Below are 57,671 nucleotides of genomic sequence, written 5' to 3'. Positions count from 1 at the left end.
ACCAACCCAATCGTACTTTTTATTTGGCTTTCGGGCACGATGAGGAGATTTCGGGACGATACGGGGCACAACAGATAGCCGCTTTACTTGAAAGCCGTAAAGTTCAATTGGAATATGTCATGGACGAAGGCGGTACCATCAAAACAGATGGTGTTTCGGGAATCAATAAATCCATCGCGCTGATTGGGGTAGCCGAAAAAGGATATACAACATTGCAATTGACTTCCATGGGAGAGGGTGGACACTCATCTATGCCGCCCCCACAAACTAGTATCGGAATGTTAGCCGAAGCGATTGACAAGTTGCAAAAGAAACCGTTCCCGGCTCGTTTGGAAGGAGGCGCGAGTTATTTACAAGACTATCTTGCCGATGAAATGCCTTTCGGAACCAAATTGGCCATGGCCAATCGCTGGTTATTGAAATCCGTCATTATCAATATTATGGCTAAAACCAATGCCGGAAATGCTATAATGAGAACAAGTATTGCTCCAACGGTAATTCATGCCGGAGTAAAAGATAATGTGTTGCCGGTGGAGGCCGTAGCCAAAATAAATTTTCGGATTTTACCCGGGGATTCGGTCAGGGGAGTGGAGGAGTATGTTAGAAAAGTAATTGATAACGACCGAATTAAAATAGAGGTTTTGAAACAATTTGATTCAGAGCCGTCTCCTGTTTCTGATACAGCTTCGGTAGGTTTTCGGACACTGCATAGAACCATTAAAAGTTGTTTCCCGGATGCTATCGTAGCACCCTATTTGGTCGTAGGGGCAACTGATGCACGGTATTACAGAAAAGTGTGCACCAATCTTTACCGTTTTATGCCCGTGCGGATGAATGAGGAAGATCTCAAACGCCCTCATGGGACTAATGAGCGAATCAGTATTGAGGATTTTAAGAATGTGGTAAAGTTTTATGTGGAGTTGGTCAAGGGAAGTTAATCAAGTATTCTAACCATGAAAATCAAATTTGCAATTTTCATGGTTAAAATAATCAAGAGATTTTTATTGTTGTTCCTCATTTACTGTCACCTCTACCCGTGGCGGAATTAAGCGATATAAAACGGGGGTTACAATCCGTGATAGCAAAGTAGAACTAATCAAACCGCCAATCAAAACCCAAGCCAAAGGAGAATAAAGCGGATTGCCTTCGATGGCGAGCGGAATCAAACCGCCAATCGCTGTGAGCGAAGTCAATACAATCGGGACAAAACGAATCTCGCCCGCTTCCTGAATGGCTTCAATGAGAGGTCGTCCTTCTTCTCGCAGTTGATTGGTAAAGTCAACAAGTAAGATGGAGTTTTTGACCTCAATTCCAATCAAAGCAATTAAGCCAATGACGGCGACAAAAGAAAGCGGATAGCCCACAATCCAAAGCATGGTAAAAGCTCCAATGATACCTAACGGAATCACGGAAAGTACAATCAATGAACTTTTGAAGGTTCCAAATTCCAAAATTAACACACCGAGGAAACCAAAGGCCGTAATCAAAATGATGGTACCTAAGCCGCCAAATGATTTCTCGCGAGCTTCCAGTTCTCCTGCTGCTTTATAACTGAAATCGTTCGGGAGTTTATATTTTTCAAGTTTGGCCAAAATCTCATTGTACACATTGTCAACTAAATAACCGCTTTTTACAAAAGCCGATATGGTCACAAAACGGTCACGGTCGAAGTGGCGAATTTGGTTGGTAGAAGTTTCAAATTGTATTTCAGCTATCTGTCGTAGAGGAATTGCTGGGCCTGTCAATGTGTTTACGTACAGGTTATTAAGAACCTCAGGTGTGGTGGTTCTCCCTTTCGGTAAAGTTACGTTAATGTTATAATCATCGCCCGTGGCATCTTTAAACGTGCCAATATTGAGCCCCGCAATGGCTAACCGAACGGTACGGTTGATGTCCGCTATTGACAGGCCCAAAAGACCCGCTTTTTCTTTATTGATTTTAACGCGTAAATCAGTTCGACGGGTGGTAAGTGGATTTTTAACATAAATCGTACCCGGTGTGTCTTTTAAGATTTTTTCCACATCGGCAGCTACGATGCGCAGTTTTTCGAGGTCTTCACCCAAAACCCGAATGGCTACTGGAGCTTCCGTGTTGGGCCCCTGTTCAAAATCCACTACTTCTACGTTGGCATTGGGTACGTAACGCAAGCGTTCGCGCAGTTGGTCGATAATTTTAATTTTTTCGGGAGGGTGAATCTCATCCTGAAGTTGCACAAAAACCTCGGCATAATTGCTTGACTCTGAACGCTCAATCACATTGTAATACATACGGGGAACGCCACGGCCAACACTCGTTGAAAAGTATTTGACTTCCGGATGGCGTTTCAACTCATTTTCAATAACGCGTGATACGCGGTTGGTTTCGGTCAGGCTACTTCCTTCCGGAGTTTCAAACGTAATCCGAAACATAGGTTTCTCTGATTTAGGAAACAAAGCAAAACCGATTTGTTTGGGAATAGTCAATGATGCCCCAAAAATCAATCCGGCAAATAAAAGCGTAGGCAAAGGGTGGCGTAAAGCCCAATTGAGCAAACGACTGTAGGAACCTGAAATCACTTTTTTCAATGCCCGTAAGAAGATATTCCCTTCTGGATTGTGATTGCTTTCCAATAAACGGCTACTCAAAAAAGGAACGATGGTAAGCGATACTAACATGGAGGCTACAATGGTCATCACCACCGCTGTAGGAAGGCTTCGAATAAAATCTCCCGATGCTTCGGGTAAAAACATGAGAGGTAAAAACGCTAATACTAAGGTTACTGTACAACCAATCACGGCCAACGTAATTTGTTTGGTTGCCTTGATAGCCGCATCTCTTTTGGAGAAACCATCCCGCATCCATCGCTCAATGTTTTCAACCACCACAATAGAGTCATCCACTAAAATCCCCAAAGCCACGATTAAGCCTACTACACTCAACTGATTGATGCTGTAACCCAGATAGTTGACAGCTGTAAGTCCAATGGCAAGCGACAGCGGAATAGAAATCATTACTACCAAGGCAGCTCTTAATCCGAGCGGTAGCAATGTAAGCGCAACCAACAAGATAGCAATTCCGAAATCTTTGGCAAAACGACTTAAACGCTTGTCCACACTTACCGATTGGTCAAAATATTTTATCATTTTGATGTGCTTCGGCATCGTCTTTTCAAATTCCGTTAGACTGAGATTCAGTTTTGTTCCCGTTTCGGTAATGTTTTTTCCCGTTTTTTGGGCAGCAACTACCAGTACAGCCCGTCGGCCATTGAGGCGAGTAAGATTTGTTTCTTCTTCGTAGTTAAAATCAACCTCAGCTATATCTCGTAAGTAAATGATTTTCTGGCCGTTGGTCGAAACTATGGTGTTACGCATTTGCTCCAGCGACTCATAATCACCACTGGTTTTTACGTTAAATCTTCTTGCACCTTCCTGTACGCTTCCCGCAGGAATATTAAGATTTTCAGCCTGTAATGCGCCCAGTACTCGATTGATGGCAATGCCTTCCTGCGCCATTTTTTCAACGTTGAGCGAAATTCGTACGTTTTCTTTGGGAAAACCGTAGTCTTTGACGCCTCGCAGGTCTTTATTCTTCTCCAGAACCTTCCGCAATTTTTCAGAATAATCAGCCATTTCTTTGTAAGAGGCTACTTCTGAGACCAAGGCAACTTGTACAATATTTACCAATCCAGGGTCAAACTGAAAATAGTGAATATCGAAAATGTCGGTAGGTAAAATACCTCGTATGGAGTTTACTTCGCGGGCGATTTCCTGCTTTTTTTCATCGTTGTCCACTGAATAGTCGTATTCCAGCATAAATACAGCCAAGCCGTCGTCGATGGTTGTACGAATATTTCTAACGTCTTTTAATTCGTTTAGGCGTTTTTCAACGGGGTCAACCACCAATTCTTCCATGTCTTTGGGGTCGGTGCCCGGATAGATAACAGAGATAATAAAAGTGGGAGCCTCAAAGGTTGGATCTTCGGCGCGTGGCATTTTAAAAAGAGAGTTGAGCCCCAAGGCGACCACACCCACAAACATCACCAGCATAAACTGCCAGTTTTTGACGGAAAATTCTGATAAATTCATTTTGAAAGAATGATTAGATTATTTTACCACCACAGAAGAAGTCTCGGTCAAAAAAGCACTTCCTGAAGTAATTACCTCCGATACGTTATTTAACCCATTTGTTACCAATACTTTATCTCCGTCAACGAAGCCAATTTGAATGGGCATTCGTTTTACTTTTTTCCGTGAATCATCCAAGACGTATACAAAAGCATCCTTTCCGTTTCCTTCTACAATCGCCTCAATGGGTACCATGGTATAATTGCGATTTTGTACAGGTTTCAGTTCCACTTTGGCAAATAGACCGGAGGCAAACCGCTTTCCATTAGAACCGATCCGGACTTCAATTTCGTAGAGCTTGTTCATCGGGTCGGCAGCGGGCGCTAACTTAGTAACGCTGCCTGTAAACGTTTCGGTAGGGTAGGCGTCTAAGGTGACCGTAGCTTTATCACCCACTTTGAGCCGCGCCCAGTCTTTATCCGATACCCCGATCCGCACGACCCAGTCGCTCTGGCGATTGGAAGTTAAAAACAAAATCGGGGTGCCTGGTCCAGTCAATTCTCCTTCATTGGCCATTTTTTTGATGACATTTCCATCAATCGGTGAAGTGATTTGGGCGTAGGAACGGTTGAATTGAGCAATTTGTAAATTCTGTTTAGCTACGTCAAAACCGGTCGTTGCATTTTGCATTTGTTCAAGGGTAGCGGCAGTATCTTTGTACATACTTTCCACTCGCTTAAAATCACGTTCGGCCTTTTCAACGCTGTATTTTGACTGACTGACCTGAGCGTCAATTTCAGTCATGTTTAATGAAGCCAATACCTGACCTTTACGTACTTTCTGACCTTCTTTTACGTGAATACTTTGAATAATGCCACCGATTTTAAAAGACAGTTTAGCTTCTTCTGATGAGGCCATCAATCCAGAAGCTACAATGCTTTCAGAGCGATTAACCGATTCTATTTTGGATAATTGGACTGGGATTAACGTTTCTTCGGCGGAAGATGCCGTTTCCTGTTTTTTAGTTTCTTTTTCGCCGCAAGCAGTGACGAGAGCGGCGATGAATAAAAAGAAAATGTATCGTTTCATGTGTTTAAAAATTTAAAACTGACTTTTATTTTACGGCTACGACTTTATCCAAAAGTGATTGTTTTATCATTACATCAAACTGAGCCAATGATTGCTGCAATTGCGCATTGAGCAATTCATTTTGCGCTCGAACATATTCAATCAAGAGTACGTTACCATTGCGGTAACGACTGTCAACAACCTTGAAATATTGCTCGGCTTTAATCACTCCGTCGGCCAAGGATTTTAATGATTCACGAGAAGCTTGCAGTTCATAGAATGCCTGTGTGGTTTGCAATTCGATCTGTTTTTCCACTTCCAATTTTTTGGTGCGCAGCTGCTCAGTTTGAATTTTGGACTGCTGAACTTTTGATTTTCGTTCATACCCTTTAAACAAATCCCATTGCAACCCGATTTGGGCTACCAAATAAGCCTGTCCTGAGAATGTATAACCGAAGCCCTGAAAACCGGTATTTCCACCAATGAAAAGTGAAGGTCTTTTAGCTGCTTTTTCGTTAAGAGTAACAGCCGTTTGTGAAGCTAAAATAGACTGGTCTATTTGCTTGAGTTCTTGACGATTCGAAATGGCGTTTTGTGCTAAGCTTGTTAAATCGCCAACATTAGTTGCGCTTTTAGTAAGGGTAGAATCCACCTGAATAGGAACACTTAAGTCTTTGTTCAACAGGAAATTAAAGTAAGCTTTTGCAATTTCACGGTTCTTTTCAGTAACCGTTATCTGTTGTTCCAATTTACTGACCTCATATTCTGCCCCAAAAACTGCATCTTTGGTAATCACATTATTGGCTACTAATTTTTGATTAAGTCGTACCAACTCACGAAGGGTTTTTTGAGCATTGGCGTAGATTTTCAATCCCTCCAATGTTTGCATGTATTGGTAATAAGCCCCTTCAATGTTGTAGCGCAGTTCGTTTTCTACCACTCGCTTTTTAGCTTCCTGCGCACTTAACAGCGTCTTTTGAATCAGGTAGTTGTACTGAATTTCAGGATTGTAAATCGCGTACTGGACAGTAAATTTAGTGTCGTGAAAATTGTTGGGAGCCAGTAGTTGATTTACGTTATCAATTTGAGGAAAGTTACTTGTTTTTGTAAGCTGATTGAGCGTGCTGTAAACGGGATTAAGTAAATCTCCAACAGGAAACTCCAAACGTCGTCCGCCTGCCGCCAGTGAATAGGTAGGATTAAAGGCGATTTTAGGGTAAAATAAAGCCCTGGCCTGCTGGATTATTTCCATGGACTTCGTAATTTCAAACCCTTCCTGTTTAAGAGCGAGATTGTTTTGTAGACCTTCCTGAACATAAGCATCCAGAATGGCTGATTGTTGTGCCGTTGCCCCAAATCCACTGAGCAGCAATAGCAGTAGGTAATAGTATCTAATCATGTCTTATTTAATAAACAGTGTTCAAAAATTAGTCAAAAAAAGGGGCTGCTAATTGAAGATTGATGAGTGAGTTTTCATAGTTATTAGGCGTTTATGTGTTGATAATCAGAGTAGTAATTGCTATTAATAAGCACAATGGCGAATAATAACGGCTATCCATTTGTCCGAATGTCGTATCCTTTATTCTTTTAAAAAATCCAATGTATCTAAATTCACCAATGGCTCTTAACAGGAAAATAAATACAATCCCAAAAGTGGCATAGGTAACATAGTTTTTAGTTATCCAGACAAGTGGGAATACTTGGGCATTCATTCCAATAATCCAGACAAAGACTAAAAATCCAACAGCTACTACCAACGTTTCAAAGAAACTTGGTTTAAAAAGGGGAGTGCTAGCAGCATTACTTTTAGTTGGAATGGTAAAGTTTCCCCATTTTTTGCCCCTAAAAGCCCAATAAAAGTGTAAGATTGAAATACTTACAAAAATCAAAATCAGTATCATAGCGAGAAATAAAATCATGGCTGATTGGTTTGATTCACAAAGACTCTTTTATCATTTTACTGAAAAGTGTAAACGACTGTTGCATTCGTTGTATTTGCTGATCATCCTGAAACATACTCATTCTGTTTTTAAGATAAATGGTAACTAAACCGTGCATATAAGCCCAAACAGTCATGGCAGAAATCTCAATATCTGTATTTTTTAAATAGCCTATGTTGACACACTCCTGAATGACCCATTTAAGTAATCCAAACGATTTTAAGCCATCCTCCCACAATTCGTCTCGGCAGGCTAATGTTTCCATAGGAGCAGTCATGATAAACATCAAATCGTATAATTCAGGATTCTCCACTGCATACTTGATGTAACGATGCCCCATTTCAATCAATCGTTCAAACGGGTCTTTAACGCTTCTAACGCCACCTAATTCCTCCATGAATTTCAAAAATGCCTCTTCGTGCAAGGCAAAAAACAACTCGTTTTTGTCTTTATAGTATAGATAAATGGTGGCTGGACTATATTCTATGGCATCAGCAATATTGCGGATACTGGTTTTTTCGTACCCTTGTTCTAAAAAAAGTTTGCGGGCAGCAGTCAAAATAAGCCGCCGCATATCTTCTTTCTCTCTCTCTTTCCTCTCTAAAATTCCCATTGTTGTATACAGACGTACTTTAGTCGATTTTTGTGAACGATGCAAATTTACTAAACAGTGTTTAGTAAACAAGAGATGTTTATTTATTTTTTATAAATGGGACAAAATAAATGATAGACGGAGTGTTTATCTACTAAAACAATTTTCCGTTAAGAAGTTTGTAGAAACGCATTTTTTCACGATAATCCTTTGTATATTGCGCAAACCTAAAAACCCCTCGTATCGGTATGGGTAGGAAAGTCTTAATACTAAATCAAGATTACTCCGCGTTGAGCATTTGCTCCGTCCCCAAAGCCTTCTTGCTGGTGTATCTCAACAAGGCTGAATTGGTTGCCGAGTCTTCTGCGTATTATCTACGCACAGTAAGCAGTGTATTCCCAATGCCAACGGTGATTCGACTGCACCGTTACATTAACTTGCCTTACAAAGGCGTAATGATGACACGGCAGAATATTTTTAAGCGAGATAATCACCGCTGTGTTTATTGCGGAACTCACGAAGATCTCACACTTGATCATGTCATGCCAAAGTCCCGCGGAGGGCGAACAAGTTGGGAAAATCTCGCAACTGCCTGTAAACGTTGCAATACGCGTAAAGGAGATTGTACTCCGGAAGAAGCTTCGATGCCTATGCGGCAACGTCCTTTTAAACCCTCGTTTATTTTATTTATGCGTGAATATTCGGGTACTACCGAAGAATCGTGGATGCCTTTTTTGGCAAAAAGAGAAAAGGCGTACTAAAAAAAATTGCTTTTTTTTGTAGAAACTTCTACCTTTGCAATCCGTTTTGCAAGGGGCGGGATTTGTTTCACTAAATTTCAGTCTATTTGCCTGAAGACTGATGTAAGAAAAGGCAATTTCACAACTATATTATGAGTAAAACTCAATTAGCTGATTTTGATTGGGACAGAGTCGATAATCGCGGCTTTGGTAGTGGCTATTCTGCTTCTGAAAAAGCCCAATTGGAACAATTGATCAACGGGACTATCTCACCCGTCGCCGAAAAAGAGGTCGTAAAAGGAGTCGTGGTCGGTATGAATGACCGCGAAGTGATTTTGAATATTGGTTCAAAATCAGACGGTATCGTACCGCGTTCAGAATTTCGTGATTTGACGGATCTGAAAATCGGCGACGAAATTGAAGTATATATTGAAAATCAAGAAGACCCTAACGGTCAATTGATACTTTCTCGTAAGAAAGCGCGCGTAATTACGGCATGGGATAACATCCAAAAATCATTTGATCATGATTTAGTGATTGATGGTTTTGTGAAACGTCGTACGAAAGGCGGTCTTATTGTTGATATCTACAGCATTGAAGCTTTCTTGCCGGGTTCACAAATTGACGTGAAGCCTATTCGCGACTTTGATGTGTTTGTAGGTAAGAAGATGGAAGTAAAAGTAGTGAAAATTAACCATGCTAATAATAACGTGGTTGTTTCTCATAAAATTCTTATTGAAAAAGACCTTGAAGCACAACGCCAACAAATTCTTACTAATTTGGAACGCGGTCAGGTATTGGAAGGTGTTATCAAAAACATGACCAAATTTGGGGTGTTTATTGACTTAGGCGGTGTTGATGGTTTATTGCACATTACTGATATTTCTTGGGGACGTATCAACGATCCTTCGGATTTGTTAAGCCTTGACCAAAAAATCAACGTCGTAGTTTTGGATTTTGACGAAGATAAAAAACGTATTTCACTTGGTATGAAGCAATTGCAGGCTCATCCTTGGGAAGCACTTGCATCAGAAATCGAAATCGGCTCTAAAGTAAAAGGTAAAGTAGTTAACGTAGCAGATTACGGCGCTTTCCTTGAAATTATGCCGGGTGTAGAAGGACTCATTCACGTTTCGGAAATGTCTTGGTCACAACATTTACGCAATCCTCAGGACTTCCTGAAAATTGGTGATGAAGTAGAGGCCGTTGTATTAACATTAGATCGTAACGAACGTAAAATGTCGTTAGGATTGAAACAACTGACTGCTGATCCTTGGACACGTCAGGAAATCATTGATAAATACGCTGTTGGTACTAAACATAAAGGTATTGTTCGTAATCTTACTAACTTTGGTCTTTTCCTTGAATTAGAAGAAGGTATTGACGGTTTGGTTCACGTATCGGATCTTTCATGGACTAAAAAAATCAAACACCCAAGCGATTTTATTAAAGTAGGCGAGGAACTTGAAGTAATGGTTCTTGAATTAGACGCAGATAACCGTCGTCTTTCTTTAAGCCATAAGCACTTGGAAGAAAATCCTTGGGATACTTTTGAAAGCATCTTCGCTGTAGGTTCAGTGCATAAGTGTACTGTTGTTGGTAAAGGCGATAAGGTTGCCACTCTTGAATTACCTTACGGAATTGAAGGAGTTGCTATTTTGAAAAACTTAGCCAAAGAAGATGGTACGGTTGCTGAAGTAGGCGAGTCGCTTGATTTTAAAGTAACTGAATTCTTAAAAGAAGAAAAACGTATTGTTCTTTCTCATGTCAAAACTTGGCAGGAAAAAGAAGAGCCCAAAGTTGAAGAAAAAGCTAAACCTGCTAAAGTAGAAAAACCTAAAGATGCTGAAAAAGCTACTTTGGGTGATTTAGAAGCACTTTCGGCTTTAAAAGAACAATTGGAAGAAGGCGAAAAGAAGAAAAAAGCTGCCGCTACAAAGAAAGTTACAAAAGAGGCAGAAGCAGAGTAACAGAACTAAAATAAACTGTTATATTTGCACGTGGATGTTAGTTTGTAGGTTTGTTAGAATATTTTCAGACAACCAAAACATACTAACATCCAACTAATAAAAAGGTCCTGTGGCCGAGTGGCTAGGCAGAGCTCTGCAAAAGCTCGTACAGCGGTTCGAATCCGCTCGGGACCTCTTATTGCAAATTTATTTTCTAAGAAAAATACCATTCAGCCATGATAAGTTTTAACATGCTGAATGGTATTTTTTGTTTTTAATCCGGCCATTTTCAATCAAATAATGCTATATTCTATGCTTCACAATTACTTCTAAGCTTAATTAGAAAAAATCTAAATAATTAAATTATTGCAAATTAAGGATAGAAATGCTTTGGCACGTATGTAATCGTGCATTACTTTTGTGCGGTCAAGAAGTATCACGTTTTTGTTAATTTATACACAAATGAGGAGTTGTTTATTTTTCAAAGAAATGCGTAACATTAGTCGACTATTTGTCATAGCCCTTTTAGCTATGATAAGCCTAAGTAAGGCAATAGCTCAAGATGGCGATGCAGCAAGCGGCGAAACGCTGTTTAATAATAATTGTAAAGCTTGTCACTCTCCCAAAGATGAGGTAGTCGTTGGTCCCGGATTAAAAGGTATTCAACAGCGCCGTGATTTAGCTTGGATAGTAAAATGGGTGAAAAATCCCAATGGCGTTATTCAGGCAGGAGATGAGTATGCAGTTGCTTTGTACAACAAATTCAATAAAGCACAAATGACTGCTTTCCCCGCATTTGGAGACAAAGAGGTGAAAGACATTTTGGCATATATTGAAAAAGCAAATACTGCAGTCGCTGCTGCACCGGCCGGTGCAACTAATACCGCTCAAGCAGTTTCCGGTGGTTCAGGCCCATCTGATTTGTTTACTTACATTTTAGTTGCCTTATTATTGGTAATGCTGTTAGTATTGGGAGTATTGTTAGCAATCGTTTCGATTTTGTCTAAAGCGGTCAGTGGGGACGTATCTTCCAGTGAAGGCACTTCCATGGGCGACAAACTTAGAAACGGATTGGTTGCTTTCAGTAAAAACTCAGCCGTTCGCAGTGCCACAGTTTGGTTTTTCATTCTTATGGTGACTAAAGCCACCATTGATGGAATGTACGGAATAGGAGTACAGCAGGGATATGCGCCTAAGCAGCCTATTGCTTTTTCTCATAAACTTCATGCAGGTCAATATAAGGTAGATTGTAATTATTGCCATACGGGTGTAAATCGTGGCAAATCAGCTACCATTCCATCGGCGAATATTTGCATGAATTGCCATGGCGTTATCAAAAAAGAATCTCCTGAAATCCAAAAAATTTACACTGCAATTGAGAAAAACCAACCAATTGAATGGGTTCGTATTCACAATTTGCCTGATTTAGCTTATTTTAATCACGCCCAACACGTAAATGTAGGTGGTGTACAGTGTCAACAATGTCATGGTGAAATTCAAACCATGGAAGTAGTAGAACAACGTTCTTCATTAACGATGGGATGGTGTATTGATTGTCACCGTAAGACAGATGTAAATACGAAAGGCAATGCCTATTATGATAAGCTTACTGCACTTCATGCAAAGAAAAGCAAAGAGCCTTTGAAAGTAGCTGACATTGGCGGGTTAGAATGTTCAAAGTGTCACTATTAGAAAATTTAAGAATCCAGAATCTACATTCATAAATATATGGAAAACCAAACGAAGAGGTATTGGAAAGGATTGGAGGAGCTTCGGAATGATGAGACTTTTATAAAAAATGCACATAACGAATTTGGCAGCTTTGAGCCAACGGATTCCGGCAGTAACAAGAGTATCGTAGACGGAACAGGTTCAGACCGTCGGGATTTCTTAAAAGTGTTGGGATTTGGAGTTGCTGCTGTATCGTTAGCTGCTTGTGATGCTCCCGTAAAAAAGTCAGTTCCTTATCTTAACAAACCTATAGATACTTTCCCTTCTATTGCGGATTGGTATGCTTCTACCTACGCTGAAGGCGGCGACTATGCCAGTATTTTGGTAAAAACGCGCGAAGGGCGTCCTATCAAGATTGAAGGTAATAAGCAATCAAGCATTAGCAAAGGAGGAGTAAGTGCAAGGGCGCATGCTTCTTTATTGGCTTTATATGATGCTGAGAAGTTAAAAGGTCCTAAAAAAGGCGAAGTTGATGCTGATTGGGATGTGATTGATAAAGAAATCACTACGCAGTTAGCGTCAATTGCAGGTAAAGGAGGACAGATTCGTATCGTATCTTCAACGATTTTGAGTCCTTCCACAAAAGCCGTAATTTCTGATTTTACTGCTAAATACCCTACTACTAAGCACGTCATGTACGATGCTAACTCAGTAGCCGGTTTGGTAAAAGCAAACGGAGACGCGTTTGGTAAAGCTGTAGTTCCGTCTTATGACTTTAGTAAAGCAAAGGTCGTAGTAGGAGTAAGCTGTGATTTTCTGGGTACTTGGATTTCGCCTGAGGTATTTGCTCAGCAATATGTACAAGGACGTAAACTAAGCAGTGCTAAAGGTGGTAAAAGAGATATGTTGCGTCATTATCAGTTTGAGACAGCATTGTCGCTTACCGGTTCAAATGCCGATTATCGCACTGCTATAAAACCTTCACAGGAAGGATTGATAGCTCTGACACTCTATAATAAAGTAACGGGCAAAGCTGCGGCATCTTTAGGTGCGGATGTTGATAAAATGCTTGAAAAAGCAGCTAAAGATTTGAAAGCTGCGCAAGGGGCAGCGGTAGTAGTGTCAGGTTCTAATGACCCTAACGTTCAAATTGTAGTGAATGCACTTAATGAAGCGTTGGGCTCTTACGGATCTACAATTGATTTAAATACACCGGTTAATTTCCGTCAAGGCAATGACTTGGCAATGAATGAATTGATTGATGGTGTAAAATCTGGTTCTGTCAGCGCAGTTGTATTTTATGGTTGTAACCCTGTTTATGATCACCCACGCGGTGCAGAATTAAAGGACGGACTCTCCAAATCGGCTCTTTCGGTTTCTTTTGCCGATCGTTCAGACGAAACGTCTTCCCTTTGCAAATACATTGCTCCTGCCCCTCATTACTTAGAATCTTGGGGTGATGCCGAGCCTAAAGCTGGTTTTTATAGCTTACAACAACCCGCTATTTCGTTGATATTTAAAACACGTCAAGCGCAGTCAAGCCTTTTAAAATGGGCAGGTTTGAGCAGTGATTTTTATGCATATCTCCGTAATTACTGGAAAACTAATATTATAACAGGGGCTGATTTTGAAGGTGCCTGGACAAAGGCATTACATGATGGTGTCTTAGAAAAAGGTGCAGCAGTTGCCGGTAGCAGCGTGAGTGGTACCGCAGGGGTTGATGGCGCAATTGCTACCATTAATAGTACTTATAAAGCAAATGCAACGGCACTTGAGGTAGTGCTTTATGAAAAAGTAGGAATGGGTACGGGTGCATTAGCCAACAACCCATGGTTACAAGAGTTCCCTGAGCCAATAACCAAAGCTTGTTGGGATAATTATGCAAGCATATCTCAGAAAACCGCTAAAGAACTTGGGCTTGCTCAAGATGATGTGGTAAAAGTAGAAATAAAAGGCAAGTCGGTGGAATTACCTGTAATTGTACAGCCTGGTCAAGCAAATGGCACTGTTGCCATTGCAATTGGGTATGGTCGTGAAAAAGCCGGTAAAGCTGGAAATGGAGTAGGGGTAAATGTTTATCCACTGGCTCAATTCAAAGGCGGATTTGTGAATTTTAGTGCTGGTGACGGGACATTATCTAAAACGGGTGAGACTCGTAAAATAGCCCAAACACAAACGCACGATACTGTAATGGGCAGAAAAGCAGTATTGCAGGAAGCTCGTTTGGCGGAATATCAAAAAGATACGAAAGCAGGACGCTATTTCCCGCATGTGGTTACTTCTGAAGGCTTAAAAAGTCCAGGCGAAATTTCATTGTGGAATGGCTATGAAAAGCCTAACCACTCATGGGGAATGGCTATTGACTTAAATTCGTGCACAGGTTGTGGTGCGTGCGTAATTAGTTGTCAGGTTGAAAATAACGTTTCTGTTGTAGGCCGCCAGGAAGTGATTAACCGTCGCGAAATGCACTGGATTCGTATTGACCGCTACTATAGCAGTGATGCGGTTGAAGACCTAAAAGCATTGGAAATCGCTTCTGAAAATCCCGAAGTAACTTTCCAGCCATTGATGTGCCAACATTGTGGTAATGCTCCTTGCGAAACAGTATGTCCTGTATTAGCTACAACTCACAGCACAGAAGGACTTAACCAAATGGCTTATAACCGTTGTGTGGGTACTCGCTATTGTGCCAATAACTGCCCTTATAAAGTACGTCGTTTCAATTGGTTTAAATATTTTGATAATGATAATTTCGATTATCATTACAATAATGACCTTGGCAAAATGGTCATTAACCCTGATGTAACAGTACGTTCACGCGGAGTTATTGAAAAATGCTCAATGTGCGTGCAGCGTATTCAAGAGGGTAAATTGAATGCTAAAAAAGAACGTCGTCGTCCTGTTGATGGAGAGATTGTAACTGCTTGTGCTCAATCTTGTCCAACGGAAGCGATTGTATTTGGTGATATGAACGACCCTGAAAGCCGTCTTTCTAAATTATTGTCAGAAGAAAAAGAAGGACGTGCATTCCAAATGTTAGAAGAAATCAACGTAAAACCACAAATTTCTTATCTTGTTAAAATCCGTAACAAAGATGTGGACGCAAATCTTGTTAAAATCCGTAACAAAGATGTGGACGCAAAAGCGGCAACTGCCGAGTCTCATGCTGAACATGGAGGTCATTAAGAATTAGGTACAAGTTTGTGCGGTTCTCCGTTTTGATTGACAATTAATTAATAAAAATTAACTAATAACTCTTAAAAATATGCACGTTACTTCACCCGTAAGAACCCCTCTCGTAACCGGCGGCAAAACCTACGCCGACGTGACAGAGGATATCTGTAAGCAGGTGGAAGGCAAGCCAACCAAAGAATGGAAAGCCGCTTTTACGCTTTCATTTGTGGTTTTACTGTATGGTACTTGCTGTGTCTTCTGGACTTGGTGGGAAGGTTTAGGCGTTTGGGGCCTTAACAAAACTGTCGGTTGGGCTTGGGATATCACTAACTTCGTATGGTGGGTTGGTATTGGTCACGCCGGTACTTTGATTTCAGCTATTTTGCTCCTTTTCCGTCAAAAATGGAGAACTTCTATCAACCGTGCTGCAGAGGCGATGACCATTTTCGCTGTTCTTTGCGCTGCGTCCTTTATTGTGATGCACATGGGGCGCCCGTGGTTGGCTTATTGGGCATTGCCCTTGCCAAATACCTTTGGTTCATTGTGGGTAAACTTCAACTCCCCGTTGGTTTGGGACGTGTTTGCCATCTCAACTTATTTCTCCGTTTCCTGTTTGTTTTGGTATGTAGGTTTGGTGCCTGATTTGGCTACTATCCGCGACCGTGCACAGAACAAAGTTTCCAAATACATTTACGGTACCTTGTCTTTAGGGTGGAATGGCTCAGCTAAAACTTGGGCGCGTTATGAGTATATCAGCTTAATTTTGGCTGGTTTGTCAACTCCCCTTGTACTTTCGGTACATACCATTGTATCCATGGACTTTGCTACCTCAGTTATTCCGGGTTGGCATACGACCATTTTTCCGCCATACTTCGTTGCAGGAGCTATTTTCTCAGGATTCGCAATGGTTCAAAATCTGATGCTGGTGACGCGTGTTGTATATAAGTTGGAAGATTATATTACGCATGAACACATTGAAATGATGAATAAAATCATTACACTCACGGGTTCGATTGTAGGGGTAGCTTATTTGACAGAGTTCTTTATGGCTTGGTATTCGGGCGTAGAGTTTGAAAGTTATGCTTTCATCAACCGCGCAACGGGACCTTACTGGTGGGCCTATTGGGCAATGATGACATGCAACGTTATTTCACCGCAGTTGTTTTGGAGCCGTCATATTCGTCGCAGTGTAACCTGGACATTCTTTATCTCTGTTATTGTAAATATCGGGATGTGGTTTGAACGGTTTGTGATTATTGTTACCTCTCTTCACCGTGACTACGTTCCGTCAAGCTGGGCTATGTTTTATCCTACGATGTTTGACATTGGAGATTATATCTTCTCTTTTGGTTTTTTCTTCACCTGTTTCTTCTTATTTTCGAAGTATCTACCGGTAATTAATATGGCTGAAGTAAAAGCTGTAATTAAGTCAACATCAGAGAAACTACCTATAAAAGTATCAGGTGTTTCAAAAGCAGATCGGTTAGCCTCTCCTGCTTACAAAAAGGATGCAGAATAAAAGATTCTGGTTCGCGAGAATCATAAGTTCCAAATTTAATTGACATAAAAATGACGGACACAAATAAAAAGTTTTTAGTAGGTATCTATGATGACGACGACGTAATTCTGGATGCAGTCAGCAAAGTAAAAAATGCAGGGGTAAAAATTTATGAGGTCTATTCTCCTTTTGCCATCCATGGTATGGATACTGCTATCGGCCATCCTCGTACTCGTATCGGTATAGCTGCTTTTTGCTTTGGTGTAACAGGCTTTCTTTGTGCTCTTACCCTTACTACTTGGACTATGGGTATTGATTGGCCAATGGTCATTGGGGGCAAAGATCCTATTTCTTTGCCTAACTACGTACCAGCTATGTTTGAATTAACAGTGCTTTTTACAGCATTCGGTATGACATTTACTTTCTTTCTTTCAAATGGTCTCGGTCCAACCGTTAAACCGCTTTTATTTGACCCACGTTGTACTGACAATAAGTTTGTGATGGCTGTAGATCTTAGCAAAAATAAAATGTCAGAAATCGAGATCACAAGCTTGATAAAAGCTTCGGGGGCAGAGGAAGTGAGTATTAAACAGATTTAATGCTTTAAAAATACGATGAAAAGAATCCATACATTGATAGCCTGTACTTTTACAGCTATGACCGCTTTAACATCATGCCAACGCGGTCATGATGAGACAGGTTGGGAATTTGCACCCAATATGTACAATTCGGTTGGTTACGAGCCTTACTCTCAGATTAATAAGAACCCTATAAATGCAGATGGTAAGAATATGCGTGAACCAGTAACAGGTACCGTATCACGACGTAATTATAAGACTCAGCTTGACAGTTCAGGGGTTGATTTAATGATTTACCATTTGGGAAAAGATGATCTTGCTATTGCAGAAACGGTATTAAAGAATCCAATTCCTAACAATGAAAAATCATTGGCCGAGGGCAAAGCACTATACGGTCGTTATTGTCAACATTGCCACGGCGAAACGGGGGCAGGCGAGGGCGCAGTAGCAGATATGTATAAAGGGGTGCCCAACTACAAAGCTGATGCATATCTCAACATGACTGACGGACATATTTTTCACGTGATTACTCATGGAAAAGGACGTATGTGGCCACATGGTTCACAAGTTACTCCTGAAGAGCGTTGGAAAATAGCTCATTATATTCATAAGTTACAAAAAGGATAAAAAGTATTTAATGTGGGAAACCCCACATTGAAAAATGAACAGGTGGCTCGCCACTGAGATAACAATTAACAATTAACGATAAAGATTTATAATGGGCGCACATCATCACGAAGTTGTTTCTGTCGAAGAACAATTTGAATTTACCGCCGACTCAAAACGTAATCTGCTCATTGGCATGGGTATTGGTGCCGCGCTGGTTTTGGTGGGGGCATATATCCTATCACAAGGCGGTGGTCATGACCACGACGCACATGCAGCAGCAGGACATGCGGCTGAGCATGCTCACGAGCACGGAGCACATGCTTATCATTGGACAAAACGTATTATTGCCAATTTGTGGGTAAATAGTGTGTATTTCGCAGGTATTTCAATTATTGGGATGTTTTTTCTGTCGTACAATAACCTTGCTCAAGCAGGGTGGTCAGCAGTATTCAGACGTATTCCCGAAGCAATGCCTTCGTTTTTACCAATTCCCGCAATTATCATATTGGTACTTGCTGTATTTTTTGGGGATCAACTTTTTCATTGGATGCATGAAGGTATTATGGATCCACAAAGTCCTAATTATGATGCCGTAATCGCGGGTAAACAGGGCTTTTTAAATAAGCCTTTCTTTATAATCCGTTTGGTCCTATATTTTAGTTTATGGTATGGCCTTTGGAGAGTACTTCGCAGCTTGTCAATTCAAGAAGACGAAATTGGCGGTACCGATAATTATGAAAAAGCCATTAAATACGGAACAGCTTTCTTAGTTGTATTCGCTGTAACTTCTTCTACTTCTGCCTGGGACTTTGTAATGTCTATTGATACCCACTGGTTCTCAACTATGTTTGGTTGGTATACATTAGCAAGTTGGCACGTAGCAGGTTTGGCTACAATGACATTAACTATTGTAACTTTAAAAGAAAGAGGATATTTGAAAGCAGTGAATGAAAGCCATTTACACGATTTGGGTAAATTCTGCTTTGCTTTTACTATCTTCTGGACGTACGTGTGGTTTGCTCAGTTTTTGCTGATTTACTACGCTAACTTACCTGAAGAGGCTATTTATTATCGTGAACGTTTCACGGGCTACGGAGGAATTTACAAAGCACCGTTTTTTATTAACATTCTTCTAAACTTTGTGATACCCTTTTTAGTTTTAATGACAAGGGACTCAAAACGTACACCACTTATTCTGAAAATTGCCTGTTGGTCTATCTTAGCGGGACATTACTTTGATTTTTATACGAATATTATGCCGGGGACAGTGGGTGAAAATGGCGGTTTTGGTGCAGTAGAATTCGGGTTTATATTGTTATTTACCTGTGCATTTATTTGGACAATATCAAACCAATTGACTAAAGCCAATTTGATTCCGCGCAATCACCCAATGCTGGAAGAGTCTCTTCACCATGATATTGCGTAATTATAAATGAATTGATTTTGCGGAAAAAGCAAATTTTTTCTGATTCTCAAAATCATTAAATCAACTTAAAATCACAAATTACAATGGTTTATTTAGTTGGATTATTATTGATTGTGCTGTTGGGAATTGCAGTTGCCGTTGCGGCAAAACTGCAGAATGTAATGGGCAATATTAAATCGGCCTCCGATGATGAGGCTCCTGTTCCCAATAATAAGATTAATGGAGCCCTTTGGATATTATTTTTGATTGCAGGTTCAATCGGAATGGTATGGTCTTATTTATCGGCAGAGGCATATTTTTTGCCAGAAGCTTCTTCTCCTCATGGTCGTGAAACCGATAGCCAATTTTGGTTTGATATGGGTTTGTTGACCATTGCTTTTTTTGCGGTAAATTTCTTGTTGTTCTTTTTTGCTTGGAAATACCAATATAAAAAAGGATACAAAGCCACTTTCTATCCCGAAGATCACAAATTAGAATTGATTTGGACTGCCATCCCTGCTGTTATCATGGCGGTGTTGGTATTTTTAGGTTTCCGTTCGTGGACTCATATCATGTCTGATGCTCCCGCTGACGCGCAGGTCGTTGAAATCATGGGTAAACAGTTTGGTTGGGTTGTTCGTTATGGAGGTATTCAAGACAATAAATTGGGTAATTATAATTATAAATTAATTGATGATAATAATAGTAATCCAAGCGGTATTGACTACTCAGACGAAGCTTCATTCGATGACTTTATCAATGTAAGTGAAATGCATGTAGAAGTTGGAAAACCCGTTTCATTAAAAATACGTGCCCGTGATGTATTGCATAGTGTATTTATTCCCCACATGCGGGTAAAAATGGATGCTGTTCCTGGAATGCCAACTAAATTTTGGTTTACCCCAGACAAATCAACTGAGCAAATGCGTGCAGAAACAGGTAATCCTAATTTTGATTATGAAATTGCCTGTACTGAAGTCTGTGGACGTGGCCACTTCGCAATGCGTTTACGTTTAATTGTAGAAGATAAAGCTTCCGTAGATGCTTGGAAACAACAACAAAAGCCAGTTTTGTCACAGATTTTAGAAGCTAATCCAAAATTCATTTCTAAAATCCCTGAGAGATTAAGGGCAAAAGCAATGGACTATGCACCTTACGTAGAAGAGATAGATATTACAACTGCAACAACTGGGTCGGCAACCGCCACAAGTACATCATTTCGTTAATGAAAACAATAACTTTAAACTTTAATAAAAATGTCAGTAGTAGAGGCTAATTTGGAACACGATGTTCACGCTCATGATGAGCATGAGCATCATGAGGAGTTAAACTTCTGGCGTAAGTATATCTTCTCAGAAGATCACAAGGTAATTGCAAAGCAATACATGATTACTGGTATTTTTTGGGCAATTATCGGTGCTGCCATGTCGGTAGTCTTTCGCTTGCAATTAGGATTCCCGGGGGCTAACCTTAGTTGGTTAAAACCATTTTTAGGAAAATGGATTACAGAAACAGGTGCTATAGATCCTAATTTCTACCTTGCATTAGTAACGATGCATGGCACTATTATGGTTTTCTTTGTGTTGACGGCCGGATTGAGCGGTACTTTCAGTAACTTCTTAATTCCCTTACAGGTGGGGGCACGTGATATGGCTTCCGGGTTTCTCAATATGTTGTCTTTTTGGTTCTTTTTTGTTTCGAGTGTATTGATGTTTATATCAATTTTTCTTGAAACAGGACCTGCTGCAGGCGGCTGGGTAATTTATCCTCCATTAAGTGCTCTACCACAAGCGCACATGGGCTCGGAAATGGGTATGACTTTATGGTTGCTTAGTATGGCTATCTTTATCATGTCCTCTTTATTAGGGAGCTTAAACTATGTGACTACAATTATCAACCTGCGTACCCGTGGGATGACTTTTACACGTCTTCCACTGACGATCTGGGCATTTATGATTACGGCTATATTGGGCATTATTTCATTTCCTGTGTTATTATCTGCCGCATTATTATTGATTTTTGACCGTCATTTTGGTACAAGTTTTTACCTTTCAGAAATCTATATTAATGGAGAAGCTTTACCTAACGTAGGTGGTAGCCCTATTCTGTTCCAACATTTATTCTGGTTCTTAGGGCACCCTGAAGTGTATATAGTTCTGTTACCTGCATTAGGGATTACTTCCGAAATTATCGCTACCAATTCCCGTAAACCAATCTTTGGTTACCGTGCTATGATTGCTTCATTAATGGCAATCGCTTTTCTGGCATTCATTGTTTGGGCTCACCACATGTTTGTAACAGGTATGAATCCATTCTTGGGGTCCATCTTTATGTTCTTAACACTGATTATTGCGGTTCCATCTGCGGTAAAAGCATTCAATTATATCACAACACTTTGGAGAGGTAACATTGTATTTACACCTGCAATGTTGTTTTCAATTGGACTTGTTTCACTTTTCGTATCTGGTGGATTGACGGGTATCATTCTGGGTAATGCGGCCTTAGATATTCAATTGCACGATACGTATTTTGTGGTAGCTCACTTCCACATTGTAATGGGCGCTGCTTCAGCATTTGGATTCTTTGCAGGGATTTATCACTGGTTTCCAAAAATGTTTGGACGTATGCTCAATAATACAATGGGGCAAATTCACTTCTGGCTGACATTTGCTGGAGTCTATCTGATATTTATGCCGATGCACTACATTGGTATTGCCGGTTTCCCTCGCCGTTATTATCAGTTTACAGCTTTTGATTTTGCAAAATCTTTCACTGATATGAATATGTTCATCAGTGTGGCAGCTATATTAACTTTCTTTGCTCAATTTATTTTCCTTTGGAATTTCTTCTACAGTATATTTAAAGGAAAGGTAGCTCCTGCTAATCCTTGGAAATCTAATACATTGGAATGGACTACTCCAGTCAATGTTGGACATGGTAACTGGGTAGGTGAAATACCGGCAGTATACCGGTGGCCTTATGATTACAGCAAACCGGGCGCACCCGATGATTTTATTCCTCAAAATGTTCCGCATTCACAAACGTTGGAATCAAACTTCCCACATGAAAATGCATACATAGCACAGGAAAAAGAAATTGAGGCACAAAACTATAATGACCAATTCGCGGCTCATTAATTCTGAAAATAACACCCGACTGTTTCGGCGGCTGGCACTTCTAACGGTTATTGTCGTATATGTATTAATTCTTATCGGCGGAATCGTTAGAAGTACCGGTGCCGGTATGGGATGTCCTGATTGGCCAAAATGCTTTGGAAGTTGGGTCCCACCAACTGAGATATCTCAATTACCTGCAAATTATCAGGAGATTTTTGGCGCAAAGCTTAAAGGTGAAGTTGAGTTTAATGCCTTCAAGACTTGGACAGAATATCTAAATCGCCTATTTGGGGCTTTTACGGGGCTGGTAATTTTCGGAACACTTTTAGCGTCAATTCCTTTCCTTAAGAGAGACCGTCCTGTTTTTTTTATGAGCTTATTGGCCTTTTTGTTAGTAGGTTTTGAAGGATGGTTGGGCTCAAAAGTGGTTTCGACAGAACTGGCACCGATATTGGTAACTTTACACATGCTTTTGGCGATTGTTATCGTATTTATTCTTTTATATGTAATGGCCAGATCCTTTGTCGGTCATGTTTCAGTAGAAGAAATAAATCATAAGAAGTTTATCAATAAGTGGTTGCAATGGACGTTGCTTTTATCGTTGTTGCAGGTTTTGATTGGAACTCAGGTACGTGAGGCAATGGATGTGGCGATTAAAGAATTTGGAGAAGCAGGACGAGCCCAGTGGATTAATAGCTTAGGGCTTAAGTTTTATATTCATCGTTCGTTTTCTATTTTGATTTTAGGAATGCACGTTGGCTTGGTCTATTGGTTAAGAAAAAATATAGCTTCGAGAGGAATAATTTTTCAGCTATCTTCCGCCCTTTTGATTCTGTTACTCATTGAGATTGCAACGGGAATTGTATTAGCTTATCTGAAAGTTCCTGCATTTGCACAACCGATTCACCTGACTTTAGCGACAGTTGCACTTGGACTACAATTTGTAGTATTGTTGCTAATTAATGCAAATCAAGTTTTTAAACAATCATTGGTGACTCAACTCGAAAATAGATAAGTCTGAAATGGCAATAGCATTTAATATACTTTCCGATAAAATCCGAGTTTACTTAGAGCTAATGAAGCTTCGCTTGGCGTGGTTAGTAGCTTTTTCGGGAGCGTTTGGATACAGCCTGGCCATTGAAAAAGTTGAGTGGGAATCACTGGTCATCTTTTTACTGGCAGCTTTTTCCATTACAGGGGCCGCAAATATCATTAACCAAATCGTTGAAAAAGATTTGGATAAGTTGATGAAACGGACGCAGAATCGTCCTTTGCCAAGCGGACGAATAAGCGCACAGGAAGCTACTTGGCTGGCAGTTGTTCTTTTCTCAGGCGCATCATTTGTATTCTTAATTGAATTTAATCTAAGAGCCTGTGCTTTAGCAATACTCTCTACTATTCTATATGGATTTGTTTATACGCCTCTAAAACGTGTAGGTCCGATAGCTGTTTTTGTAGGGGCTATTCCCGGAGCGTTTCCTCCCATGATTGGATGGGTAGCAGCTACGAATCAATTTGGCTTAGAGCCTGGTATATTGTTTGCTATTCAATTTTTTTGGCAATTCCCCCATTTCTGGGCAATTGCATGGGTATTGGATGAAGACTACAAAAAAGCAAACTTTAATTTGTTGCCCTCAAAAGTAGGGAAAGACAGAAGTACAGCAGTACAGATGATGATTTATACATTGTTTCTGCTGCCGGTCGGATGGTTGCCTTATGAGTTAGGAATGACAGGTATAAATTCTGCTTTGGTTGCAATGTTATTTGGCGCTTTGTTTTTAGGTCAAACATTTCATTTAATGAGAAAATGTTCGGATAAAACAGCACTTCAATTAATGTTTGGTTCGTTTATTTACTTGCCAATTGTGCAAATAGCGTATTTACTTGATAAGATTTAGTTTTTTACTGATATTATGGAAAAGGCTGAAAAATTACAGTTAGAAGAAGCGCCTGAAATTCTCTCAATGGATCCCAAAAAATTTATTTTATGGGGTTTTATTGTGACGATTATCATGCTTTTTGCTTCCCAAACCAGTGCCTATTTGGTACGTAGGGCGGAGGGGAATTGGGTGGAATTTGAAATACCTCAAATTTTTTGGTATAGCACTGTTGTGCTGATTATAAGCAGTATATCAATGCACTGGGCTTATTTAGCTGCAAAAAAAGACAATTTCAATACCCTCAAAATCGCAATTTCTATTACTTTTGTCCTTGGGCTTGCATTTTTATGGATGCAGTTTGAAGGTTGGAAAGACCTTGTAGCTCAGAACATTTACTTTGTTGGTAATCCGTCGGGGTCATTTTTTTATGTTTTTACGCTGCTTCACGGAGGGCACTTGATTACGGGATTGATTGTATTGTGCGTTACTTTTATTACAGCAATGAGATTAAAGGTACACGCTAAAAATCTAAGAAGGATTGAGATTTGTACAACCTACTGGCATTTTTTAGACATTTTGTGGATTTATCTGTTCGCGTTTCTTTTGTATTTTCGTTAAAGTAAAATTTTAATTATAACCTGAATTTTTAATAGAATAACGATGGCTGCTACTGTACAACCGAATGTAAAAAATGTATGGCTGGGGGGAGTTGAGCCCATGAAGGCCAGCTACGGAAAGTTGATGATGTGGTTCTTTTTGATTTCTGACACATTCACATTCTCGGCTTTGCTGGTTTCTTATGGCTTAGTTCGCTACAGCTACCCGGCTTATGGGGGTAAGGTTGTGGATTTTGTGTCATCGCCGGCCTATTGGCCTATACCGGAAAAGGTTTTTGATGCATTACCGTTTTTGCACGGTCTGCATGCACCATTGATTTTCGTGGGGATTATGACCTTTATCTTGATTTTTAGCTCCGTAACAATGGTACTGGCTGTAGAAGCAGGCCACCGTATGGATCGTCCGGCAGTAGAAAAATACATGCTATGGACTCTGTTGGGAGGTGCTACATTTTTAGGATGCCAAGCTTGGGAATGGACTCACTTTATTCATGGGACCGATGAAGGGACTGTAATTAAAGAACTTATAGATGGTTCATGGGTGTCAAATACGATTTTTGGAGCAAATCTAACTCAAAATCAATATGGCCCGCCGGCATTTGCCGACTTCTTTTTCTTTATCACGGGTTTTCATGGTACCCACGTTTTTTCAGGAGTGATTTTGAATTATATGATTTTCTACCGCACTTCAACTGGTTTCTATGATCGTCGAGGAAGCTACGAAATGGTTGAAAAGGTAGGTCTATATTGGCACTTTGTTGATTTGGTATGGGTGTTTGTATTTACTTTCTTCTATTTGGTATAACATTCCTAACTACCTAATTTCTAAATTTTAACTAAAAAAAGATATGGCACACGTACATGAACAAGACGCAAACGCCGGTGCAGAGCAACGTAAAGTAATTTGGCGTACCTTTTGGATACTATTAGGAATTACTGCCTTAGAATTTGCCATTGCTTTTACACTCAATGCTGGATTACTTAAAACCTCAATTTTCGTGGGTATGACAATCATAAAAGCTTTCTACATTGTAGGAGAGTTTATGCACTTAAAACACGAAGTAAAATCTTTGATTTGGGTACTTTTGATTCCCTGTATTTTTGTAGTGTGGTTGTTGATTGCCCTGATAAGCGAAGGTGGATCGATTTTTGATTTGAGATAACATTATGCAAAAGTACATAAAAGCCGGAATGCTGACTTTGGTGTTGGTATTACCGGCTTTAGTTATTTTACTGTTACACGGTTTTGCCGAAAACCATTTCCAAATTCCTTATTTGGTACCTCTTACGGATTCTTCGGGAAAAATAGCCATGAATGGGAAGGATACTCTATTTTACCGGGTTCCAAGTACCGATAGAGGTCAAATTAAAATTGTCAGCTTTTTTGCCAAAAGTGACTCTAAGCAACTGATACAGCAATATTCAAGAGTGGAAAAGTTGGCTTCTGATGATGTTTTATTAGTAAATATTGATGGAAATGAGGGAGAAAAAGAGGCCACTCAAAAATACAGGGTGTCTCTATTAAAAAAAGAAAAATCTCTCGAAACCATTCCTTATAACGAGCAGTTTGTTCTATTAGATAAGAAAGGCTATATCAGAGGCTTTTATGATGGAACGAACCCAGAAGAGGTAGATCGTTTGTCTGCTGAAGTGAAGATACTGTTGGATATTTACAAAAAGGAACAGAAATAAAATGGACACACTTACTTTACCAAAAAGCAAAAAGTATAACCAATTAATCAACATTGTTGCAGTGGCAATCCCTGTGGTTGTAGCTATTTTACTTAATCCGCGTATTCCCAAAGTTGAATTAGGAGAGTGGACAAAAGCACTGCCGCATGTAAATGGCTTGTTAAATTCGCTCACAGCAGTATCGTTATTGGCTGGGTTCTACTTCATTAAACAAAAAAATATTGCTGCACATCGCTTGATGATGACGATTTCCTTTACGTTAGGCGCTATTTTTTTAGTGAGTTATGTTTTATATCACCTTTCGAATGAGTCAACTCCGTTTGGAGGTGAAGGGTTAATTCGTCCCATATATTATTTTTTGTTAGTTTCGCATATTACACTTTCAATAGGAGTGGTATGGTTTGTGTTAAGGGCTATCTATTTTGCAGTCAGCAATCAGATAGAACTTCATAAAAAAGTGGTTAAATGGGCGCTTCCTATTTGGCTGTATGTCAGTATCACGGGAGTGATTGTTTATTTGATGATTGCCCCGTATTACAATTAGTCAACGGGTGATTATTGTTCATTAATGAATCAGAATAATGAAAAATCTTAGAATAGTCTTCTTTGCTCTTTTTTTTTTTTTTTTTAGTTGCCAACTGTCATTGGCGCAATGTGCTATGTGCAAAGGTGCCGTTGAAACTAATATGAGCACCGGACGCAATGTTATTGGAAATGGAATTAATGCAGGAATTGCCTACCTCTTTGCGTTTCCTTACTTGATTGTAGGGGTGATTGCTTATCTTTGGTATCGTAACAGTAAAAAAGCATTGGCACAGCGATTGGCTGTTCAAGCACGTGTGCGAGATGCTTTGCGCCAATAAGTAGTTAATATTTACACCAATTTCAGGTTAGCAGATTACAAACTGTTGACTTTGGACTGCCGCACGGGCACGGTCGCCACGGGGCGCCCCGCAACTGTAAACTCACATGTATTCCTCTACAAAACCTCTTTTTGATTATATTGTCCGAAATGTAACTGCCTATTCCCACAAAGAAGCTCGGGCAATGGCCTTTATGTTGTTGGAACATTACCTGAGACTACGTAATGTGGACGTGCTTGTTGATAAGCCTATTCCGTCCAATGCTTCTCAGCCCGATTGGGACATTATCATTGCAAGACTCAACCAAAGTGAGCCTGTACAACACATTATAGGGTCTACCTACTTCTGCAATTTAGAATTTAAAGTATCTCCTTCTGTTTTAATTCCTCGTCCTGAAACCGAAGAATTAGTGCGTTTAGTGGTCAAAGACTGTTATTGGGACGAAGACCCTGTCAAAATTGTGGATATCGGTACTGGAAGTGGATGTATTGCTATAGCGTTGGATCGTTTTATGTCTTTTGCGAAAGTGTGGGGGTGGGATGTATCAGACGATGCTTTGGCCGTTGCGCAGGAAAATGCACACAGACTGCTTTCGGAAGTTAAGTTTGAGAAATATGATATTCTCAAAGAAGATACCTTTGAAGGTCAATTTGATTGTGTAGTAAGCAACCCTCCTTACGTCACATATTCAGAACAAATTAGTATGGAGCCAAATGTACTTCGATTTGAACCTCATTTAGCTCTGTTTGTGGAAGATGCAGATCCACTTTTGTTTTACCGTGCCATTGCTGATTTCTGTCTCAAACACCTTAAAAGTACAGGGGCTTGTTACGTTGAAATCAATGAGCATTTCGGGGCGGCGACCCAAAAACTTTTTGTAGAAAAGGGCTTTAGAAAAGTAGAAGTTATTCAGGATATGTATGGAAAAGACCGTATCGTGAAAGCAAGGCTTTCGGTAGAGGAGGTGTAGAAATTATGCTTCAGCTTTAAAAACTTCCTCAAAAGTCAATTCAAATCCTTCTACTAACTTAGAATGAGCCGTTCCGGATTCTTCGACTGCTGAGAAAACAACATATTTGTCGTTTATGAGTGCATAAACAATGATTGTTTCGTTTAAAGGGTCAATAATCCAATATTCGTTTACCCCAAATTGCTCATAGTCATTTTTCTTTTCCACATAATCTCGTACGACCGAGCCTTTTGATACTACCTCCACGGTTAAATCCAGTGCGCCAAAAATACCTTCTTCGGTCGAAAGGCTTCTTTTCTCCTTCGACAAAAAGAAAACATCAGGTTGGCACACGTTACCCTTGTCTAAAACGACATCAAACGGAGAAACAAATACTTCACCGAGTTGACTGAGATTGATTAAATTGAATAGTTTACGGTAAACAAATCCTGTAATCCGCTGGTGAATTCTTTTTGGAGAAGGCATATCAATTAGGCTAAAATTTCTTAACTCATACCGAGATTCGGCGGGGAGTTTGGCCTTCATGTCGTCGTAAGTCCAACGTTCGGTGCTAATAACTCTCATTTTGGCGTGATTTTTTGACTAAAATACCGTCTTTTTTGTATAATACCAAAAGAGCTAAATTACCTATTCAGGAATTCCATTTTTGTATCTCCCCGAAAGGCTGTATTTTGCCAATGTTTTTTGAGAAAAAAGTATTGTGATGAATTATTGGAAAATTATCTTTTTATTTTTAGTCTTTTCAAAGGCATATAACCAAAATGTACGAAAAGTGAGTGCAACCATGACCATGCGTACTGCACACAAAGGAAAAACTACAAATACCCATGCTGAATTATGTTATGCCACATCAGGCCGCATGATAACGCTGTTTCCCAAGCCTTCTGAATTGTATGTTTTTAATAATTCGAATGGGGAACTAAAAGTCTATGATCCAACCAAAAATACCGTTTTGCAACAACAAAATGCTACTTATAGTACCGAAACAACGCAATTCTTCTTCTTTTTACACAATAGAAAAGCTGATTTGGGACTGTCAAGTATGGGTTTTAGTTTGGGAGAAACTAAGTTTGAAAATGGGGTGATGATTACAATTTGGAAATCCCCAACTCCGTTGGCTAAAAATATCAAACGCGTAGAACTCGTTCATAAAGGGCAGAACCCAATTTTTATGAAGTATGTTGATCCGTCAGAGCGCACTATTAAGAAGGTGTTTTATTATGATTATACTAAACTGGGAAGCGTAGATTTTCCACAGACAATTACACAAATTGACTATTTGACAGCTCGAGATTCGATTGTTACCAAAACAGCCTATGGAGCCTTAAAGGTGAATGAACAAGTTACCTCGAATTTGTTAGAATTTTCAATTCCGGCGAATGCTAAAATCATAAAATGAGGCAAAAAGAAATGAAGAAGGTGCTTTTGTTTTTTATATCCGTCTGTTTTTTCTTGACTTCAGGAAATATATGGTCACAAGTTACGGATTTAGAACTGCTGGCAGAGTCAGGCTCTGCCCCAACGGTTACATTTGGACAAACCAAAAAGTCTAAACCTACCCCTTTTCTGCGTTTCAATCCTGCGTATTGGTTGTTGAATGGTGCTTTAACGGGTTATCAGAAAGTGATTTCACCACAAATTTCTGCAGCTTGTTTATATGAGTTGTCTTGTTCGCGTTTCAGTCGGGCTGCGATTCAGGAATTTGGAATTGTTAAAGGTATTGCTCTCACCGCTGACCGACTTGCTCGCTGTAATCGAGTAGCCGCAACAAGTATTGAACTGTTGCGTATCAATCCACAAACGGGTAGGGTAGTGGATGTACCAACGATGTATCGGGTAAAAACAAAGGAGGTGCAATGAGAAAAGTTATAAGGCTGTTTTTGTCCTATTGCAAGCGTGTTTCTTTCTTTCTACTCTTTTCTAATCCTCTTTTCGCCCAGCAGGCACTTTCTTCAGATTCTCTCTTTATAGAATATTTATTAGAGAAAAAGTACTATAACGACGTTCTTCACTGGACGCAGCATCGCCAAACATTTCCTTATTATCGCGGTTTGGCATTTTATAATCAATTGAAATTGGATTCGGCCCTACATTATTTTGAACAGGTGCCTATCCACCATCCGAACTACATTAAATCAAAATTTTTAGAAGGAATTGGGCACACTTTTCAGAAACGCTACCAAAAGGCAGACCAAGTTCTATCCCAGCTTTCAACTTCTGATTCTTTACTGACAGCACTCCGAAACTTTCAACTGGCAGGAGTCGCTTTGCTTGAGCGTGATACACTCAAATTTGTTTCCTATCGCCAACAGTTCAATGGAAAGTATTTCGCTTTTAGTCAGGAAGAAGAAAAGTTGGGAGAAAATTACCGCTTGATTCAACAGCATAAGCATAAATCCCCGCTATTGGCGGGTTTAATGTCTGCCATTGTGCCCGGAAGTGGAAAAATTTATGCCGGTAAAACGGGACAAGGCTTAATTACTTTTATTCAAAACTTAGCATTGGGATTGCAAACCTACGAAGCGTATCGCCGAGATGGCTGGAAAAGCCCCCGATTTCTATTGTACAGTGGTTTATTTACGTTTTTTTATGTAGGAAATATTTGGGGAAGTACGCTGACAGTACATATACGTAAGCAAGAATTCAAAGATAAAGTCAATGAACAGATTCTGTTTAATATGCAAATTCCTATCCGTACTGTTTTTAATCAGTAATGAAAGTAGGACACAGGCTCGACAAATGGCTGATAGCCTGATGAAAGGGCATGAATACGCTTTAGCTGCGGTCTATTACGAAAAAGCATTGTTTGACCAAAATCAGCAAGTGGATACAGTAATTTCAGAAAATTTCAGGTTATTAACAAATACGTTACTAAATCAAAAAATTCAGTGTCAAAAAGCTTTACGGACTTTCGAGGATGCTTGGCAAACGGCGCAGCGATTTGATTTGAATGAACCCAATGATACCCTTCAATTCAAATTAAGGTATGAGGGGGCACTGTGTGGATATTTGAGCCAACGATACAATGAAGCCTACGGACAAATTCAACAAACCCGTTTTTATACACGCGATACTACTTTGACTGCCTCGTTGGATGTATTGGAAATTTTAACGCTCAACGAACTGGAGCGGTGGACAGAATCAAAAGTGATATTTGCCCGATATGTGAGCCGTAATCGATTAACTATTCAAGTTGATAAGTTATATGATTTCCTGAAAAAAAAGCCTAAGAACCCCGATAAAGCGCAATTGCTGTCTTTTCTGATGCCTGGATTGGGGCAAATCTATGCAGGGTACCCAAAAGAAGGGTTAGTATCGGCGGGGTTACAGGCATTGTCCTTGGGTTTTGGCGTATACCATGTTTTGAACAAATATTATCTTATTAGTTTTTTTTCGGGCGCAGGTTTATTTCAGACATTTTATTTTGGAGGAGCCAGAAGGGCTTCTTTGATGGCGGAGGAAACTAATCGTAAGCGAAAAGCACGGAATAGCCAAAAGATAAGGGCTTTACTGGTCGAAAATGAACAAAAAAAAGAGAGATAACGGAATTATCTCTCTTTTTTTGCCAGAAATGGACTTAATTTGCAAACATAAAGAACTTCTTGTTATCCACGTATTTATCAAAGTTTTTCTCTTCGATGACTTCCAGAAGCAGTACAATCCAGTCAATCAAAGCTACGATTCCAAGACCGCCGCAGGTTAGAATATATCCTACGATAACCCCACCAGCAGTACCAAGATAAGCGCGGTGAATACCTAAGAAACCTACAACCCAAGCCAAGATAAAAGCTACAACTGGTTTTTTATCACCTGCCATAATTTTTGTAACATCTTTGCCTTCTCCCATTAAACTTTCAAATGCCGTAGCTGCCTGTTCCACATTGGCTATATCCAATTGCTCACCCGCGTTGAGGGTTTGTTCAATCGCTTGAGCATCTACAAAATACTCAGCAGTAGTGGCATGGCTTTTACTTACAAGAAGTACAGCAAAGCAAAAAACAAGTGCAAATAGTTTTTTCATAATTTACTTTCGGGTTTTAATTGTGATTACGCCTCAAAAATAACCATTGGGACGTAATCAACAAATGAGAATTGGAGAAATTTTAAAATTTGAAAGCAATCCCTGCCTGTAGGGTACCAAATCCTGAGCCTAACTCAGCAAATACGCCTAAATTAGGTTTGAAATAATACTTGCCCCCTATGTGTGCAAGAAGTAATACTCCGCTTCCATAAGAGCTGCTATAAGCAGTTCCTGCATAACCCCAACTGATATTTCTGTAACCAAGGCCTAAGCCTGCGTATAAGTCAATCTTATCATCATCCAATTTCAATAATTCATTAAAGTGATAAGAACCTCTGGCCCCAAAAGTAAGTACCGACCAATTTGAACCAGAGCCTAAATAGTTGCTTCTGCCTGAGTAACCGCCCAGAACACCAACGCTGATTGCATCGTGGATTCCGAATTCAAATGAACCGCCTAAGCCAATACCACCTGCTCCATAAGTACCTAAACCAACACCAAGATTTAGAAGCTTATCCCCCTTTTGGTAGGATTGAGCTAATGAATTAGTTTGAAAACATACGATTGCGGCTAAGGCCAGCAATGAGGAATAAAAAACTTTTTTCATGGTAAATTGTGATTTTTAGTTGTAAATAACGTTTCAAAGAAAATACAAAAAACCTTTTAAATGATGGACGTTCCTCTAAAATTTATTATACGGTCTTGTTAATAGGGAAAAGTACCATCAAGTAGAGTAAATATAGAAATGAAGAATGGGAAATACAAGGATTTAAAAGATTTTAATCTTATAGGCATCAATCTGAATGTACTGACCAAATTGTCAAACCTTCCTGATTATCTTTGCAGCGAATTTTTTATCTCTTTCATGCCTAAAATTATCATTGCCGTAGATGGCTATTCGAGTTGTGGTAAAAGCACAACTGCCAAAGGAGTGGCGTCTTATCTGGGATACGCCTACATTGACACAGGAGCCATGTATCGGGCTGTCACGTTGTATTTTTATACCCATCATGTATCACTCACCAATCCCAAAGAAATTGTCAAAGCCTTAGAAAATATAAAAATAGACTTTAGGCGTAATCCTGAAACAGGACGCAATGAGACATACCTGAATGGATTGAATGTTGAAGACGAAATCCGAAAATTATACATTGCCAATTGGGTGAGTGAAGTCAGTGCCGTATCAGAGGTGCGCCGAGCTATGGTAGCGCAACAGCAACGCATGGGCAAAGCGCGCGGGGTGGTAATGGACGGGCGTGATATTGGCACCGTCGTATTTCCCGATGCAGAGCTCAAGGTGTTTATGACGGCCGATCCAGAAATCAGGGCACAACGCCGTCAAATTGAATTGTTGGCCAAAGGTGAGATGCTAGACCTTGCTGAGATTCTTCAAAATATTCGGATGAGAGACTACATTGATACTACTCGTGCCGATAGCCCACTCAAGCAAGCCGAAGGTGCAATATGGGTGGACACCTCCTTTATGACCCTTGATGAACAGATAGAATTGGTGACGCATCTGGCCGATGAAAAAATAAGCGAGCTTATTCGGGAAAATAATTTCAAATCATGACGGCCGATTATCTTATCGTAGGGCAAGGTATTGCGGGGTCAGTATTAGCTTGGACATTGCATCTGCGAGGACATCACGTCTTACTATTAGACGACCCAACTCTACCTTCTGCATCAAAAGCATCAGCGGGTGTTTTTAACCCACTTACCGGGAAAAAATTGAATCGTACTTGGAAAGCCGACGAATTGTTTCCTTTTGCGTGTCAGTTTTATGAAGACATGCAAAAAAGCGTTGGGAGTGAACTTTTGCATTTTTGTAACATCTATCGCCCTTTTCGTTCAATCGAAGAGCAAAATTCTTACTTAGCCCAAAGCGCTGACCCAATTTCGGCCAAATACGTTTTGGAGAAGGCAGACAATGAAAAATTCACTTCTTTTATTGAAAATCCGTACGGTGGTCTTCAAATTACGCAGTCCGGTTGGGTAGATTGTTCGGAGATGGTCGAAAAAGTAAAGACCTTCTTTGTGAGTAAAAGTCAATATATTTTTGAAAATTTTGATTATCAACATATTGATTTTCAAAAAGAAGCAGTTTTTTATAAAAATATTGAAATTAAAAAAATACTATTTTGTGAAGGATACGAAGCCTGTCAGAATCCTTTTTTTAATTGGTTGCCTTTCAATCCTGTGAAAGGAGAAAATCTAATCGTACTTGTTGAAGACTATCCATTGACCGAAATCATCAATCAGGGAACTTTTATACTACCGATAGATGGACAGGGTAAATGTCGCTTAGGAGCTACTTATTCGTGGGATAATCTGGATTGGGACATAACTGACGAAGCACGTGATTCTTTAGAAGAGAAAATAAAAGGGTACTTAAAAAAGCCGTATCAAATTTTGGAGCAACAGGCAGGGATACGTCCTTCCACAGATGACCGTCGTCCTTTTGTGGGATTGCATCCGGAGCATCCTGAATTGGGAATATTTAATGGATTAGGAACAAAAGGAGTTACGTTGGCACCTTATTTTTCTGAACAATTTGCAAAATTTTTAGAATCGGGAGAAGATTTAGATGCAGAGGTGAATATTGAGCGAGTTTTTTCGTTATATTTTCGTTCTAAATTAAGTTAATCGTAGTCAGTATAATAGTTAATGGTATTGTAGTTAAACTATTAGCGGCTAACAATTAACGGTTAACAGTTCAGGTTGATTATGAAAAGGGTTTCTATTTCACAATTTCTTTGCATAGGGGCAGCACTTTTGCTTACCCAAATGGTCGAAGCGCAAAATTATCCTTCGCAAGAGCAGTTTGGCAAAAACCGTGTCCAGTACCAACGATTTGAATGGAAAATTCTCAAAACTAATAACTTTGAGATTTATCATTATGGAGCAGGTACGCCATTGGCTACGTTGGCAGCACAGTATGCCGAGTCAGAGTTTGACCGCATTACTGAAGTGTTGGGATACACACCCTATAACAGAATCAAGATTTTTCTTTATAACTCGCCCCAAGAGTTGCTGCAAAGCAATATGGGAATGGCCAATAGCACTGACCTAAGTGAGACGGAGCTGAATTTGGCAAAGTCACGCTTAGAAATTGCCTTTTCGGGGGATCAAGTCAGTTTTCGGAAACAGCTTATTAAGGAAATATCCCGCCTGTTTGTGTACGATATGCTCTACGGCGGCAGTTTGAAGGATGCTTTACAAAGTTCGTTACTGTTGTCGTTGCCGGATTGGTTCATGTCAGGTATTGCAGCTTACATCGCCGAAGGATGGAGCCCAGAATTGGATGACTACATGCGGGATGCGATTGTGCACCGTCAGATGAAAAAACCGTCTTTATTGACGGGCTCTGAGGCTACCCTTGTAGGACAGTCTATTTGGAATTATATCGCCGAACGTTATGGCAAAGACAATATTTCCAATATCTTAAATCTTACGCGTATTATCCGCACGGAGCAGACAAGTGTTGCCAGTACCTTAGGAGTTTCTTTTACGCGTTTTCTGAAAGATTGGCGCGATTTTTATACCAAAATGGCCACTACAACAAGTGCCACCTATAAAGATCCGTTAGGGGATTGGCGTCAGGAGCTGGATTTACCTTTGGGAAATCTTCCCAACTCTGTTCGGCTCAGTCTTGATAATCAGTACGTTGCCGTTACTAATCGTAAGAGCGGTAAATATACAGTGGATATTATCAATACTGAAAGCAAAGTTAGCACTACAATTATTAAAGGTAAGTATTCGCTTGAGAAAAGAACGTATCTGAGCCGCACACCTTTGGTAGCTTGGAGTCGTAACAATGGCCTGGCGATTATTACGGAAGAAAATGGACGTGTTTTTTTGGAAATCTTTGACATTTCTGATAAGGGAAAATCTAAGTTGCGTTTGAGCAGAGAAGTTAGAGGTATCAATCAGGTAACGGATTTTGATATTTCAAACGATGGCTCAACGTTAGCATTAAGTGCAGATAGCCGCGGGCAAAATGACCTGTTTTTATTTAATGTAGGACGCTCATCCCTGCTTCAACTGACAAGCGATTTGTACGATGATCGTTATCCTCATTTTTCGGGAAGTTCTACGACCCGAGTTTTATTTACATCCAATCGTTTGAAAGATTCTTTGACAGTAACCGATAAGGGTTCCTATAAAACAGTTAAAGAGAAAACGGCTTTATTTATTCACGATGGTAATCCGCGAGCACAAACGGTCACTCGGGTTGTAGATTCATTGGGAGTTATTTCTAACCCACGTTCTGCCGATGAAAATACATTCTATTTTCTTTCTGACTATAAGGGTGTAAATAATCTGTTCAAATATGAATTAGATATAAAGAGACTTAGTTCTGTAACAGGCTTTAACCAAAATATTCGAGATTACGATTATCTATTGCCTTCAGGTGCGTTTGCAGGTATTAATTGGTTCAACGATAAAGAAGCTGTGATTTACCAACGACGTCTCACACCCATTGCGACCGAATTGGTGCCTACATCCCGTATTCAAAGTATTTCGGGAGTATCCGTTTATAAAACTGAACAACGTAATAATCCTGCCGCAGATGCCAGTTTGATTGCCCAAATGGCTAATCCACGGAAAATTCAGTTGGATTCTGGAGAGGTTGATACCGATAATTACGAGTTTGATGCGGATGTGCTTAAAACGTTTGAATATCGTCAGCGGAGAGGGACAACTATTTCAAGTGCTGCCAACCTTCCTTCGCGCAATCGAAAAAGGGAAAATATTACAATAAAAGGCCCAATCAGTTATAAGAGTTTGTTCATCAGCAATGATGCTACCTCCGATTGGCGCATTGACCCTATCAGAGGATTTGGTTTTGCGCAATCGTTGACAATGAACGATTTGCTGGAGAATCACATCGTAAAAGCAGGCTTTTTCTTGGGATTGCTGAACTTTCGTACCAACAACCTTTGGGCTGAGTACAATAACTTGGCGCACCGAATTGATTACACGGTAAGGGTAGATCGTCAGAGTTTGTATGTGCAACCGCCGGCAAGTCAGAAGTATCGTTACAACCGAGTAGCATTTACAGCTGCGTATCCGATAAACAATAATACGAGAGTATCACTGACTCCATTTTTTGCCGAATCCCGTTTGTTGGATGTCAGTAATATTTCTGCCGCCGATGTGGCTTCTACTTATTTGGGAGCCAGAGGTGAATTTGTCTATGACAACTCCCGCATAAACGGGATGAATATGATGGAAGGTACTCGTTTTAAAATACGGTACGATTTGTTTGGAGGAATCAATGGAACGAGAGGTTTTAATCGGATTGCCATTGACCTTCGCCATTATCAGAAAATTCACCGAGACCTGATTTTTGCCACCAGGTTGTCTTTTGCCCATTCCGAAGGTAAATCTCCTAAACAAAGTGTAATGGGAGGAATGGAAAACTGGACCGGCAACAATCAGGACGAACGTACGGTAAATCCATTAGCGGTAGGGTTGAGCAGTTCATTGATACCGATTGATAATCGAGATATATTTTTCGTAGAAATGGCCACGAATTTGCGCGGGTTCAACTTCAATAAAGTATCTGGCAGTAGCCATTTATTGTTTAATGCAGAATTGCGGATGCCATTGGTTAAGTACTTTTATCGCGGACCGATTACTTCTAATTTCCTGCGTAATTTCCAATTAGTAGGCTTTACGGATGTAGGTACGGCTTGGACAGGCAAATGGCCTTTTAACCGTCAGAATAGCTTAAATACTGAAATCATTCGTTTAGACTTTTTCAGTGCAACGGTTAATAATTTCCGTAATCCATTTTTGCTTGGGTATGGTTTAGGTGCCCGAACAATGTTGTTTGGATTCTATGTAAAGTTTGACTATGCATGGGGTTTTGATAACGGAGAAGTTAATAAACCCATTCCTTATTTAACCCTTGGATATGACTTTTAAGGAGTGATATTTGATAGAAAAGCCGAGCAGAAATGCTCGGCTTTTTTTATGTTTTTTAAGTATATTTTTACAAAGGATAAACGACATTTTTTGTCTTGAAAATAGGCCTTCAGACCCTGTTTTGCCCCCTTTTAAGGCCAAAATACCTGTTTATTGGCACGGTTTTAGCTAATTAGTACCCGACTGGTTTAAAATTGAAATAGTTTAATATTTTATATAAAAAATACTATATCAATGGGCGTGTATTTCAAAATTAACTATTTGCCTAAATGGTTGATAAACAACGCTTTAATTCTTCACTTTAAAAGTAGGTCATTGCCACGATGACTTTGGCATCATTTTGGATACTTGCTACGTGGGTCAAAGCCCAACTTCACCGGTAAAGCAGAACTAAACATTTTCTGGCGGAAATCCCGCACAGTTAGGTGTTTGAGACAGCTATGGGATAAAGTATATAGCAAACAAACGTAAAGTGGCAGATGAAAGCACGATTTACCACAACACCCGACCTTGAAACAAGCCGGAATTTTGAGCGCAAAAGCAGTACAAAAAACACTTCTTTAGGAGAAACCTTTTGGCTTTTTTTGAAAGGTGCCGCCTCTTGTATTCAATTGATCTTGCCTAATCGAAAGAGAGCGGTAGAGAGAAATCCGGGATATCAAATTCCGTATAAACCAAAACTCTTTCAGAAAGGCCAAAAGGCTTTTTGGGTCAATTCAGTTGGAATTGATCAGCACTATCATCTCCCTGGGGCATCACCGCCCACTGGCAAACTTTACGGCATCCGTGCTGAAGATTTTACCCAAAAATTTACATCCCTTCAATCAATTATTTCACAGACTATGAGTAAGTTATCCATTTCTCCTCAGTATAAGCAGCGTGTTCTGGGGGCGCGTTTCGATGAAAAATCGAGACGGTGGGTATCTACTTCCCCGCCCGACTGGGAGGGGGAAGTAAATAGCTATGAATCAATAGTCTATATTGATTCGTCTTTCCCGAAAAATCGCTTGATAAGACCCTTTAAATCCTTAATGGGGGCTTTTACTTTGGTTCTACTGACTGTATTTACAGCATTAGGCCAAAAAATAGTAGATATTAAACTGTCCAAGAAAATTGACTTTGCTCAACCTACCATTGGACAATCTATCAAATTTACTGTCTATGCAAAAAATGATGGACCGGATGCTGCTACCGGAGTGATAGTTAAAGATCTTTTCCCAACGGACGGAGCTGACCTGACGGCTAATACTCCTCAGGCAGGAACAACTTTCAATCCGGCAACTGGTTTGTGGAATATTCCTACCATCGCTTCTGGTGATTCTGTTAAACTTGAATTGACAGGAACTGTTACAGGAAGAGGCGTTTATTTCAATATTGTAGAAGTAATGTCGATGGATGCGGGTCAGGTAGATTCCGACTCCAACCCGGGCAACGGTACTTTAAGTGAAGATGATTATGCAACGGCCTGTTTTTCAGTGCCGATTTTGTGGTATCCGGGCAATGAGTACGCCGTGTCACTTTCTGTGGTCGGTTATTCTAATGTTGTGTGGACCAAAGTAGGAAGCGGAGCTATTACAGGTGCTGCTTCCGATAGTGCTTCTGTGAACGGCGATACCTTAATTATTAAAGGTACCGGCCGTTTTGCGTTTAGTGCCCAAGTGAATGCTTGTCCTGCAACCGGTTGTTGCGAGATTGTAGTGATTTCAGGGCCGCTTGGAAGTATTGGGGATTTTGTATGGAAAGATGTTTTTAATAACGGTATTCAGGATGCGGGCGAGCCGGGTGTAAATGGTGTCCGTGTTATCTTATGGAGTGCAGTCGGAGGAGTGCCAATTACACCTCTTGACACAATGCTTACTACTACTAATCCGGGAGATTCGACGCAAGGCGGTTATTACCACTTTGATGGATTGTTAGCAGGAAATTATATTGTACAGTTAGACAAAACCACATTGCCACTGGGCTGTATTTTAAGCGACTCTACTAATAAAGGTGGAGACAATGCTAAAGACAGCGATATTGATCCTACTACAGGCTATAGCCAAGTGGTGACATTAGATCCGGAGCAAGGTGGAATTTTGAAAGACAATCCAAGGGTAGATGGAGCTTTGTTTAGTCCGTTGGGAAGTATTGGAGATTATGTATGGAAAGATCTGAATAATAATGGTATTCAGGATGATGGTAATTCAGGAGTCAACAACGTTCAGGTTGTTTTATTCCAGAAAGATCAGGCGGGAGCTTTCGTTCCTGTTGATATCACTCTAACGGCTAACAATCCGGTTGGGGGAGCTTTAGGATGGTACTCATTTGAATCTTTGTCAAAAGGAGAATATCAAGTTAAAATATTGGTAGGCTCTTTACCGGCAGGTTGTGTATTAAGTGACTCTACTAATAAAGGTGGAGATGATACGAAAGACAGCGACTTTAACCCAACAACGGGACTTAGCCAAATCGTAACACTTGATCCTATCAAAGGTGGAATTGACAAAGACAATCCTACGATTGACGGTGCATTGCGTAATTTTTTGGGTAGTATCGGAGATTATGTATGGAAAGATACAGATAACGATGGTATTCAGGATGCAACCGAGTCAGGCGTAAACGGCGTCAAAGTTATTTTGTGGAGTGCAAATGTAAGCGGTCAGCCTTTAGCTAAACTGGATTCAACACTTACGATAACGAATGGCGGTAAACAAGGTTTCTATACGTTCAGCGGATTGCTAAAAGGCGATTACCTTGTACAAATAGTTAAAACCACTTTACCAGCAGGTTGCGTATTGAGTGATTCAACCAACAAAGGCGGTGACGATACCAAAGACAGCGATTTCAATTCAACCACCGGTATTAGTCCGGTCGTTAAAATTGATCCTGCCAAAAGCGGTATTGACAAAGACAATCCTACGATTGACGGTGCATTGTACAGCCCACTTGGCAGCATTGGAGATTTTGTTTGGAAAGATCGTAATGATAACGGCCAGCAGGATTCCGGTGAACCGGGTGTGAAAAATGTACGTGTAATACTATATAAAGATAGCGGTAGCACGTTCTCACCCATTGATACCACATTTACCGGTCTTAATGGTGAATATCTGTTTACCAACTTAACTTCGGGTTCTTACAAAGTATTGTTTGATCCAACAAGTTTGCCTGATACATGTCAATTGAGTTTGAATTCAAATCAAGGTTCAGATTTAACTGATAACGATGCAGATCCAACTACAGGTTTCTCTCAGGTAGTAGTTATTGATCCTACCAAATCAGGAATTAATAAGGACAATCCAACAATAGATGCAGCGGTAACTAATTTCGATTTGGCGTTGAACAAATCGTTGGCAGCCGGCCAATTAGCAGATGTATTGCCAGGCGATTTAGTAACCTTCACTTTGACGGTTAAAAACGAAGGTTCAATGACGGCGACCAACATTGCCTTGACGGATTCATTACCGGCAGGTATGAGTTTGGCCGACACAGATTGGACAGCAGCGGGTCAAATCGCAACGTTGAATAACGTAATTGCCGGTCCATTGGCACCAGGTGCAACCGCTACGGTTGACATCACTGTGAAAGTGGATGCTAATTTTACAGGAACTACTTTGACGAACTTTGCACAGATCAAGGATGCCAAAGATAAAAACGGCAACCCTGTAAAAGACCAAGATTCGACACCGGGTAACGGCTTTACTAAATCAGAAGATGATGACGATGACGAACCGGTACGTGTTACGCCATTGGGCAGCATTGGAGATTTTGTATGGAAAGATCGTAATGATAACGGCCAACAGGATTCTGGTGAACCAGGTGTGAAAGGCGTGAAGGTAATCTTATGGACGGGCACTGCCAGCGGTCCTGTCGCGAAGAAAGATTCGATGTTGACAGGTACAGATGGTAAATACTTGTTTACTAACTTACTGGTAGGTACTTACTACGTACAGTTTGATACGAAGACTCTGCTAGATACATGTAAATTAAGTTTGAAACCTAATACGGGTTCAGATGTAACGGATAGTGATGCCGATCCAATTACGGGTATCACCCCTGCTGTGGTCTTGACACCGCAGAAACGCAGTGACTTGACCATAGGTGCAGGTTTGACCACGTTTCGTTTGGCGTTGAACAAATCATTAGCAGCTGGCCAATCGACAGATGTAGCGCTAGGCGATTTGGTAAACTTCACTTTGACGGTTAAAAACGAAGGTTCAATGACGGCAACCGCTATTGCACTGTTAGATTCATTACCTGCTGGTATGACTTTGGCCGATACGGACTGGACAGTAGCAGGTCGGATTGCGACCTTGAATGTACCGATAGCTGGACCGTTGGCACCGGGTGCAACCGCTACGGTTGACGTCACGGTAAAAGTGGATGCTACTTTTGCAGGAACTACGTTGACGAACTTTGCACAGATCAAGGATGCCAAAGATAAAAACGGCAATACTGTAAAAGACAAAGATTCGATACTGGGTAACGGCTTCACTAAAGGAGAAGACGACGACGACAACGAACTGGTACGTGTTAAAACATGTACGATTCCTCCAACTCCAACCTGTGAAGATGCTAAAAACGAGTGTCCGATTAAATGTGTTGATTTGACTAAATACGTTACAGCACCAAGTCTTCCGGGCAGCAGATTGGAATGGCATACAGGAAATACGCCTCAGTCGCCATTGGTAGCTGACCCAACTAAGGTTTGTACTCCGGGTAACTACTACGTATTTGAAGTAGCAGCTTGCGGCGAATACAGCAATCCTGGTAGAATCGTTGTGACAATCCAACTTTGTCCTGCTGATTTGAGTTTGACGAAGACGGTTAGCAACAAAACGCCACAGCAGAATGACAACGTTACTTATACAATTAAAGTAACTAACGACGGTCCATCTGTAGCCACTAACGTTGAAGTAACCGATACGTTACAGGCAGGTTTACAATATGTATCAGGTGACGCTGCGTTCACGCTTGCTGGAACAGTGTTAACTGGTAAAATTGCTAAAATTGAAGTAGCTCAAACCATTACTTTGACGTTTGTCGCCAAAGTGGTTGGAACAGGAACAATCAAGAACTTTGCTCAAGTAAGCAAGTCAGATCAACCTGATCAAGACTCTTCTCCGGGCAATGGTACAGGGACACCTAAAGAGGATGACGAAGACAACGAAGACATTGCAGTTGTATGTCCAACTCCTCCAACTCCAACGTGTGATGATCTTACAAATGATTGTCCTAAATTGTGCATTGATTTAACTGCGCATGGATTACAGCCTCGTACACCGGGTGGTCGCTTAGAATGGCGTACAGGTCCTAAGCCAACGGATCCGTTGGTAGCAGATCCTACAAATGTATGTGTATCAGGGTACTACTACTTATTTGAAGTAGCATCTTGCGGAACATACAGCAATGCAGGCCGAGTAAAAGTGGAAATCAAGCCTTGCGTAACAGATTTAGCAGTTGTGAAGTCAGTTATCGAACCGTCTCCATACACAGTGGGTCAGACAATTACGTATAGCGTAGTTGCTTCTAACAACGGTCTTATAAATGCACCAAGTGTAACAGTTAATGATGTATTACCTTCTTTGTTGACGTTTGTAAGTGCAAACCCTGCTGCTGAATACAATGTAGGAACAGGTGTTTGGACAATCGGAAACTTGGCAGTAGGTGCAAATCGTACTCTCCAAATCCGTGCAACAATCAACGCGATTGGAACAATCACGAACACAGCGATTGTAAAAGGACTGAACAACGATCCGACGAAAGCGAATAACGATACTTCAACGGTAACAATTAAAGTAGACTGTATCAAACAACCTGAACCTCCTGTTTTGGCTTGTGCAACTACCAATTTTTGTCCTGGTGACAGTACAACTATTTATGCAATCGGTTGTGCAGGTGGTACAATTATGTGGTCTAATGGAGCAATAGGCGCAAGCGTTGTTGTGAAACCGACCGAAACCACTACGTATACAGCTGTTTGTAACAAAAACGGTTGCATAAGCGGTCCGTCAAATCCAACTACGATTTACATAAACACGCCAACGACACCGGTTATTGTAGTTAGCTCTTCTAAAACCATTTGTTTGGGAAGTTCGGCAACATTGACTGCCTCTAATTGTGCAGGTACAATCGTATGGAGTACAGGCGCTACGGGAGCACAGATTGTGGTAACACCGACAGAAACTGCAACTTACACAGCATATTGTAAAATTGGCAAGTGTGAAAGTCCAAAAGCGAGCGTAACAATCAATGTTATCCCTAAAGGAGAAACTCCTGTAGTTATTTGCGGCACCGATAAAGTTTGTCCGGGTGAAAGCGTAACGCTTCAGGTGACAAATTGTGCAGGTATTGTAGAATGGTCAACGGGAGAAACAGGCCCTGCCATTGTGGTTTATCCAACGACAACGACTACGTATTGGGCGGTTTGTAACAATGGTGGCTGCAAAGCAAGATCGAAAGATTACACTATCAAAGTTATCCCTGTAACGCCTCCAACCGTGGTTGCAAGCCCATCGACTACTATTTGTAACGGTGGCAGTGTTACATTGACTGCCTCAGGTTGTGAAGGTATCGTAACTTGGTCAAGCGGTGTAACAGGTGCAAGTATTGTAGTAAGCCCTGCTTCTACGACTACTTACACAGCTACATGTTCACTCGGTAAGTGTGTAAGCGGACTTTCTGCTCCTGTGACAATCACAGTGGGTAATGCTACCGCACCAACAATCTCTGCTGAGCCAACCTTGATTTGTGCAGGTCAAAGCACAACCCTTACTGCGGGTGGTACTTGTGATGGTACAATTCTCTGGTCAAATGGTGCAACAGGTGTAAGTATTACACTAAGCCCTACGGCTACTACTGAATACACTGCGGTTTGTAAGGTAGGAACTTGCGAAAGTCCTAAATCAAATAAAGTGAAGATTACGGTGACTACAGCTGGTGCGGTATCTTCGGTATATGCTTCTAAACCAAGTATTTGCGCAGGTGAAAGTTCAGTATTGACTGCTTCTGGCTGTACAGGTACTTATGTATGGAGTACAGGTGCAACAGGTGTAGCAAGTATCACAGTAACGCCAACAACGACGACAACTTACTCAGTATCATGCCGCGTAAATGGTAAATGCGATAGTGCACCGGGGTATGTAACGGTAACGGTAGACAACATTTCAACGCCTCCAACAATTACTGTAAGTCCATCGTCAACGGTTTGTGCAGGCAGCACAGTTAAATTGACGGCTGCCAGTTGTAAAGGCGGAACCATTAGCTGGAGTACAGGTGCAACAGGTGTAAGCATTGACGTAGTTGTAAATGCAACCACCACCTACACTGCCAAATGTACAATCGGTAAATGTGAAAGCGCTCCGGGTTCTGCAACGGTTACAGTAGTACCAACTCCTGAAAAACCAATTGTAATCTGTAGTACTGATAAAGTTTGTCCTAGTGAAAGCGTAACGCTTCAGGTGAAAAACTGCGCAGGCACAGTCTATTGGTCAACAGGTGAAATAGGTCCTGCTATCGTCATTCATCCAACCGTAACTACTACCTATACTGCAAAATGTAAAGTAGGTGACTGTACAAGCCCAATATCGGCTGACTACACAATCAAAGTATACCCTGTAACACCTCCAACGGTATCAGCTGCTCCGGCAGTAATCCAATTGGGTGAAACATCGGTATTGACTGCAACTGGTTGCGATGGTGAAATCACTTGGTCAAACGGTAAAGCAGGAGCCAGTATTGTGGTAACTCCAACGGTAACTACTTCTTATACAGCAGTATGTAAAGTGGGAGCATGTACCAGCCAAGCTTCTATACCGGTAACTGTGAAAGTGATTGACTGCAAAGCTCCATCTATTTCGGCAGACGCCGCAGTAGTATGTGAGGGTGGTAGCGTAAAACTCACAGCAACAGGTTGCGAAGGCGGTACAATTAACTGGTCAAACGGTGCAACGGGTAACAGCATTACTGTGAACCCACTTGGTATAACTACTTATACCGCAGTATGTAAGAAAGGTGATTGCACAAGCGATGCCTCAAATGCAGTAACTGTTGTAGTAACGAAAGTGTACCCTCCAACCATCCTCTGCTCAACCAAAGCAATTTGCAAAGGTGAAACAGTAAGCATAAAAGCTTCGGGTTGCGAAGGAACGGTACTATGGTCTAATGGCGCAACAGGTGTTGAGATTTCTGTAACGCCCGAAACAACAACTACTTACACTGTTAAGTGTAAAGTAGGCAATTGTGAAAGTGCGCCATCGTCACCGCTTACCATCGTGGTTGGCGTACCTGCCGCTCCAACGGTTCAGGCTTCCAAAACTAACCTTTGCTATGGTGAGTCAGTAACTCTGACAGCGTTGACTGCTTGTTCAGGATACATCCAATGGTCAAACGGTCAGGTAGGAAGCTCAATTACGATTGTTCCTGCTGCCAGCACTATTTACGTTGCTTATTGCTGCAACAATGCTTCTTGCAAAAGTGTAGCTTCAAACACCTTAAATGTGATAGTGGCTCCGAAAGTGAAAACACCTGAAGTGGTTAGCCTAGCTAATGTATGCCCTGTGAAAACGGTAGATCTCGCCACAGCGGTGAAGAACTACACAACAGGTGCAGGTTTAGTACTTGAGTTCCACGAAGGAAATACGCCAGGCTCGCCAACGGTAGCTAATCCGTTAGCAGTAGGAGTGAGTGGTACTTACTACGCATTCTTCCGCTCAACTGTCGGTTGCTACAGTGAAGGTGTTGCTATCCACGTCCTGATTTCGCCTTGCGAAACAACGCCTTGTGAAACCAACCCTGCTACGGCAGATGCCGGTGGAGACGCCGCTATCTGTGCTGCTATCGAGTACAAACTCAATGGTAAAATCGGTGGAGTTGCCACAAGTGCAATTTGGTCAACAAACGGAACAGGTAAGTTCAGCAATCCGCTTGCGCTCGATGCTACTTACTATCCATCGTTGGAAGATTTGATTAAGGGTGAGGTTATGCTCACCCTAACCACCAACGATCCTGATGGTAGCGGCAAATGCGTAGCTGGGAAAGACGATTTGAAACTGATCTTTGAAGGTATCAAGTTCAGACCTCAAATCATCGTAAACGGTACGCTCAAAGCAGATACATTGCCTCAAACAATCACGATCTGTCAAGGTGACACTGTGAAACTGAAAGCCAGCGAACAGGATTATCAAGTGAAATGGTTTAAAGACGGTAAAGTGTTGTTCCCTGCTTCTGATGGTATCAGACAATGGAACGTAACCGAGCCGGGTACGTATGCTTATGCACTTGTCGATGTTAAACGTTGTTGCTCAGTTCCATCCGCTTATATTACAGTAGTTGTAAAAGCGCTGCCAACACCAATCGTGAAAAACCTTCGTAATACTTGCCCAAGTACCACGGTAGATTTGACCACAGCTCTTGAAGGTAACGGAACTTATACAACTCAGTTCAGATCAGCAGCGCAATTGGCATGTACCTGCCTTGTAGGCACACCGGAAGCAGTAGGAGGCGGCACATACTACGTCGTTTATAAGAAAGACGGTTGTTATAGTGCACCGGCCGCAATTGAAGTGAAAATCTTCGATTGTGCTACCGATACACTCCGCTCTGATTTGAGCATCAACAAGACTGCTAACAAAGCAGTGGCGCTGGTAGGTGAAAATGTTACTTACAAGATCGTAGTGAAAAACAACGGTCAGCACAAGGCAACCAACGTAGATGTTCGCGATATCATGCCGTCAGAATTGGAAGTGGTTTCTACTTCCGGAATGACCAACACGGGTGGCGTATTGACCACACGGATTGCGTCTCTGACCGCAGGAAGCAGCGATACATTAACGGTAGTTGCCAAAGCGAAAAAACCGGGTAACCAAGTAACCAACAAAGTTGCCATCACTTACGCTGACCAAGTAGATCCTAACGGTTCTAACAACCAGTCTTCGGTAAGTATAGTAGTAAGCGATGGTACTGTCTCACCTGCAATCGGAGTAGCCTTGGCGGTTGATAATATCGTTAAGAAAGGCGACGGCGCTGATGTCAGCTACGATGTTACTTATAAAATCACGGTGAAAAACGTTGGTAACATTCCATTAACCGGTGTTCAGGTAGTAGACAGCATTACGGGTCACATAGGATTACCGGCTACCTTTACAGTAGTAGGTGCTCCAACTGTAAATGCCGGAAGTACATTGGTACCGAATGGCAGTTACAACGGAACTTCTGATAAGAACATCTTAGGTTCAGGAAGTTCATTGGCGGTAGGTGCTGAAAATGTGGTTTTGGTCACTATCAACATCAAGCCAAACGGAAATACCGGACTATTCTTAGGAAGCGTAGTTGCTTCGGGTAACGGAAGCGGTACACCGGTGAAAGATGCTTCTAATAAAGGTACTGTCGTGAATGCTCCTGTTGATAACTCGACTCCTGTACGTTTCGATTTGCCAAGCGCTTTGATTGGTTTATCTAAATCAGCAGGCAGACCGATTGTCGTCGGAGATGGTAAATTCAAGATTCCTTACACCATCAGTATAACTAACCTTGGTACAAGTGACCTCAAAAAAATCCAGGTGAAGGATGACTTGGGACTCACATTTGGATCGAAGGCGGCAATTGTTGGTAAACCACTTGTTACTGCAGACGGCGGGTTGACAGTAGATTCGACCTATACAGGTCAAGGGCTGCTCACCAATTTATTGGTTGACTCTTTGAGTACATTACCAAAAGGTGCCACTCGCAGTATCAACTTAGCGGTAATTGTTTCGCTTTACAATCCTGATTCCGTAACGAAGTTCTACAATATCGCTATCGGTACAGGTTTAACGCAAGGTGGTGTAGCAACGGCCGATACGTCAACGACAGGTGATAATGTTGACCCTGACAATGACTTGGATCCACGCAACAACAGCGAATCTACGCCGGTATCACTCAACTCGACTCCAGGCAAAGGTTTACTTGGATTGGCGATGTCTATCAAAGATACCTTACGTAAAGGGGATGGAAGTTTGAACATCACTTACCGTGTTATCTTGAAAAACTACGGTGCAGGTGTGTTGACCAACGTTCAGGTATCTGACTCATTGACTAAAGTATACAGTTCTCTGACCGGCGCAAGCTATCAGTTAGTAGGTACACCGACTGCCAATGACTCAAGCAGCTTACGTATCAATCCTGGCTTCGACGGAGACCGCGATGTAAATCTCTTGCTCGCGCAACAAAGTCGTTTGGCAGGTGGACGTACAGATTCATTGTTCTTTACTATCAACGTAACGAACGACGGACGCCTGACGCCTTATCTCAACCGCGCACTTGGCTCAGCCTTAGCCGGTCAGAATTCTGTGACAGATCTTTCAACCAACGGCTTGGTACCTGATCTGAACGGAGACAATGACCCAACAGGCTTGACTGAAGCAGAATTTACACCAATTGTGATTACTTCTGACGGTGGTTTGTTTATCCCTGAAGGTTTCTCACCAAATGCTGACGGAATCAACGATAAATTTGTGATTCGTCATCCATCTGGCACGAAGATTGTTCTTGAAATATACAACCGCTGGATGAATTTGGTCTATCGTAACAACGATTATCAGAACGATTGGGAGGGAGGAGCTAACGTAGGTGTAGCTAATAACAACCAAGGGGTGCCTGCCGGAACATATTTCTACAATGTGATTCTGCAAGACCAAAACGGCGGTGAGATTAAGAAATCAAGTCGATTTATGACCATTAACCGCTAATGACGATGACCAATCTCATCAAACAAAAGTGCACGATATTACTGCTGCTGATCACGTTGATCGGCAGCAGTAAAACCTGGGCCCAGCAGGACAAATTGTTCTCGCAGTACATGTTTAACATGATGGCCCTCAATCCCGCCTACGCCGGCAGTCGCGATGTCCTAAGTGCAACCGCTCTCTACCGCAACCAATGGGGTGGAATGGCAGGCGCACCGCAGACGGCAACTTTCAGCATTGATATGACCGTCAATCGTGAACGAGTAGGCCTTGGCCTTCAATTATTCAATGACCAAATCGGTCTTGAAAACTGGACAGGTGCTATGCTTTCTTACGCTTTTCGCATCAAAATAGGCGAACGTTCGACTTTGGCATTAGGTTTGCAGGGGGGCGCAATGAGTTTCCGCTGGGATTTGTCTAAAGCTAATCTTGGAAACAACCTGTCAGATCCTGCATTTGCCAGTAATGTTTCTAAAATTTTGCCAAACTTCGGAACTGGTATTTATCTTAGCAACGATCGTTCTTACTTAGGAATTTCAGTGCCTTATTTGATTGAGAACAACCTGAACGATTACGACAACGATCAACGTGCCAAAGTACGTCGTCACTACTACGCAGTAGCAGGGTTTGTAATCGGACGCAACAACGTAAAACTCAAGCCTTCTATGATGGCTCGTTACGTGAGCGGCGTAGGACTTTCATTGGACGGAAACCTGAATCTTTGGTTTAACGACCGTGTTGCTTTCGGAATGTCGTACCGTCATAATCGCTTTTCGACCTATGCCGGCAAAATTCAACAAATCGATGGAAATGTTTTGAAAGGAGACGCGCTCGTTGGTATGGTCGAACTTCAATTGTCAGATCAGTTTCGCTTGGGATATTCTTATGACTGGACTCGTAATAATCTGAACGACAGTCGCAAGTTTTTGAACATTCCAACCCACGAAATCATGCTGCGTTACGAGTTTGGATTCAGCAAGAGCAAGATTCTTACTCCTCGCTATTTCTAAGGGTTTTTTAAAACGTAGTCAAGGGTATATTCTTCATGAAGGGTTTTAACACACCAACAAGGGAGAATATACCTTTTTCTTTACCCAAATTTTGGAAACATGAAGACTTATATTTTTCTAACGGCATTGGTAGTCGGTCTCTGGATATCAGATGTTAAAGCACAAACATCTCTTAATCAAGCCAATCGCCAATACGAAATGATGGCTTATACCAAAGCAATTGAACTCTATGAACAGGCTTTGAAGGAAAACCTCAAAGACACAACCAAGGTCAATACGCTTATAAAATTGGGGCACAGCTATCATCAAATCCGAGATATCCCTAACGCTGAGCGCGTATTTCGCACCTTGCTTGGCGAAGGAAAAACCATTCCTCGCAATCAGGCCAACAGCTATTTGTACTATGCCCAGGCGTTGGCGAGTAACGGCAAATACGATGAGGCCAAAGAAGTATATGAGCGTTATAATCAGGCGCAGCAGGAGGATTTGCGCGGCAAAGAATTTACCCAATTATATACGAATGTTGGGAAGCTTTCTAAAAATGCAACCAGTTACACGGTCGAGGCGTTGGATAATATCAATACAAATCGTGCTGAATTTAGCCCTACCTATTATAAAAAAGGTTTAGTTTTTGTGTCTGCGCGCAATGAGGGACTGAACGTAAAACGTTCGTATGGCTGGAACCAAACGGCCTTTCTGGATTTATACGAAATTCCTGATTTGTCGGTGGTCAATTCAGCCAAAACCAGTAAAATAGGAGGCTCAGCACCGGCCAATAAATCCGCACGAGCCAAAGGTGTTTATCTGTTGGGTACTGACGAATATACCGCACCAACGGCTAATGATACACCAACCCCTGGTGGATATACGTCAACCAATGGAAAAGCGATTGACCCTTTGCAAAGTGCAAAAATCGAATCCCAAAGTATGGGTAAAGCCCTGAATTCAAAATACCACGAAGGGCCTGTCGCTTTTTTTAAAGATGGAAAAAAAATGCTCTTTACTCGTAACAATTACCTGGATGGGAAATACAAAACGAGTAAAGACGGAATCAATAAATTAAAGTTGTATTCAGCGGATTGGACCGGAAATGAATGGGGAAAGTTGAAAGAACTTCCCTTCAACAGTGATGAATATTCGGTAGGCCATCCTTCCTTATCAAAGGATGACAAATTGCTTTACTTCGTTTCTGACATGCCGGGAGGCTTTGGCGGAACCGATATTTACGTAAGCAAATTGGAAAACAATAATTGGTCAACTCCCGTCAATTTAGGTCCTGCTGTCAACAGCAAAGGCAACGAGATGTTTCCCTTTGCCGACGAACAGGGTAATCTTTACTTTTCTTCGGACGGACATCCTGGATTGGGTGGTTTGGATATGTTCTATGCCAAATTGATTGAAGGAGTAATGGCTAAAAAGCCTAAAAATTTGGGAACGCCAATCAATTCTAACAAGGATGATTTTGGGATTATTACCGACGGAGAGCGCAAAAGCGGCTTTTTCAGCAGCAATCGCCGCCGTGGTGGAGCCGATGACGATTTGTTTAGATTTGAACGCAGCGGACCCATTAATCCTTGCCAGGATTTAATTGTGAATGTATTTGACGCTCAAACGAAAGCCCCGCTTGCCAATGTACCGGTAGAAGTAGTAAGCAAAGATGAAAGCGATCCGGAAGTGAAAACAATTAATACCGATAACGAAGGAAATATGCGTTTGTGCCTAGATTCAGACATGGACTTTATATTTCGGGCATCAAACGAAGGTTATCTGAACAACTCACTAAGTTTCACTACCAAAGATTTAGATGTTTCCGAATTGATTAAATTGGAAATTCCGTTGGAGAAAGTGAAACCTAAACCCGTTCCTGTAAAGACGTTTACACTTCGCGGTTTGGTAAATACTCAAAAGGATCGCAAACCCATTCCCGGCGTAAAAGTATTATTGCATAACGAATGTGATGGCTCTGTTCAGGAGGCGGTAACTGACGAAAACGGAACGTACAAATTTGAAGTTCCGAGCGGTTGTGACTATTCCATTGAGGCGTTGAAAGACAATCTCGGTACGATGGGAAGTAAGGTAAAAGGTGGAGAAACGTCAGAAGCCAATATTACCATGTTTGAAAAAGGCGATGTCATCAAGATTGATAATATCTACTACGATTTAAACAAGTGGGATATTCGTGACGATGCCTCGACTGAATTGAAAAAGTTGGTGGAACTGATGAACAAATATCCTAAAATGAAAATCGAATTTGGTTCGCATACTGATAGCCGCTCTTCTACCAAATACAACAAAACACTTTCCACCAAACGCGCCAAAGCCGCTGTTGCTTACATTGTGAAGCAGGGAGTTAACTCTAAGCGAATCATTGCGGCAGGGTATGGGGAAAGCAAATTAGTGAATAAGTGCCAAGACGGTACCCCATGCTCGGAAGAAGAACACCAGCAAAACCGCCGTACAGAAATTAAGATTTTGAGTTTGTAAAATAGATGTTTGTAAGGTGATTGGTTAAAGGCAGAAGTTCTGATGGACTTCTGCCTTTTTTTGTTGGGTTTGACAAGATTCCTATTTATCCCGCAGTTGCTCATTTTCTTTCATCAGTCTATCGTTCATCTTTTCCAGTCGTTGGCATCGTTCGGCGTATTCTTCGAGCATGAGCTGCAATTTTTCTGTATCTGTATCTGTATCTGTATCTGTATCTGTATCTGTATCTGTATCTGTATCTGATACTAAATAAGATAGTTTGAGGCCGAGGATTTTGGCCAATGCCCGAAGCTGTGGAAGGGAAGGACAGGATTTACCGTTTTCCCAGTTATTGACGGTAGGCTGGCTCACTTTTACTTTCATGGAGGTTTCTAACTCCAACGCAACCCACTCCTGCGTCTTGCCCAGTTCATTCCGACGTTTGCGCAATTTTAGGCCAAGGATATTCTCATTCATACGCTACGATTTATTAGATTTTGGTTAATGACTGTTTTAATCAAAAAACGACCGCTCTTTACCATGATAGGCAGAAGCTTTGATCTAATTTTCTTGTAGGGTATCGTGTAACTTTTGTCAATAAAGTAAAAAAAGCCAAAAAGGCTATATTATTTTTCAAAAACTTATCAAGCGGTCAAAGTAGTAGTATTATAAGGAAGATTTGAATTATTTTATCAGGATTTCTGATAATTTTATCAGAAATCCTGATAAGACCCTAAAGGAAGATTGGTTAGGTTTGTGCTACCTAAACAGATTACAGATAGATAAAGGTTGTATGACGACGTTAAACTTCCATTCCTTTACCGAACGAGAAAACCTACTGGGAGTAGCATGGGCCTACCTGCGTGACCTACGCCCACACCTTACGCTCACTACCCTGCGCGATACCCTCGAACAGCACCCCGATTATCCGAGCCTGTTGAGTTTGGGCGATACCCTCGACCGTTATCACATTGAAAACGCCGCCCTGCGCATTGATGCTGAACAGTTGGCTTTGTTGCAGGTGCCTTACATAGCGCATCTGCGTACCAGCGGTGGCACATTTGTACTCGTAGAAAGGGCTACTGGCGAAGCGTTCACCTACCGTACCGAAAAAGGAAAACGCATCACCGAAACACGCGAAGACTTCCTTAAAAAATGGTCGGGCGTAGTATTCATTGCCGAACCTACCGAAGCCTCGGGCGAAAAGGATTATGCCGCCAAACGCCAAAAAGAGCAACTCGAAAACCTCCGTTGGCCGCTGATTATCGCGGGCTTTGTACTGTTGACAGTCGCAGGCATATTCCAAAGCCCCAACTTATCCACAGGAGTACTGTTAGGACTCAAAGCCATAGGCATGATACTCACGGCTTTGCTGTTATCGGTGCAGTATGGCAAAACCAACGATTTCACTGACTCGCTTTGCCGCCTCAACAACCACACCGACTGCAACCATATCCTCACTTCTCCCGCCGCCAAAATCACGTCTTGGTTAGGCTGGAGCGAAGTCGGTTTTTTCTATTTTATGGGCGGCTGGATTTTTAACCTCACCCCTGCCCCTCTCCTTTCAGGAGAAGGGTTTTTAAACTCCCCTTCCCTCACAGGGGAAGGGGCTGGGGGATGGGGTTTGGGAGTTCTTTCCTTCTTGGCATTGCCTTACACTTTTTGGTCTATCTGGTATCAATGGCGGGTAGCCAAGCAGTGGTGCCCGCTGTGCGTGGCGGTGCAGGTAGTGATTTGGGTGGAGTGTCTCAGCCCCCTAACCCCCAATGGGGGAACAATTTTATCCCCCCATTGGGGGTTAGGGGGCTTGGCTGTTGCATTTGCACTTCCCATCCTCCTTTGGCTCATTATCAAGCCATTGCTCCTAAAATCAAAACAAGCTGACGAGTGGCAACGCGAACTACGGAAGTTTAAAAACAACGCTGACATCTTTAATGCACTTTTAGCAAAACAAAAAAGAATGCCTCCCGTACCTGCCGATTTACAACCGATTATTTTGGGAAACCCCGCTGCCGAGCATACCATTACGATGGTAACTAATCCTTACTGCGGGCCGTGTGGGAAAGGGCATGATGAATTAGAAGAGTTGCTTTCTTTATCTTCTAATATAAAGGCGCATATTTTCTTTACTACCTGCCACGATATTAATGATTCTGTTGGACAAATTGCTCGTCATATTTTGGCATTGCAAGCTGCAGGTAGTGATGTAGCGGCAGCTTTGCAGGGCTTGTACAAACAACCAATTCGGAATTATGAAAAATGGGCTGCTAACTTCCCTGTATCTAATACTGAAATCTATCAGAGAGCAGCAGATGGACATTGTACATGGACAAGTGCGGCTAATGTTCCTGGGACACCCACTTTCTATGTTGATGGCCTTTATTGGGGGCGTTGGTATAAATTGAATGAAATTGGAATGTTATTAGAGAGTTTAGAAAAGGATTTGGCCGAATCAACATAAATTAATCGTTTAACTAAAACATTACAAACATGAAAAAGATTTTGATGCATTTTTCTGAGAATATCCTCTCTCGCAGTCAGATGAAAGCAATAAAAGGAGGAGAAGAGTATGGAGGATCTGCATGTACAAGATGTTATGATAACAGAGATTATATATGCTCTATTCAAACACATGGAGGGTGTGAATGTAACGTGGCTGGCCTCGGAAGAGGATGTGTAGTAATTGTATAATTCCCAACTAAGTATTTTCAGGAGATAGGCTGGAGGAAAAAGCCTATCTCTTAAAATTATATAGATTATGAAACTTTTAATAATGTTTTTTCTTTTTTTACCAAATGCAATTATTGCTCAAAAGGTATTTTCTTTAAAAGTTGTTATTCCTGATAATATGAATGAGAAATCATTTGTAATATATTATGAAAATGGAGTAAGGCGAACTGAAATAACGCCAAATTTCAAGGACAAACAATGTGTATTTTCTGATAGTTTTTACTCCAGATACGCTACTATTATGATTGCTTATCGAGATAAGAATATTAAATATAGAGAGTACAATAATTTTTGGATAACTGACGCACCCGCAACGATAACTTTTATGGCAAATTCAGTGTCCCCTGACCCATTAAGCAAAAGGAAATTGATTAATGCTATAGAAGTTAGCCAAATGGGGGAGGACAAGCTAAATGCTTTTAAAGCTAAAGAAGTAAAAGACTTTCAAGATTTCTACTTTGCTAATGAAGGAAAAATTGCAAAAAATGATTCAAAAACTGTAAAAATATACCATGAAAAATCACAACGAATTAATGACAAATACATGGCATTTATTAAAAAGAATGGGAGCCTATACTATTCATTTTGGTTATTCAGAACAGGGATGATTGTAAACTCAGTTACTCCTCTGGATACTTTATTTAAGATATATAATACAGTTTTTCCCGATAGCTTAAAAAATAGCATTGAAGGAGAGTATATAGAAAACACCCTCAAATCAAGAAATTTACGAAAAAGAGATTTGGCTCCCGATTTCAATTTACATGATATAACAGGGAAGAATATCAAATTAAGTAATTATAAAGGCAAATATATTTTACTAACCTTTTGGGCATCGTGGTGTGGTCCTTGTATCAAAGAAATTCCAGCTTTGCTAAAAATTAAAGAAAAATATCCTTCTGATAAATTAGAGATTATCTCAATCAATTTGGATGATGATTCAACAAGTTTTAGCAAAGCTGTTCAAAAATACAAAATGGAATGGGTACACATTTTCGGTGATAAAAAGTTAAGAGATGTCTATGGGGTGATGGGTATCCCTGAAGTTCTTTTAATTAATAAATCGGGGGAAATAATCTATAAACGTGGGCAAGAGAAGGACTACGATTCAAAATTGCCTATATTAAATAATTTGTTGGTAGATTCACTTTAATAAGCGAGCTTTTAAAATGAATTTGAATAGTAATAGCTATGAAAACCGCGCTGTTTGTCCTATTGCCCTATCCGAGCCACTATTTTGTTGGCTTCGGTAAAGCGCGTCAACTAAAAGCGCAAGGGTACGAGGTAGTATTTACGGGTCTTCGCTCACACCAAACGCTGATTGAGCGCGAGGGGTTTGTATTCAAGCCTTTACGCTATGCCAGTGCCTACAAAGAGTTGTCTTTTGTCTCATTGATTGCCTTGAT

42 protein-coding genes and 1 tRNA gene (1 of these 43 running past the window's edge) are annotated in these 57,671 nt (G+C 41.0%); 34 read left to right on the top strand and 9 right to left on the bottom strand.

What is annotated here, in order from left to right; genetic code table 11:
- A protein-coding gene (locus Q0081_RS31005) for a M20 family peptidase (protein ID WP_298362871.1) crosses the window boundary here: on the top strand, positions 1-938 show its 3' portion. 520 nt of this gene lie to the left of the window's left edge; only the last 938 of its 1,458 coding nucleotides appear in the window; its start codon lies beyond the left edge, outside the window; it ends in the stop codon at positions 936-938.
- Positions 939-1,001: 63 nt separating this feature from the next.
- Here Q0081_RS31005 and Q0081_RS31000 read toward each other — a convergent pair whose 3' ends face one another.
- The 5 genes from Q0081_RS31000 to Q0081_RS30980 all read right to left on the bottom strand — a co-directional run bounded on the left by Q0081_RS31000 (position 1,002) and on the right by Q0081_RS30980 (position 7,664).
- Positions 1,002-4,064: an efflux RND transporter permease subunit gene (locus Q0081_RS31000; protein ID WP_298362869.1), complete on the bottom strand. Its 3,063-nt coding sequence runs from the start codon at positions 4,062-4,064 to the stop codon at positions 1,002-1,004.
- 18 nt (positions 4,065-4,082) lie between these two features.
- On the bottom strand, positions 4,083-5,132 hold the full coding sequence (locus Q0081_RS30995) for an efflux RND transporter periplasmic adaptor subunit (RefSeq protein WP_298362865.1): 1,050 nt from the start codon (positions 5,130-5,132) through the stop codon (positions 4,083-4,085).
- 25 nt (positions 5,133-5,157) lie between these two features.
- On the bottom strand, positions 5,158-6,510 hold the full coding sequence (locus Q0081_RS30990) for a TolC family protein (protein WP_298362863.1): 1,353 nt from the start codon (positions 6,508-6,510) through the stop codon (positions 5,158-5,160).
- A 91-nt stretch (positions 6,511-6,601) separates the two neighbouring features.
- Positions 6,602-7,030, bottom strand: coding sequence for a DUF3995 domain-containing protein (locus Q0081_RS30985; protein ID WP_298362860.1), 429 nt, complete (start codon positions 7,028-7,030; stop codon positions 6,602-6,604).
- Between the two features lie 16 nt (positions 7,031-7,046).
- Positions 7,047-7,664 carry a TetR/AcrR family transcriptional regulator gene (locus Q0081_RS30980; RefSeq protein ID WP_298362857.1) on the bottom strand — a complete coding sequence of 206 codons (618 nt, stop codon included), beginning with the start codon at positions 7,662-7,664 and terminating at the stop codon, positions 7,047-7,049.
- A 227-nt stretch (positions 7,665-7,891) separates the two neighbouring features.
- On the opposite strand from Q0081_RS30980, the gene Q0081_RS30975 reads away from it, so the two are divergent.
- From Q0081_RS30975 to prmC, 20 genes are all read left to right on the top strand, one after another.
- Positions 7,892-8,404 carry an HNH endonuclease gene (locus Q0081_RS30975; protein WP_298362854.1) on the top strand — a complete coding sequence of 171 codons (513 nt, stop codon included), beginning with the start codon at positions 7,892-7,894 and terminating at the stop codon, positions 8,402-8,404.
- 131 nt (positions 8,405-8,535) lie between these two features.
- A complete protein-coding gene (gene rpsA / locus Q0081_RS30970) occupies positions 8,536-10,353 on the top strand; it encodes a 30S ribosomal protein S1 (protein ID WP_298362851.1) in 1,818 nt (605 codons plus the stop codon).
- A 103-nt stretch (positions 10,354-10,456) separates the two neighbouring features.
- A tRNA-Cys gene (locus tag Q0081_RS30965) sits at positions 10,457-10,527 on the top strand.
- A gap of 336 nt (positions 10,528-10,863) precedes the next feature.
- A complete protein-coding gene (locus Q0081_RS30960) occupies positions 10,864-12,024 on the top strand; it encodes a c-type cytochrome (protein ID WP_298362848.1) in 1,161 nt (386 codons plus the stop codon).
- Positions 12,025-12,060: 36 nt separating this feature from the next.
- Complete coding sequence (locus Q0081_RS30955; protein WP_298362845.1) at positions 12,061-15,189, top strand: TAT-variant-translocated molybdopterin oxidoreductase; 3,129 nt, start codon at positions 12,061-12,063, stop codon at positions 15,187-15,189.
- 79 nt (positions 15,190-15,268) lie between these two features.
- The gene (gene nrfD, locus Q0081_RS30950; protein ID WP_298362842.1) at positions 15,269-16,696 is read left to right on the top strand and encodes an NrfD/PsrC family molybdoenzyme membrane anchor subunit; all 1,428 of its coding nucleotides are present in this window, start codon (positions 15,269-15,271) and stop codon (positions 16,694-16,696) included.
- 50 nt (positions 16,697-16,746) lie between these two features.
- The gene (locus Q0081_RS30945) at positions 16,747-17,274 is read left to right on the top strand and encodes a DUF3341 domain-containing protein (protein ID WP_298362840.1); all 528 of its coding nucleotides are present in this window, start codon (positions 16,747-16,749) and stop codon (positions 17,272-17,274) included.
- 15 nt (positions 17,275-17,289) lie between these two features.
- On the top strand, positions 17,290-17,880 hold the full coding sequence (locus tag Q0081_RS30940; protein ID WP_298362837.1) for a cytochrome c: 591 nt from the start codon (positions 17,290-17,292) through the stop codon (positions 17,878-17,880).
- Positions 17,881-17,971: 91 nt separating this feature from the next.
- Positions 17,972-19,288 (top strand): quinol:cytochrome C oxidoreductase, encoded by a 1,317-nt coding sequence (locus Q0081_RS30935; protein WP_298362834.1) that lies wholly within the window; start codon positions 17,972-17,974, stop codon positions 19,286-19,288.
- An 83-nt stretch (positions 19,289-19,371) separates the two neighbouring features.
- Entirely contained in the window at positions 19,372-20,493 is a 1,122-nt protein-coding gene (locus Q0081_RS30930) for a cytochrome c oxidase subunit II (protein ID WP_298362831.1), read from the top strand.
- Between the two features lie 30 nt (positions 20,494-20,523).
- Positions 20,524-22,404, top strand: coding sequence for a cbb3-type cytochrome c oxidase subunit I (locus tag Q0081_RS30925; RefSeq protein ID WP_298362826.1), 1,881 nt, complete (start codon positions 20,524-20,526; stop codon positions 22,402-22,404).
- Positions 22,382-23,398 (top strand): heme A synthase, encoded by a 1,017-nt coding sequence (locus tag Q0081_RS30920; RefSeq protein ID WP_298362822.1) that lies wholly within the window; start codon positions 22,382-22,384, stop codon positions 23,396-23,398. The genes Q0081_RS30925 and Q0081_RS30920 overlap by 23 nt, the downstream gene beginning before the upstream one ends.
- A gap of 7 nt (positions 23,399-23,405) precedes the next feature.
- A complete protein-coding gene (gene cyoE, locus Q0081_RS30915; protein ID WP_298362819.1) occupies positions 23,406-24,281 on the top strand; it encodes a heme o synthase in 876 nt (291 codons plus the stop codon).
- A 15-nt stretch (positions 24,282-24,296) separates the two neighbouring features.
- Positions 24,297-24,881, top strand: coding sequence for a cytochrome c oxidase subunit 3 (locus Q0081_RS30910; RefSeq protein ID WP_298362816.1), 585 nt, complete (start codon positions 24,297-24,299; stop codon positions 24,879-24,881).
- 42 nt (positions 24,882-24,923) lie between these two features.
- Positions 24,924-25,685 carry a cytochrome c oxidase subunit 3 gene (locus Q0081_RS30905; RefSeq protein WP_298362814.1) on the top strand — a complete coding sequence of 254 codons (762 nt, stop codon included), beginning with the start codon at positions 24,924-24,926 and terminating at the stop codon, positions 25,683-25,685.
- Between the two features lie 43 nt (positions 25,686-25,728).
- Positions 25,729-26,043 carry a cytochrome C oxidase subunit IV family protein gene (locus tag Q0081_RS30900; protein WP_298362811.1) on the top strand — a complete coding sequence of 105 codons (315 nt, stop codon included), beginning with the start codon at positions 25,729-25,731 and terminating at the stop codon, positions 26,041-26,043.
- Between the two features lie 4 nt (positions 26,044-26,047).
- Positions 26,048-26,572: a hypothetical protein gene (locus Q0081_RS30895; protein WP_298362808.1), complete on the top strand. Its 525-nt coding sequence runs from the start codon at positions 26,048-26,050 to the stop codon at positions 26,570-26,572.
- A 1-nt stretch (position 26,573) separates the two neighbouring features.
- Entirely contained in the window at positions 26,574-27,116 is a 543-nt protein-coding gene (locus Q0081_RS30890; RefSeq protein WP_298362805.1) for a DUF420 domain-containing protein, read from the top strand.
- A 142-nt stretch (positions 27,117-27,258) separates the two neighbouring features.
- Positions 27,259-27,435 (top strand): hypothetical protein, encoded by a 177-nt coding sequence (locus tag Q0081_RS31760; protein WP_310586553.1) that lies wholly within the window; start codon positions 27,259-27,261, stop codon positions 27,433-27,435.
- A 106-nt stretch (positions 27,436-27,541) separates the two neighbouring features.
- Positions 27,542-28,405 (top strand): peptide chain release factor N(5)-glutamine methyltransferase, encoded by an 864-nt coding sequence (prmC, locus tag Q0081_RS30880; protein ID WP_298362800.1) that lies wholly within the window; start codon positions 27,542-27,544, stop codon positions 28,403-28,405.
- 3 nt (positions 28,406-28,408) lie between these two features.
- Here the strand turns inward: prmC and Q0081_RS30875 are convergent, their stop codons facing one another.
- Complete coding sequence (locus Q0081_RS30875) at positions 28,409-28,969, bottom strand: Uma2 family endonuclease (protein WP_298362797.1); 561 nt, start codon at positions 28,967-28,969, stop codon at positions 28,409-28,411.
- 139 nt (positions 28,970-29,108) lie between these two features.
- On the opposite strand from Q0081_RS30875, the gene Q0081_RS30870 reads away from it, so the two are divergent.
- The 4 genes from Q0081_RS30870 to Q0081_RS30855 are packed head-to-tail and all read left to right on the top strand — an operon-like array spanning position 29,109 to position 31,948.
- On the top strand, positions 29,109-29,804 hold the full coding sequence (locus Q0081_RS30870) for a hypothetical protein (protein ID WP_298362794.1): 696 nt from the start codon (positions 29,109-29,111) through the stop codon (positions 29,802-29,804).
- On the top strand, positions 29,801-30,265 hold the full coding sequence (yidD, locus tag Q0081_RS30865) for a membrane protein insertion efficiency factor YidD (RefSeq protein ID WP_298362791.1): 465 nt from the start codon (positions 29,801-29,803) through the stop codon (positions 30,263-30,265). The genes Q0081_RS30870 and yidD overlap by 4 nt, the downstream gene beginning before the upstream one ends.
- Positions 30,262-31,119: a hypothetical protein gene (locus Q0081_RS30860; RefSeq protein WP_298362787.1), complete on the top strand. Its 858-nt coding sequence runs from the start codon at positions 30,262-30,264 to the stop codon at positions 31,117-31,119. The genes yidD and Q0081_RS30860 overlap by 4 nt, the downstream gene beginning before the upstream one ends.
- Before the next feature lie 25 nt (positions 31,120-31,144).
- Positions 31,145-31,948, top strand: a complete 804-nt coding sequence (locus Q0081_RS30855) for a hypothetical protein (protein WP_298362784.1) — start codon at positions 31,145-31,147, stop codon at positions 31,946-31,948.
- Positions 31,949-31,982: 34 nt separating this feature from the next.
- Here Q0081_RS30855 and Q0081_RS30850 read toward each other — a convergent pair whose 3' ends face one another.
- Both Q0081_RS30850 and Q0081_RS30845 read right to left on the bottom strand, forming a co-directional pair.
- The gene (locus tag Q0081_RS30850; RefSeq protein ID WP_298362781.1) at positions 31,983-32,426 is read right to left on the bottom strand and encodes a TM2 domain-containing protein; all 444 of its coding nucleotides are present in this window, start codon (positions 32,424-32,426) and stop codon (positions 31,983-31,985) included.
- A gap of 82 nt (positions 32,427-32,508) precedes the next feature.
- Complete coding sequence (locus Q0081_RS30845; RefSeq protein WP_298362778.1) at positions 32,509-33,033, bottom strand: hypothetical protein; 525 nt, start codon at positions 33,031-33,033, stop codon at positions 32,509-32,511.
- Positions 33,034-33,291: 258 nt separating this feature from the next.
- Here Q0081_RS30845 and cmk point away from each other — a divergent pair, with 258 nt between their 5' ends.
- The 6 genes from cmk to Q0081_RS30815 all read left to right on the top strand — a co-directional run bounded on the left by cmk (position 33,292) and on the right by Q0081_RS30815 (position 53,556).
- Entirely contained in the window at positions 33,292-33,999 is a 708-nt protein-coding gene (gene cmk / locus Q0081_RS30840) for a (d)CMP kinase (protein WP_298362875.1), read from the top strand.
- Complete coding sequence (locus Q0081_RS30835) at positions 33,996-35,072, top strand: FAD-binding oxidoreductase (protein ID WP_298362775.1); 1,077 nt, start codon at positions 33,996-33,998, stop codon at positions 35,070-35,072. The genes cmk and Q0081_RS30835 overlap by 4 nt, the downstream gene beginning before the upstream one ends.
- Positions 35,073-35,153: 81 nt before the next feature.
- Complete coding sequence (locus tag Q0081_RS30830; RefSeq protein WP_298362772.1) at positions 35,154-38,360, top strand: hypothetical protein; 3,207 nt, start codon at positions 35,154-35,156, stop codon at positions 38,358-38,360.
- 479 nt (positions 38,361-38,839) lie between these two features.
- The gene (locus tag Q0081_RS30825) at positions 38,840-50,065 is read left to right on the top strand and encodes an SdrD B-like domain-containing protein (protein WP_298362769.1); all 11,226 of its coding nucleotides are present in this window, start codon (positions 38,840-38,842) and stop codon (positions 50,063-50,065) included.
- Between the two features lie 5 nt (positions 50,066-50,070).
- On the top strand, positions 50,071-51,072 hold the full coding sequence (locus Q0081_RS30820) for a type IX secretion system membrane protein PorP/SprF (RefSeq protein WP_298362766.1): 1,002 nt from the start codon (positions 50,071-50,073) through the stop codon (positions 51,070-51,072).
- 99 nt (positions 51,073-51,171) lie between these two features.
- Positions 51,172-53,556, top strand: coding sequence for an OmpA family protein (locus Q0081_RS30815; protein WP_298362763.1), 2,385 nt, complete (start codon positions 51,172-51,174; stop codon positions 53,554-53,556).
- Positions 53,557-53,637: 81 nt separating this feature from the next.
- Here Q0081_RS30815 and Q0081_RS30810 read toward each other — a convergent pair whose 3' ends face one another.
- A complete protein-coding gene (locus Q0081_RS30810; RefSeq protein WP_298362760.1) occupies positions 53,638-54,012 on the bottom strand; it encodes a helix-turn-helix transcriptional regulator in 375 nt (124 codons plus the stop codon).
- Between the two features lie 316 nt (positions 54,013-54,328).
- On the opposite strand from Q0081_RS30810, the gene Q0081_RS30805 reads away from it, so the two are divergent.
- The 3 genes from Q0081_RS30805 to Q0081_RS30795 form a co-directional block, all read left to right on the top strand.
- Positions 54,329-55,996 (top strand): vitamin K epoxide reductase family protein, encoded by a 1,668-nt coding sequence (locus Q0081_RS30805; RefSeq protein WP_298362758.1) that lies wholly within the window; start codon positions 54,329-54,331, stop codon positions 55,994-55,996.
- A 297-nt stretch (positions 55,997-56,293) separates the two neighbouring features.
- Complete coding sequence (locus Q0081_RS30800; protein WP_298362755.1) at positions 56,294-57,418, top strand: TlpA disulfide reductase family protein; 1,125 nt, start codon at positions 56,294-56,296, stop codon at positions 57,416-57,418.
- 38 nt (positions 57,419-57,456) lie between these two features.
- Positions 57,457-57,671, top strand: a 215-nt coding sequence (locus tag Q0081_RS30795) for a hypothetical protein (protein WP_298362752.1), incomplete at its 3' end; no start/stop codon positions are given.

It is taken from the genome of Runella sp. (assembly GCF_027484545.1).
In the GTDB taxonomy this organism is placed as follows: Bacteria; Bacteroidota; Bacteroidia; order Cytophagales; family Spirosomataceae; genus Runella.
The sequence above is the reverse complement of the archived record's forward strand: the minus strand, read 5'-3'. Positions and strand labels throughout refer to the sequence as shown.

Coding starts and splice junctions, on each gene's coding strand:
- Q0081_RS31000 (WP_298362869.1), bottom strand. CDS start 4,064: ATGAATTTATCAGAATTTTCCGTCAAAAACTGGCAGTTTATGCTGGTG.
- Q0081_RS30995 (WP_298362865.1), bottom strand. CDS start 5,132: ATGAAACGATACATTTTCTTTTTATTCATCGCCGCTCTCGTCACTGCT.
- Q0081_RS30990 (WP_298362863.1), bottom strand. CDS start 6,510: ATGATTAGATACTATTACCTACTGCTATTGCTGCTCAGTGGATTTGGG.
- Q0081_RS30985 (WP_298362860.1), bottom strand. CDS start 7,030: ATGATTTTATTTCTCGCTATGATACTGATTTTGATTTTTGTAAGTATT.
- Q0081_RS30980 (WP_298362857.1), bottom strand. CDS start 7,664: ATGGGAATTTTAGAGAGGAAAGAGAGAGAGAAAGAAGATATGCGGCGG.
- Q0081_RS30975 (WP_298362854.1), top strand. CDS start 7,892: ATGGGTAGGAAAGTCTTAATACTAAATCAAGATTACTCCGCGTTGAGC.
- rpsA (WP_298362851.1), top strand. CDS start 8,536: ATGAGTAAAACTCAATTAGCTGATTTTGATTGGGACAGAGTCGATAAT.
- Q0081_RS30960 (WP_298362848.1), top strand. CDS start 10,864: ATGATAAGCCTAAGTAAGGCAATAGCTCAAGATGGCGATGCAGCAAGC.
- Q0081_RS30955 (WP_298362845.1), top strand. CDS start 12,061: ATGGAAAACCAAACGAAGAGGTATTGGAAAGGATTGGAGGAGCTTCGG.
- nrfD (WP_298362842.1), top strand. CDS start 15,269: ATGCACGTTACTTCACCCGTAAGAACCCCTCTCGTAACCGGCGGCAAA.
- Q0081_RS30945 (WP_298362840.1), top strand. CDS start 16,747: ATGACGGACACAAATAAAAAGTTTTTAGTAGGTATCTATGATGACGAC.
- Q0081_RS30940 (WP_298362837.1), top strand. CDS start 17,290: ATGAAAAGAATCCATACATTGATAGCCTGTACTTTTACAGCTATGACC.
- Q0081_RS30935 (WP_298362834.1), top strand. CDS start 17,972: ATGGGCGCACATCATCACGAAGTTGTTTCTGTCGAAGAACAATTTGAA.
- Q0081_RS30930 (WP_298362831.1), top strand. CDS start 19,372: ATGGTTTATTTAGTTGGATTATTATTGATTGTGCTGTTGGGAATTGCA.
- Q0081_RS30925 (WP_298362826.1), top strand. CDS start 20,524: ATGTCAGTAGTAGAGGCTAATTTGGAACACGATGTTCACGCTCATGAT.
- Q0081_RS30920 (WP_298362822.1), top strand. CDS start 22,382: ATGACCAATTCGCGGCTCATTAATTCTGAAAATAACACCCGACTGTTT.
- cyoE (WP_298362819.1), top strand. CDS start 23,406: ATGGCAATAGCATTTAATATACTTTCCGATAAAATCCGAGTTTACTTA.
- Q0081_RS30910 (WP_298362816.1), top strand. CDS start 24,297: ATGGAAAAGGCTGAAAAATTACAGTTAGAAGAAGCGCCTGAAATTCTC.
- Q0081_RS30905 (WP_298362814.1), top strand. CDS start 24,924: ATGGCTGCTACTGTACAACCGAATGTAAAAAATGTATGGCTGGGGGGA.
- Q0081_RS30900 (WP_298362811.1), top strand. CDS start 25,729: ATGGCACACGTACATGAACAAGACGCAAACGCCGGTGCAGAGCAACGT.
- Q0081_RS30895 (WP_298362808.1), top strand. CDS start 26,048: ATGCAAAAGTACATAAAAGCCGGAATGCTGACTTTGGTGTTGGTATTA.
- Q0081_RS30890 (WP_298362805.1), top strand. CDS start 26,574: ATGGACACACTTACTTTACCAAAAAGCAAAAAGTATAACCAATTAATC.
- Q0081_RS31760 (WP_310586553.1), top strand. CDS start 27,259: ATGAGCACCGGACGCAATGTTATTGGAAATGGAATTAATGCAGGAATT.
- prmC (WP_298362800.1), top strand. CDS start 27,542: ATGTATTCCTCTACAAAACCTCTTTTTGATTATATTGTCCGAAATGTA.
- Q0081_RS30875 (WP_298362797.1), bottom strand. CDS start 28,969: ATGAGAGTTATTAGCACCGAACGTTGGACTTACGACGACATGAAGGCC.
- Q0081_RS30870 (WP_298362794.1), top strand. CDS start 29,109: ATGAATTATTGGAAAATTATCTTTTTATTTTTAGTCTTTTCAAAGGCA.
- yidD (WP_298362791.1), top strand. CDS start 29,801: ATGAGGCAAAAAGAAATGAAGAAGGTGCTTTTGTTTTTTATATCCGTC.
- Q0081_RS30860 (WP_298362787.1), top strand. CDS start 30,262: ATGAGAAAAGTTATAAGGCTGTTTTTGTCCTATTGCAAGCGTGTTTCT.
- Q0081_RS30855 (WP_298362784.1), top strand. CDS start 31,145: ATGGCTGATAGCCTGATGAAAGGGCATGAATACGCTTTAGCTGCGGTC.
- Q0081_RS30850 (WP_298362781.1), bottom strand. CDS start 32,426: ATGAAAAAACTATTTGCACTTGTTTTTTGCTTTGCTGTACTTCTTGTA.
- Q0081_RS30845 (WP_298362778.1), bottom strand. CDS start 33,033: ATGAAAAAAGTTTTTTATTCCTCATTGCTGGCCTTAGCCGCAATCGTA.
- cmk (WP_298362875.1), top strand. CDS start 33,292: ATGCCTAAAATTATCATTGCCGTAGATGGCTATTCGAGTTGTGGTAAA.
- Q0081_RS30835 (WP_298362775.1), top strand. CDS start 33,996: ATGACGGCCGATTATCTTATCGTAGGGCAAGGTATTGCGGGGTCAGTA.
- Q0081_RS30830 (WP_298362772.1), top strand. CDS start 35,154: ATGAAAAGGGTTTCTATTTCACAATTTCTTTGCATAGGGGCAGCACTT.
- Q0081_RS30825 (WP_298362769.1), top strand. CDS start 38,840: ATGAAAGCACGATTTACCACAACACCCGACCTTGAAACAAGCCGGAAT.
- Q0081_RS30820 (WP_298362766.1), top strand. CDS start 50,071: ATGACCAATCTCATCAAACAAAAGTGCACGATATTACTGCTGCTGATC.
- Q0081_RS30815 (WP_298362763.1), top strand. CDS start 51,172: ATGAAGACTTATATTTTTCTAACGGCATTGGTAGTCGGTCTCTGGATA.
- Q0081_RS30810 (WP_298362760.1), bottom strand. CDS start 54,012: ATGAATGAGAATATCCTTGGCCTAAAATTGCGCAAACGTCGGAATGAA.
- Q0081_RS30805 (WP_298362758.1), top strand. CDS start 54,329: ATGACGACGTTAAACTTCCATTCCTTTACCGAACGAGAAAACCTACTG.
- Q0081_RS30800 (WP_298362755.1), top strand. CDS start 56,294: ATGAAACTTTTAATAATGTTTTTTCTTTTTTTACCAAATGCAATTATT.